Below are 57,671 nucleotides of genomic sequence, written 5' to 3' on the forward strand. Positions count from 1 at the left end.
TCCCATTTCTCCCGATTTTGTCTTGGAATTAATGTCACCAACAGACAGTCTCAAACAAACCCAAGACAAAATGCAAGAATACATGAATAATGGAGTAAAATTAGGCTGGTTAATTAACCGCAAAACCAGCAGCGTTGAAATCTACCGCCAAGGACAAGCAATAGAAGTGCTGGAATCTCCTGCACAACTTTCAGGAGAAGATATTTTGCCCGGTTTCGTGCTAAACTTACAGACAGTCTGGAAGCAATCACGATCTAAATTTTTATAAAAAAATCAAATAATACTATGATAGCAGCCACCATCAACTTTAATGCGATCGCCCAAATCACCGATGACCAATTTTATCAACTGTGTCGCGAAAACCCCGATGTCAAATTTGAACGCAACGCCAAAGGAGAAATAATCATTGTGTCACCGACAGGAGGAGAAACCGGAAGTTACAATTTTGAAATAGCAACGGATTTTGGAATATGGAACCGACAAACCAAACTGGGAATTTGTTTCGATTCTTCAACTTGCTTCAAATTGCCAAGCGGTGCAAATCGTTCTCCCGATGTTTCTTGGATTAAACAAGAAAGATGGGATGCACTCACTCCCGAACAAAAACAGAAATTTCCTCCCATTTCTCCCGATTTTGTCTTGGAATTAATGTCACCAACAGACAGTCTCAAACAAACCCAAGACAAAATGCAAGAATACATGAATAATGGAGTAAAATTAGGCTGGTTAATTAACCGCAAAACCCGCAGCGTTGAAATCTACCGCCAAGGACAAGAAATAGAAGTGCTGGAATCTCCTGCACAACTTTCAGGAGAAGATATTTTGCCCGGTTTCGTGCTAAACTTACAAACAATGTGGAAATAACTATCGCCTTTCTCAGTCTTAAAAAAAACTCTAATGGAAACCAAGACAGAAACTACTACAACCACTGGCTTAACAGCGGAACAATACAAGCAGAAAATGCGCCGCCGCCAAGAAGTCCAATCTGAGCGCATCGCTAATTCATCCAAAGAAAAAGGTTTAATTATAGTCAATACTGGTAACGGGAAAGGGAAAACTACCGCTGCTTTGGGTATGGTAGTGCGATCGCTCGGTCACGGATATCGCGTCGCCATAGTACAATTTATCAAGGGAGCCTGGGAACCAGCAGAAAAAGCCGTGTTTGAAATGTGGGAAAATCAGCTAGAATTTCATGCGATGGGAGAAGGCTTTACCTGGGATACGCAAGACAGGGACAGAGATATCGAAACAGCTCAAAAAGCCTGGAATAAAGCTCTAACTTTTATCTGCAATCCCGAATTCCGATTAGTCCTCCTAGATGAAGTTAATATAGCATTAAAGCTGGGTTATTTGCAAATAGAACAAGTATTAGCAGGATTAGAACAAAAACCCGAAAATACTCATGTTATTTTGACAGGTAGAGGTGCGCCTTCTGCCCTCATTGAATGTGCGGATTTAGTGACAGAAATGAGTTTAGTTAAGCATCCATTTCGAGAACAAGGAATTAAAGCTCAGGCAGGTATTGAGTATTAATCAATGTGGGATAAATTCTGCTATCTCCACTCGATTTATAACCCAGCGGATAACATTACAGTAAAAGTTGAACCCTTACCAAGCTCACTCTGCACCGTAATTTCTCCCCCCAGCATCTGAGCATATTTCTGGCCTATGGCTAAACCCAAACCAGTACCTCCGTACTTGCGGGTAGTCGAAGTATCAGCTTGAGTAAAAGGTTGAAATAACTTCTTTACCTGTTGGGCATTCATCCCAATCCCAGTATCGATACACTTAAAAATTAAACAGTCATAATCCCATGGATTTTCTGCGTTTTTAATTCTTTCCACCCTGAGTGTCACTGTCCCATTCTGCGTAAACTTAGCTGCATTACTAAGTAAATTTAATAAAATTTGAATAAGTTTAGTTCGGTCAGAGTTGATGGCACCTATATTGACTTCAAATTCTATGTTTAAGCGATTTTTGTTCTTCAATAATAAAGGCTCCACAGTTGTTTTTACTTGTTGAAGAGCAGCGGACAAGTCAAAAGTTTCTAAAACAAGTTCCATGCGCCCTGCTTCAATTTTTGATAAATCCAGAATATCATTGATTAATCCTAATAAATGATTCCCTGCACTGTGAATTTTTTCCAAATCTATTACAAAATCATCTTCCCCCAATTCCAAGGCATCTTCTTGTAGAATTTCACTGTAGCCAATAATTGCATTTAGAGGAGTTCGCAGTTCGTGGCTCATATTAGCCAAAAACTGACTCTTAGCCAAATTAGCTGCTTCTGCGGCTTCCTTCGCCTGATAAAGTTCTGTCTCAGCTTGCAAGCGCTCCGTAACGTCCTGAGCTAATACTAACTTAGCTTTCCTGTTGTCAAATACTAACTCATAAGAATTAATTTGTACATCAATAATATCACCATTTTTCTTTTGGTGTTGGCAGAGAGAGATAGAAGTTATTTCGTCATCTACTAAAGGTAGATTTTCGATAAATTTAAGTGGATTTTCAGGAGGGAGAATTTCCACAACAGTCATGGTGATAAACTCCTCGCGAGTGTAACCGTAGTGTTCTATAGCTGCCTGATTTACAGCTATAAATTGCAGAGTTTTTAAATCGTAAACCCACATCGGATGGGGATTTTTTTTAAATAAAAGTCGGTAGCGTTCTTCCGATGCTCGCAGTTCGGCTTCAGCCTGTTTGCGTTCGGTAATGTCGCGGACAACGGTGCAAATAATCTCCCGGCCACCGTAGGAAATCACACTCCCGCTTACTTCTACATCCACGCAGGAACCGTCTCGGCGACGGTAGAGAACTTCGCCAATTCGGAATTGTTTGTCCGCTAGTAGGAACTCAATATTGGTGTCAATCAGCTCTTTCGAGTAGGCCACTATATCGTAAATAGTCAGTTGCGAAATCACATCGGGGCTGTAATCTAGCAATTTTCTAAATGCTGTATTCGCTTCCAAAAGGCGTTGGGTTTTAGCATCCCACAGGAAAATACAGTCTGTAGCCTGCTCGACTACGGCTCGATACCGTGCTTTTTCCTCTATTTGCTCGTTTTCAGCGGTGGCGATCGCGCTGAGCATTCCATTGATATTATAAGCAAGGTCGGACAACTCATCTTCACCAACCACCGGTAGTCGCAGCGACAAATCTTGGCTAGCACTGACGCGATTCACTCCTTTCCCCAAATCGCTCAGCCGAGAAAGCACCAGATACTCCAACAGCAGGAGAGTGCAGCCGATAAAACCGATTCCCGCCAACCCTACAGACACCAGAAGATATAGCAGACTTTTTTGACCTTGGCGATAGGTTTCTCTGGGGATGTCCACCCGTAATATCAGCGCGGGTTGGTTGTAAATATCATGGACTACAGCGTAACCCGCGATCGAGTCTTCGTTCACAGCACGCACAAAAATCGATTTTTTTCCCGAAAATTTTGCCCGCACTTTTTGGAAGTCACCAGGCAAGTCCGGCTCATTAATGCTGTGTACAATCAATGGTAGGCGAGTGATTTTAGAAAGCTTCGCAATGCCCACAGCGTCCAAATTTCGCCCAAACACCAGAGTCCCTCGAATCGGTCCTGTGCTTTTAGTAGTGACAATTGGTCGGGAACTAATCAGCATTGGCCCGGAAGGCATCAACATGACACCACCTAGGCTGCTGTCGGCGTTGGGGTGCTGCAACAATGGGTCTTTTAGAGAAATGTGCTGTTTTAATGTCTCTGGAACAGGTCTTAGTTGCAGCTTTTTGGTGTCTAAACCAGTACCGTAGACAATCTTGCCAGAAGTATTGACAAATATGGCAATATTAACTCTCAAATTAGCCAACCCTTCTGGCACTAGATTTGAGGCAATGAATTCTTTGTTGCGATTTTGGATGAAAACATAGGTATCATCCCACGCTGACCAGTCTGCAAAGCGGGAGTTGAAGTCATCTGCGGTTTGACTGAAGACATTGAGCACTCCTTGGACAACCTGAGTGGCTTCTTGTTCTTCGGCTTTGACTAAGCTGCGCAACAGGATGGTTGAGGATGTGGCGTACAGAACACCAGTCAATCCAGCAATGGTAATCCCAACTATAGATAGTGTCTTCCGACGCAGTTTCATGTTGCCGAGTATAGTTTGTCGGTCTGAAAGTTTCAACTTAGGAGCAACTTTACCGCAGTTAGTTGAACTATGACTGCTGATTTGCCCAAGTTTGACTTGTTAAGCAGTATACAGTTTAAATATTCTGACTCAGATGGTAATGCCGGGGCTACTTTCCCCACACTTCGTCCTGGTGAGCTCTCTTGCAAATGCCCAAGATTCGCCGATCGTTGTCACTGACGGTGGAAATGTGGTGATACTGTTGCAGGTTTACCGAGTAGGGAGAGCGACTCCCATCGTAGGTATCTACTACTGTTAAATTTAACTGATTTACCTCTATACTGCCGTAAAAACAGTAAAAAGCAGAGCGAGGTAGGTAAAAAGCGCCGACTAACTTGCCCTGACGCACTTCAAATACAAAATACTCTTGTTTAATTTGTTCTGGCTCAGCAGACTGACCGTAGAGGTAAATACTCTGTGTGGCGTCTATCCTAGCTGCATCGGGCGTTGAATTTGGGACAGTTCGATCGCCCACAACGGGTTTTAACTCCCTCTCCTGTGCCCCATCTGGAGTTGACTGGCCTACCAGGAGTTGCGCCGCGGGGAATGGGTGGCTGAAGTTACTGGGGGAAAAGGCAAGGGCGATCGCCCATACTTGTAGACTGACACTATAGCAGAATGCCGAAGGCAAAAGTCGATTTGAAACTGCAATAAAATTAATGATTTTAGTAAGTAAAAATGTCTTAACTAACGACAAGGTGGCTATAAGTATCACATTTAAAATAAGTGCAAGATTTGGGTTGACAAATTTGGCGATATAAGTAGAAGGAAGAAGGAAGAAGGAAGAAGGAAGAAGGAAGAAGGAAGAAGGCCCTTCGACTCCGCTCAGGAACCGCTTCAGGAAGAAGGAAGAAGACTTATGCAGTCAGCTTTTCGGTCATCCGTATTTTACGTTTAATTAAGTGGATTTACTTACCATTGATATAACAAGATCCCAACCCCAGCACCCATCGGTAAAAAGAGTTTAGATTTTGGGGATAATCTAAACTCTTTTAGGTGCTAGCTAGCTAGGTATTCTCGGACTTGAGCTTGGCGGCGTCGGAGGTGGGCGAGGGCTTGATGTTCTAGTTGCCTCACCCGTTCCCGGCTGAGATTGAGCCGTTCTCCAACTTTTGCTAGAGACATTTCAATGCCGTCTTCTAAGCCGAAACGCAGAATTATGACATCCCGTTGCTGAGGCGTAAGTTCTGATATCAAAGTATCGAGGTCTTGCCGCAACAATTCCGAAGTAATGTAATTTTCTGGAGATGCGGTTTCGTCTTCGAGAAGTTCTTGCAGTTCGGTATCTTGGTTGTCTCCTACCCGCAAGTCCAAGGAAACTGGATGCCTAGACATTAGTAGGTATTCCCGAATTTGGGATGGGTGCAGTTCCAACAAGTCGGCAATTTCTGTTGGTGTGGGAGACCGGCCCAATTGTTGGGTAAGTTCCCGCTGCACTTTTTTGATTTTGTTGAGTTTTTCGGTGATGTGAATGGGTAAGCGAATGGTGCGGGCGTGTTGGGCGATCGCGCGGGTAATTGCTTGCCGAATCCACCAGTAGGCATAGGTAGAAAATTTGTATCCCCGCATCGGGTCAAATTTTTCGACTCCTCGTTCTAAACCGAGGGTGCCTTCTTGAATTAAATCCAAGAATTCCATGTTGCGTTTCTGGTATTTTTTGGCGATCGCGACTACTAGGCGCAGATTCGCTTCAATCATCTTTTGTTTGGCGCGTCGTCCTAAATGCAAGATCCGGCTTAGTTCAGCTTCGGTCAACTCCATTTCGGCCGCCCACTCTTCGGGAGTCAGATCGCGCTGCCATTCTTTAGCAAGTGCTTGTTTTGCTTCGACTAATTTCATCATTTGCTGCACTTGCTTCCCTAAAATAATTTCTTCTTCTCGGGTAAGTAGTGGCACGCGACCGATCTCGTGCAGATAGGTACGAACCGTATCCGTTGAGGAGTATGGCCGAGTGCTAGTGCGATCGGCTTTCACTGTTTTGGTTTTGGGGGTTGTAGTGGACATAGTGAGTATTGCACTCCTTGTAACAACAGATAAAAAGTTGGTGATACCCTGTCCCACTTTTGCAAGTGGGATACAGACTGCTACAGGGAGAGATGTTTCCCCTCCTGTTCATCGGTAACGATCGGTAGAAGCTTTTTGTTGGGGATTACTTTTAAGCTTGATTTTCCAGCAATCCTGGTTGATTTTCGGTAGCTCGCTAGCTTTAACGGCTAGTTCAAGGCGAAGTGAATTCAAGTTTACTTTGCTCAATATTATTCCAAATTTTGAGGTTAGTAAAGGGCTAAAACCTCTGTCTTAAGGCTAAGATTCTACATTTTTCCTTAAGGTTTTAAATTCCCTGCTACTTTTGACCGTAATTCCACTTCACAATACTCATGCAAACAGACTCATGCAAATCGAGAGGTTTTTTTGCTCTCTGTTCTATCATCGCTTGAAATTTTCGTACTGCCTAGATGGTGGGATGCGAGATAACCGAACCCGATCGCGTAGTAGTATGGTCGAAGATCGATGTGAAGAAGGAAAAAGGAAGCGGGAGAAGGGGTGAGGGGGAGAAAGAGGGTGAGGGGGAGACCAATACCCCAGTAGAGCTGGTTAAACTCATCTCAAAGCTAGTTTTTGGGTTGTTTAATTTTGATTATGGCGATCGGCTTAACAATACTTAACTTTATTCAAACATTTATGGATGAGGGGTGAGAGGGTGAGGGGTAAAAGCTCCTTACACCTCCCTTGGGAATCATTTTATTTTACTTTTTACACCAGATGAACTACTAGAACGCTATCAAGCTGGAGAGCGCAATTTTGCCGGATTGAGGATTGAGGCTAATACAGACCATCCTGATGTCTTATACGGTGCCGACCTAAGTAATATTATCTTAAGTGGAATTTACTGGCCAGGAGCTAGGCTTAGAGACGTTAACTTAAAAGAAGCTAAATTAATAGGAGCTTATATGCCCGATGCTGATTTGACATTGGCAGACCTAACATGGGCCAATCTAAACGGAGCTACATTGAGGCGGGCTTGTTTAGAATGTACTAATTTGACAGGGGCTAGGCTGGAATATGCTAACTTGATTCAAGCTAACTTGGAAGGGGCTGATACTCTTAATGCTAATTTTGAATATAGTTCTCTGTGCCAATTAAATTTGACGCGAATTAGACCTGCGGGTCATCCCATTGACACTCTTAATATCCATTGCACAGGTGCGTTACTCTGGAATACGCTCATGCCTGATGGAACGTTTATTACCGATCCTGTATACGACATGAGATACTAAACACAGGTCTCAGATTACTTCGGTCATTGTCATATATAGGACTTACGCAAAAACCTGTTTCTGACAAAAATTATCTCTTTTTCGATAAATATTGACACAGAAACTAGGTTTTTGGTTGCCCATGCGTAAGTCCTGATACATATTTATTCGTGATACCTTGGACTGCTAACAAACGTACCATCAGGCAGATAGGTTTGCCAGAGCAAAGCGTTAGTCAAAATCACCTGACGATGACATTCTTCATCCAGCTTGATTTTGGTAAGACCTACTTGACAAAGAATACTTTCACTTAAATCAGCACCTGTTAAGTCGGCTCCAATCAATTTAGCACCTGTTAAGTTAGCTCCAATCAATTTAGCACCTCTGAGGTTAGCTCCATTTAGCCAAGCCTCAGTAAGGTTGGCTCCTGTCAGGTCTGCACCTGACAAGTCAGCCTCTGCCAGTCCACCACGAACTGAAGAGATTCCCACCAACTGAGCTCCACGCAAGTTAGTTCTGCTGAATGAGTTGATCTGAGCTCCACTTAAAATGATGTTGCTTAAGTTAATTGTGGTTAATTCACTACAAATACCATATTGAGCTACCCCAGCAAAGTTACGTTCGCCAGCATTATAACGCTCGATTAATTCTGCTACATTCATATGGATAATTCTGTCTCCCTAAACTTATTATTTAAAATAATAGAGGTAAAGTAGTATTATCCTCAATTTTTTCTTGAACTTCGGTGGCAATGTTCGAGAAAAAGTTATAGCCAGTCAAGTCCTCAATATCATTGACTGAGAAAATGTGCTTGCGCCAGTCTAGTTTTGATGGCTGTTGGTTAGTATTTGGCAAAAGTACGCCAAAGGAGATGGCCTTAGTTGTAATATCTGCAGGACTTTGACCGGGTGCTTCTGGAATTAAAACAACTTTCCACAGCGCTTCAGGAACATCAATATTAAATTGAGTAGTTCGATCCTTAACTTGTGAGGGTAATAGTAATTGAATCCGATCGCTCGATCCATATCTGCTTTCCATCTTTAACTACCCCGGCTTTTAAGTTATTTGCCAAAGTTGATAGATAATTAGGTTCGCTATTTTACTATAATTCAAGATGTAAACTAATTTAGACAATAATTATGAATATTCAAGAAATTGCTAAGGGACTCATCGCTGGCTCTGATATGATTCAACGGTATAGAGCCGGAGAGCGAAACTTTATAGGGATTGATTTAAAATACGCTCGTCTTGACTGGCCTTGTTTCATTGATATTAATCTCAGCCGGGCAGATCTGAGATGGGCTAACTTTAAGTTGGGGCGGACTCGTCTAATTAACGCCAATCTGAGCGATGCCAATATGGAAAAAGTTTCTTTAGGATCGGCTTTCCTGCTCAATGCTAACTTGAGAGGAGCCAATCTCAGAAACGCTCACTTAACTAATTCTGACCTAACTAATGCTGACTTAACTAATGCTGATTTAAGTGGTGCTAATTTGAGCGGTGCCGATCTCATTGGAGCTAATCTAACAGGAGCTAATATTACTGACATTAAAACGACAAAAGATACTATTTTTTGTCAAACTATTATGCCTAATGGCCAGGTACAAACTGATTCTCACAGACTGACAGACGTTCAGGAATTTCTCAGACTTTATGATGAAGGTGAAAGAGAGTTTCGGGATCTAGTTTTGCATGAAGTCGATCTAAGTAATGTTAGTTTGTCTGGCGTTAAATTTTTAGGACAAACTTACTTCAGTCACATGAATTTGACCAGTGCTAGATTGACTAATTGTAATTTTAGTGGGATTAAACGGATTATTTTTAGTGACTTAAGAAATACCCATTTAAGTAACTGCGAATGGCGAAATCCCCAAATAATTTACTGCGATCTTAGAGGTGCATACTTAGAAGTATTTGATATGTATGCTCCTGATTTTACAGGAAGTAATCTTGAGGGGATTCAAAATCATTTTGGTGTTGAAGAAGATATGTATTTTTGTAACACCACTTGGGTAACTGGAAAGTTCATCCCTGGCCCGATCAACTCGAGTGAATGCTCGCGCAGAGAGATTAGGGAGGGTGAATTTTAAACTTGAATAAGTTGTCGTAGGGGTTACATCTCTCTATTTCATAAAAAAAGAGGACTTACGCAGCATTGAGATAATAGTAATGTTTGGAACATTTAGATATCTTTTCAACCTATTTCATAATAGTTCTGCGTAAATCCCAAGCAAGTTGGACTTAGGGAGGTGGAAACTGGAAATCGCTCTGTTGTTTAATTCGATTCCGAACATCTTCAGGAAGATTTGACAAAAAGTTAAAAACCTTGTCAGAACCCTGAGCATTCAGCAAATTTTCAAGCTGATTAATAGAAATTCGCCATGTATTTGGTCTTCGCCATTGTTCGGCACTTGTTATAGGTTCGCGGCTTTCACCTAACAGTTGATTAAGTGGATTCGGGACTGCTGGTTGCCCGATCCAGTTCGTGTAAGGTTCTGGTATGTTGGGCGTAATGTACGTGTAACTGCCAAGAATATCTTGTACCCCAAGATTTGATTTGTTGGAAACCAAGATTGTTTTCCATGTCCACCCAGGAATGCGAATTCCGTTAGCTTCTAAATTTGTAGGATTTGTATTTCCCTGATTTTGTGCTTCCGTCAGTGCTTCAGGTGCTCTAGTTTTTGGCTGGATAGACCAATTCTGTTGTTTAGTATCAAAAACACCAGCCGTAATATCAAGTTTTTTGTTGTAATCAAAGATTAGCTGCTCAACTAATTTTGATTCAATTCTAGACCATGCAGGCGAAATGTCTGGGTCTAAGCTACCTGTGTTATTGCGGAACAGTCGGTTATTGTCTATTGCTTGCGGGATTAAGTTTGTGCTCATGTAGGTAGCAAGAGCATCTTTCTGATTTCTGTTTCTATCTTTATCAGGGACAAGATGACCTTTATCAAGTCCACTACCTTGATACATCCTCCCATCAATGCGAGGCCAAGTTGGGAAGTTAGGGCTACCAGGTAAGTCGGGGTCAACGATAAATTGATCTCCAGTGCGACCGACGAATCGCTGACTCCAAGTATTGTCAACTTGCCAACTAACCCAGTTAGGTAATCCAGTGACAGCATTATGAGACGATGTGTACTGTGGTTTCTCAAGCAATAAATTGGTTTGATAAGGATTTTGAGCAGGTTCGTTCATATCCCATCTAGCTTCAGTGGGATTACCAAAATTAAGAGAATCGCTCTTAAAGAAAACATTATCTAGGTAAACGGGTTCACCCCCTTCTAATTCAAACCTCAAAATAGCTGGTTGTCCTCGATACTGTTTTGTGATATCGTTTCTAGTTTGCAAGTTCATCTGAAAAGTTTCAAAACCGTCTCGACCAAATCCTACTGCATTAACGTTATTTAAGTAGGCGCTCGTAACCTGAGAAACATCAGTCATACCGTTAGGTGTAGGTATTTGAAGTTCTTTGGCTAGGTATATTTCGTTTGTCTCTTTATATTTACCATCAAGTGTTTCCAGTGTAACACGCAGTTTACCACGAGCAACTGGGGCATGAATATCAAATCGTAAATTTCCCCAATCAGGTACAACAAAGCGATTGTGCGTAATACTCTCGCCCGCACCTAATTTTAGAGCATAATTGGGTTGATAATCTTGAGCTTGAGAGTTAATACCTAATAAGCTCAAGTAATTGGAAAAATTGGGAGATTGTTGAGCTATCTGACTCCACTCTACAAGGTTGTTTATAGGTGACACCAAAGTAGAATTAGCACCATTATGAAAAGACCACCCCGGAATTTCCTTAGAGATTAAATTCCGACCGAAATTTTCAGCAGAACTCTTATTAGGAATAAACTGGTCAAAATTGCCATTAAACAGAGTAGGAACCGCATAATCCCCCCGCATACCAGCAGAAAGAGTATTATCAAAACTCACCGGAACGCGCCCAGTAGAACTCAACGTCCGTTGGTCTTTACCTCCACCCAAAACAGAATAAAACCAACCCTCACCAACCCCTTCACCATTAACTTGAGGAAAATTCAGTCCAGCAGGTTTGGGATTCTTATTCAACTCCTCTTGTGGAAGTAGACTCAAAGCACGACCGTTAGGAGTAGCAGTCAAACCATTCGGATCGGCCACATTCTGATAATAGTTATCAGCCCATGTCACATTATTCCAAACCTGAATTTTGGGTTCGTAGAAATCGCTGAAATTTGTGCTAATAAAACCAGGTAATTGTAAATTCAAACTAGGTTGGTAGAAATCGTGCGGGTCGATTGTTGTCATTTGCAAGTCTCGGTTAGCCAGAGATGTCCCACCAGCTTGGGGGAAGAAAGTTCCTAAACGCTGTACGATTTCGCTATTGACAACAGTACCCCGACTGAAACCCATGAAGTGCATGGGCGAATTGAATAAATCTCCCTGCTGGCGAATCAGCTTCCCTTGGCTATCGTACAACCGCTTTAATTGATTGCCTTCATACTCTCCAACGCCACCCCCCAACGCCAAATCTAACTGCACCATAGAAGCAAATATTGCATCAGCCGCGCCCTCAGAAAAGCCAACGTCAGGAATGACTGATTCTCTGTCCAGCGACCATTCTGTCAGCAACACTAACGGTTTGTTTTTGTTGAGGTATTTAATCTCCTTTCCATCTATAACTACCCCAGCTTTTAAGTTATTTGCCAAAGTAGAGAGATAATTAGGTTCGCTGGTGTTAAGCCCCCCCGTCAAATCAGTTATCACCCGTCCCTGTAAATCTATAGGAATCCAGTTACCTGTAGGCTTGTCGTAGCGCATAATTAACCCGCTGTTTTCCGGTGTATTGCCGCTAACAGTGGCAATTTTATTTGCCATTTGGAAAAAGGAATCAGGAATCCCAGATTGGTTAGGCAAAAGTGTAAAACCATGAGTCAATACGCTCACGCTGCTGAAAGGACTGTTGCTATCAGGAGGTAGGGTTTTAAACTGCCCCAAATCTTTGGTCACAGCGCCGCTATTACTCACAGCTTCAACAGCAAAATTGTAGTTCTGCCCCGCAGTAAGACTCCTCGGTAGCGTGAAGTTAGTGCTAGTATTTGCGAGGTCATTTAAAGGTTGGTCAAGAGGCGTAATCCCGTCATGGCCGTACCACTTACCAGTATCTTTCTTCCAAGTCGCTGTCAGAATCCGGTTGGGATTGAAATCGTCATAACCGTTCCAAGGCTTGGAAAGAAGTTGACGCTTTTGTGTTTCCGAGAATCCGGGAAGGAGTGCCGAATCTGATAAATTGACAACCTTATCCCAGGGCAATAAACCCTTCCCTTGCTCGAACGTACTGACAAAAAGATTAACTTCTTTCACATCCTCCCAACCAGGAGCAAACTGCCATTGAAAAGTAGGAGTCAGGTCATTTGTAGTTGCACCAGGCCCCTTCAAATTCAACCAGTCAGTCGGTGCAGAACTCAAATCCCGTAAATTGCCCCCAGTACCTACGGGTGCGCGTGTTGTCTGTGGCAGCACCCCATAAGTAAACTGATTAGCAGGTCGATTCTCCTGAAGAATCCCATAGTCAGCAGCAATACTAACAGCCGGATTGATATCATCAATAGGAACCCTCGCAAAATCAGTCGCAGTCACAGACCTCGCCGTAGTAGCATTGAAGAAAGGAGACTTAACACCCCTGTCAAGACTATCAATTTTGAATTGACCGGGATTGTCCAGAGTTTTAATCATTTCCTCAACATCGAAAGCATAAACGCTCCCGCTACCAGTCAGAGAAGGATAAGAGCCATAAAGGTATTTGTTGTCATTAGAAAGCACTAAATCGTTAGTAAGAGCCTCTGGAATCGGTCTGGTAGCACCGATTAATTGAGGATTTGGCCCCAAGGGGTCTTTAATAATCCCAATATTTCCCCCAGAACGCACATCTGCATAAGGGCCAAGACTTCCAGAATTGCGACCAGCCACAAACCCATACCGCCCATCCCGCGTTACAGTGACAGATACCCCCTCATTCACATCAAAATAATCAGTAGGAAAACCCAAACTTAAAGGGGCATAACTCACAGAAGCAGTAAAGTTAAGAGGATCGTCCGAAGTAATTTCCAACACCCCAAAACCAGGCCCGTCATTCTGGTCAGTATTAATCAGATTCAATCCGTTCGTGAACACCATTTTCGTCGGCTCATTCGTAGCTGATATTCCCTCGGTCTCCGAAATAGTAGGAATAACTCCGATTTGTTGATGCCACTTACGAGGATTAGAATCTTCATCCTTCGGTCGATCCTTCGAGTCAATATTGATTGCATAAATCCGACGATTAGGCACTTGCTCATTATTATCAGAACCCGTGCCGAACAGCCGCCGCCCGTCACTACTAATTGCCAACTGACTCAATCCTAATGGTGAAGTGACGTTAATAGTCTCAACTACTTTGTGATAAGTTGCCGAGTTAGGGTTGATGTCAAGGACGTAAATTTTCGCTTGATTCAAGTCGCCAATGTAAGCATAATCGTCTCTAGGACTGATGACTATTGACTTGGGTCTAGCGCCCGCCGGGAGGACAATGGGATTGACGCCTGAAGTATTTGGCACAGTATCTACCTGTCGCAGTACCATTGGATCGACCAATGCCACTTGACCTGAATTCCTCAAGGTTGCGTAAACGCGATTTCCGTCGCTAGTCACGGCTGTTGATTCTGCCCAATCTGTGACACCGCTAGTCCCCACAGGAATTTGAGCCAACAGCAAGTCCTTGCTGTTTGTAGTATCAACCACTGATTCGGGGTTTTTACCGTTGAGAACCGCTACTCGGTCAGAACCGCCCAAGGCTGCAAAAACGTACTCTGCCCCCTCTGGCAGCCGAATTGGATTGCTGTTGTACTGGATTTCTTTGTATACTGGTGTAACGCCTTTTTGCTCGACGGTCTGGTTCTGCTTCCTCTCCAGCACGACGCCTGAAGCGCCCAGCACTACTGTATCAGGCACTTTAACTGCTACTTCATACTGATTGCCCCCAAGAGAGCGGCTGCGTGTCGGTACTACAGTGCCCTCATACATAGAGTTGCCTGCATAGAATTTAACTGTCAAATCTTCAAACTTACTGCCTTTGGAGTCGCTGGCGTTGTTGACTAAAATGTTGCCCCCGGTCAGAAATAAGAGGGGCTCATTGTTCTCAAATTGCTGGTTGTTCTCATCCTTGAATTTCAGTTCAGCTTTTTGGAGGACAGGAGGTGTTGTGGGGTCAGAGGTAGTTGGGGCTGGCATATTCAAAGCTGCCTTGAAAGTGGCGGTGCCGTCGTCGTTTCGCTGCACGCCCACCTCTGTGACTACGGGCAGTCCCACCTTGGGGATTGCTACTACCTGTACTGAAGATATGTCGCGAGTTACTGTAAAGGCTGGGGTGGTAACGAATTTGTCCGGGTCGATTAGCTGGCCGATGTTTCCCAGGGGGTCAATGATGCCAAAAAATGCTAGGGGGAAGTTGTAGTTGAGGGTAAGTTGACCTTTGACTAAGGTGGCGCTGCCTGTCGGACTGGCGTAAACTACTGCGTATTCGCCCGGTCTGACAACACCTGGATAGGGAGGAGACTGGGTGCGAATGTTGCCGTCATCCCCGACTATGCCTGATTCTTCTTGCAGCCAAATCGGATTCCAAGTGCCGGTTGCGTCAGGAATTGCTCCTTTTCGCAGGAAGTATGCCACAGTTCCAGGTGCTAATCCGGCGGGTGCTGGTACTGCCAACTGGGCGGGTATATTCAGGGAGTTATCGCCAAAGTTTAAGTTGAAGGCCCCTGCAAATTCAAATCCCGGTGGCAGCGGTAGGGACAAGTTTTGTTGGTTGACTGGGGCAATGCTGACGGTTGCATTCTGTTTAAGGGCGCCCGGAGGTATCATGACTGCTAGGGTTCCGTCGCTTGAGTTGATGATGCCACCGTCGGTTCCCAAGGCTGTTGTGCCGATTTTCGGTGCTTCGACTCGAACTGGAATGGTGGCGGAGGCGGTTCCGTGAATGGCCGTAACGGTGGCATCGCCAATGCCGACTGCTGTAATGGTGCCGTCGGGACTGACGTTTAGGATGTTGCTGTTGTTGCTAAAGTAGCGTGTACCTGTGCTGGCTGCGGTTAGGTTGGCTTCGGTGAAGTTGGAGTTTAAGCCGAGAGAGAGTTTCCGTGTTGAACCAACAGATAGGGAGACGGCATCTGGGTATGGGTCTAGTCCGTACATTTCGGCTAGTATCTGATGCAATTGAGCGTCTGTTGTGGGTGCTGGCATCGTCCCAATCCGAATGGGGGTGACTGCTTGCAGGTTATTTCGAGATGCGCTCAAAATTGAAGTGCCGTTGGTTAAACCTGTCACTTTCCCGGCTGCGTCTATTGGTGCTACTTCTGGATTGAATGAAGTGTAAGTTAAATAAGAATCTGGGAGCACTACACCTTTTTGGTCGGCAAAGTCTCCAAGTACAATCAATTCCGTATTTTCTCCTGCATTGAGGATCGGATTTCGCTTCACAAAATCTAGATTCAGCAGAGGAACATCGCTGACATTGACTGTCACCCGCGCGGGCGTTGAACTCCCAAAAGCGTCGCTGGCAAGGAAATCAAAGCTGGCAATTCCAGAGAAACCGGTTGCTGGTTTAAAGGATGCTTTGTTCGTTAAGGGATTGAAAATTACTGTGCCGTTTACTGGATTGAGGACGCTAATTGTCAGAGGGTCGCCTTCTACATCTGTGGCAAGATTGTCTAATGAAATAGTTGTCTCTAATTCGGGTTTGCTGAATAATCGATCGCAAACCAATCACAGGAGCGATCGATATATTCAAGCTTGGTTAATATAAGTTCTTCTGTATCGTTTTCATCCAGTTATAATTGGAGATTATCTTCAACCCAAAAACAGGTGTTCTTTTTCCAAATAAACATAAAAACACACAAAAAACCCGGCGCCACCAGGTAGTAAGGTTGATGACCAAAAAAGTAATTGCAATAACTGTAGCAGATGTATTATCAAGTTTAGCCATTACTCGATTCAGACCGAATCTTCGTTTTCCTTGCCCAAATTTGCATGCAGATTGCATTGATTAGTTTGCCGCGATTGGGTGACTCATTTTTGGCGTCCGAATCCTTTTTTTTTTCGGGTTTGATTGGCGTGATTTCTCGCATTTTTTCAATCATGCGTTCGTTCACTTTATTAATTAGGTTGGGACTAATTCGTTGCCGAAAGTGTACTAATAGTGATGGGTCAAAGGGTAGTTCATTACTGTAGGTTGATTGACCGATAAAGTATTGTAGATAGGGGTTTTCACGTATCTGTTCTACCGTTTCGCGATCGCTAATTCCCAGTTTTTCTTTGATAATTAATGCCCCCAATGCCATCCGAAACGATTTGGCGGGTGCCCCATGAGTCTGTGGGGAAGTTGGCCGCATATTCTGATTCAAATTCAGACCACGGGATTATTTGGGCCATTTTTACCCAGCGGTTGTCACCAGACAATTTAGAGCCGTTGGCTAGTTCAAAGTCTAAGGCTGGGAGGAGAGCAAGCTCAGCTTTCTTGTACATGATCGCAGGTGGTTATGCACGGGTTTTGCTCTATTTTACCTGTTTATCTTGCACTTTACTCTCGATCGCGCGATCGTGTAACCCAGGCCACGTCAAGTGCGATCGGCTTATTCAGCAAACCCTATGTATATTTACTGAGAGTTATTTAACTTATGCTAAATCTTTATGAAAATAACTGTTTTCACGTAGGAAAATACTTCAATCATGTTGGAAAATACTTAAATTAACTCATCCACCGCCACGTCGCTTCCCGATCGCCCGTTTCCTCTAGCTCTGGAATTCCTTCGATGTCGAAATGAGTTAGCTGTTACGCATTTAAACCACTAACGAAGTCAGCTCGATCGCTTATTATACAAGGGAAACGCTGGGGGCTGACGCACCCTACAATTTCAAAGGTGCGATCGCCCATCCCAACTAAAACCCCAGATCCATCTTAGCGGCTTCAGCCTCTGCAAATACCTCTGCATCAGGCATTTCTTGCCAATCAATATCACCGATTTCCCGATAAAATTGCTCATCATAAGGACGAGTTTGCACAACCACCGGCATCGGTACAGCGTGCCCCAAAACCAATGCTTGCTGCTTCGAGTCCAGTTTCGACAAAACCGATCGCAAACTTTGACCTCCCGAAACACCCGTAAAGATAGCATCAATGTCCTTATCGTCGTTTAACAACGCTGTGATACGGGTTCCGACTTGCGACATGACTTCGCCGTCGATACCGGACGGACGCTGGTCTACAATTAACAGAGTTACGAAGTATTTTCGCATTTCACGGGCGATCGTACCGAAAATGGTCGATCGCACGATCGCCGGATCGAGAAAACGGTGCGCTTCCTCAATAGTAATGACCAATGGCTGCGGGCGATCGCACGGATTCTTACTCTGCAAAAACTTCTCAGCCTTCCGCACATAAGATCCGTGAATGCGACGAGTAATCACATTTGCTGCTAACATATAAGACAGCAAATCCGAGTGCGAACCAAACTCAATTACCACATTTTTGCCACCATCCAAACACTGCAAAACCTCACTCACATAATTTTTTGGACAGCGTTTGCGAATGTATTTTAAATCGTTCAATCTCTCCAACTTCCGCTGCAAAGCCATAATCGAAGACTTATTTCCCCGCTTCTCTTCGCAAAACATGGAAATATCTTCATTGCTCATTTCCAGCAACTTATTAATCCAACCAGTACCCAACTCGTTTCTTAAAATAATCGCATTTTCAATACTAGCTTCCGATAGATTTAACTCCCGCTGCACCAAGGAGATATCTTCCACTTCAATTTCATCGAAACTCAAGTATAATTCTTGAGCATCGCGGACTCCCCGACGTTTTGTTGATTCGGGATCGAGGGTATAAATCTGAATTTGACTGGGAAATAACTGCCGTAAACCTTTGACCGTGCTAAATTGTTTACCTTCCGAAACTGCTTCCCAGCCGTATTCTGAGTGCATATCAAAAATGAGATTCACCGCAGCTTGTTTGCGAATAATCCCGGATAATAGCAAGCGGGTGAGGAAAGATTTGCCCGTTCCAGACTTGCCAAAAACTCCGTTGCTGCGTTCGACAAATCTATCTAAATCTAAGCATACAGGAACGTCCATGTCAATGGGTTTGCCGATCGCAAAATTGCGGCGATAGGGGTCATCTTCCCAGCCAAAAACTGCCCGAAAGTCAGTTTCTTTGGCATCAAATACCTGGGAAAAGTGGCTGGGAATGGTTTTAACTGGCAATAGTTCCATGTCAGCGCTGCTTTGTGGCTGCAAAGATCCTAAGTTTTGGGTGGCGGATTTTTTACCGTTAGTTGTGCTGGAGTTGGGAGCGAAAATTGCCTGCTGTTTTTCTCGTTCCGCAGTCAGCATCAACATGGGAGCTAGTTCAATTGTACCGTAGGTGCTGCTGCCGGCGAGCACTGCAATCAAAAAATCGTCGTTGGGGTTGGGAGGATTGGATAAAATGCGTCCGCTGGATGTTCCCAGAGACACATCGGTAAGCATACAGAAAAAGTGCGATCGGACCCCGCGCACTACTAAAAATTTCCCCACTCTCATATCTTCTACCGAAACGTCGGCGTGCAGTCGCACTTCTAATCCCTTGCTGAGGGAACCTTGAATAACAGATCCTAAAGGTTTGTCAGTAGTCATTAGTCATTAGTCATTAGTTATTGGTCATTAGTCAGTAGTCATTAGTCATTAGTCAGTAGTCAGTAGTTATTGGTCAGTAGTTATTGGTCAGTAGTCATTAGTTATTGGTCAGTAGTCATTAGTTATTGGTCATTAGTTATTAGTTATTAGTTATTAGTCATTAGTCATTGGTTATTAATATTTAGTTTTTAAGAAGTAGCATTAGTTATTGATCCTTAACTTCTTAGCTAATGACTAATGACTGCTGACTAATGACTAATTACTCTTCTGATTCCCATGGCAGTTCAAAGAAACTCGGACTCAGATGGATATCAGTCAAATCCGTTTCGCTCAAATGAGCATCAGTTAAAAATACTACCTTAAAATTTGCCCCTTTCAGGTTTGCCCCTTTTAGATTAGCACCTTTGAGATTAACTCGAAATAAATGAGCATCGCTCAAATCTACCTCAGTTAAATCGGCTCCTTCTAAATTTACCCTCACTAAATCTGCTTTTCTGAGGTCGGCTTCGTTCAACTTAGCGCCACTGAGATCGGCTTTTGTCAAGTCTACACCTCTCAAGTCGGCTCCGCTTAAATTAGCAAACAACAAAGTCGCCCCGGTTAAATCTGTCTCCCTCAAATCGGCATCGCTCAAATTAGCACCGCTGAGGTCAGCCCTAGTTAAGTCTACACCTCGGAGGTCTGCTGACCTCAAGTTTACTTCCTGCAAAATTGCGCCGCTTAAATCTGCTCCTCTCAAATCGGTTCCCTCCAAGTTGGCACCTTTGAGGTAAGCTTTTTTCAGGCTAGATCTGCTGAGGTCTACATTTTTGAGGTTGACTGAAGTTAAGTTAGTTCCACTCAAATTAGCTCCGCTTAAATCCAATCCGTTCAAGTCGGCTCCGGTCAAATTTAAACCTTGTAGCGATACATTGGGAGCAATTAAATAAGCGCCGGCAATCCTGGGGTCAATACCTTCTGAAAATAATGTTTTGTTGCTATAAACAGCTTTTTCCAAAATCGCGCCATTCAAATTAGCTTCTCTCAAGTCTGATCCGCTGAGGTTGGCTCCTGTTAAGTTGGCTCGCTCCAGTTTGGCTCCAAATAATATAGCTTGGCACAGGTTTGTCCGGCGCAAATCTGAGCCTTTTAAATCAACTCCAGTTAAATCTACCATAGACAGATTTAAGCCTGGGAGTGAAGCATTGGGAGCTAGTAAAAATGCTCCCATGGCACTGGGGTCAATATCGTAGGGAAAAACCGTCCGATTGTTGTAGACAGCTTTGTCTAAAATTGTGTCGATCAACTGGGCACCGCGCAAATCTGCCCCACTGAGGTTGGCTCTGGTGAAGTTGGCTTCTTGGAGATTCGCTCCAACTAAATTGGCTTTAATCAAACTTGCTTGTTGGAGGTTGGCTCCCAACAGTTCAGCTCCTACGAGAGTAGCTTCTCTAAGCACCGCACCAGTCAAGTCGGCTTTGGTGAGGTTGGCTAAATTAAGAAATGATTCTGCTAAATCGGCCCCCCTGAGATTGGCAAGGGTGAGGTCAGCTTCTATCAGGTCTGCATATCTGAGAATAGCTTCGCTGAGGTTGGTTTCTCTGAGGTCGGTTCCTCTGAGGTTTGCTCCTCGGAGTTCTGCGCCACTGAGGTTGATACCTTTAAGGGCCTGTCCTCTGAGGTCGAGCCGATTGAGAAAGTCACCAACATTCATGTCCATGTCAAATTCACCCTCTCTATTCCGATACTTTTTTCCTAAGCTTTGAAATCAAGTTAGATATTCTGAAAGTATCTTTGCTGAGTTCTGGTCAAAACCATTGTAATCATCAATAGCCACAACTGGCGCATCTGGCGGATAGTGTTCTGGAATATCGTCAATTGCTACCCAAGGTGAGTTTTCTGCTTGATTTTGTCGAAGATACTCAAGAACTTCCTGGTGTCGTAAATATTTGTGTTGATGAATATTTTTGGGGTTGAGAAAAGGGGTGAATCCGATAATACGGATAGCGATATCTGGTGAAAATAATGGCGGTATCACCTCGAAGGGGAATATTTCACGCCAGGATGATGAAATTACTACTCGCACATTAGGATAGGAACGAAGGACATTTTCAAAGTGATTAAGGCAAGCTGAATTAAATTTCATTATATCTGTTTGCAAATTCGATTTTTCATGTCTTCTGTCAGGAATAAGTACACCATCAATGTCTAAAAAAATTAACATTAACTAAAAGTCCTAGTGAATAATTTAATGAGTATTAATAAGGAAGATGCTGGTATCAACAAGTATTATTCTGAAATTCACAGTTTTTCTTGGCTTCTGCCTTCCCCCTAGGGGTTAGGGGGGGTTGGCTTCTACCTTCGGCCTTCAGGCAAGAGGAGCAAAACTGTAAATTTTTTGAGGTTTGAGCCGATCGCAAATTCCGACTAATTCTGACCAAGGGAATGTCTCGCGATCGAGCTGGACTTGCAGGATTTTGAGCGGATCGGAACCGGAGGAAACCATGAATTCTAATGTTTGCAAGTCTTCCCAGGTACTGATTTCGCTGAGAATTTGGGCGATCGCCTTGACATAAGGGTGACTTGGTTCTTTATACCAGTCGGTGGCCGCGAGTCCAGCTTGGTCGAAGCCGAGGTGAAAGATTAAGGAACCTTCTCCAAACAGGGCTATCCCCACGGGGCGCGCTTCTTCTTGCAACAATAAATCCCGATTTGCCGCCAGATGTCGCAGTTTTGCCAGGTGTTCGTACCTCCTGGCAATTCGAGATTGCAGTCCTGGAATTAAAGCTTCTTCTCCTTCCTGCTTCTTCCCTCGATGTACCGTTGGCGTAGTCGAAGGGCTTTCTTCCTTCTTCCCTCTACCTTCTTCCTTGGTTTCGTCCCACTGAATTGCCACTGTGACTAGATAAGTTTGCAATAGCATATGACCTAGTTTTTCAGCTTTTGTTGCCAGATAGATAGAGTTATAATCTGTGGCTTCAATTAATAGGGGAAGGCGATCGACTACTTCTATGCCATAACCTTTCAAACCTGCTATTTTTCGTGGGTTATTGGTAATTAACCGGATTTTTTGAACTCCCAAGTCATTGAGCATTTGTGCTCCCACGCCGTAGTTCCGCAAGTCGGCAGCAAAACCCAAGCGCTCGTTGGCTTCTACGGTATCAAACCCGATATCTTGTAGCGAGTAAGCTTTGAGTTTATTCACCAGTCCAATGCCCCTACCTTCTTGGCGCAAGTAAACTACGATGCCAGAACCCGCATTTTCAATCATTTTCAGTGCGGCTTGCAGTTGCATTCGGCAGTCACAGCGCAGGGAACCCAAGGCATCGCCGGTCAGGCATTCGGAATGCACCCGCACCATCACGGGTTTGTCTTTAAATTCTGCTGGATCGCCCTTGACAACGGCAACGTGTTCGGAGCTGTCTTGAGTGTCGCGGTAGGCGTAAATCATAAATTCGCCGAATTGAGTTGGCAATTTGGCGACGGTTTCGCGACGGACAAATCGATCGTGCTTCAGTCGGTAGCTAATTAAATCAGCAATGCTGATGATTTTCAGGTTATGGGTTTTGGAATACTCGATTAATTCTGGCAACCTGGCCATGGAACCGTCGGGGTTTTGAATTTCGCAGATGACCCCGCTGGGATAGAGGCCTGCGAGTCTGGCGAGGTCAACGGAGGCTTCGGTGTGGCCAGCGCGTTTGAGGACGCCACCATCGATCGCCCGCAGGGGGAAAATATGACCGGGACGACGCAAATCTTGAGGTTTGGTGTCGGGGTGGATTGCTACTTGGATGGTGCGGGCTCTGTCTTCGGCGGAGATGCCGGTACTAACGCCATGGACTGCATCAATGCTGACGGTAAATGCGGTTTGGTTGTTGTCGGTATTTTTGGTGACCATCAGGGGCAGTTCCAGGCGATCGAGTCGATCGCCCGTCAAGGCTAGACAAATCAAACCCCGTGCGTTCACTGCCATGAAATTGATATTATCTGGCGTGGCGAATTGGGCCGCGCAAATGACGTCGCCTTCGTTTTCGCGGTTTTCGTCATCGACTACTACCAGGGCGCGACCTGCTTTGAGGTCTGCGAGAGCGCTGTCGATGGAGTCAAATTGAAAGGATTGAGTTGAGGTGTGGTTATTGGGCACTGAGAAGTTCAAACTATAAACAGTAATATTATGGAATCAGAATTTGACACTCCGGGTGCGTGAACGCACAGGGATTCTTTAATCTACGAGCCAACTTGCTTTGACAAGATTTATCCAATCAGAGTAGAGGTCGGTTCTCCTAAAGCGTTGCTTGCATCAAGTGCAAAGGTTCCGGTATGCCCTACCGTACCCAATCCCCGACTTAAGATATTTCTAGCTGCTTTGAAGTCTCTATCAAGCGTACAGCCACATTTACAAATGTGGGTGCGAGTGGATAGCGTTTTTTTCACAATTTCACCGCAGCTAGAGCATTCTTGGCTGGTATACTGCGGATTTACCGCAACAGTTACTCTCTCAAATACCTTTCCAAAGTATTCCAGCCAGAGGCGGAACTGATACCAAGAAGCGTCGTTAATCGACTTAGCTAGACAGTGATTTTTAACCATATTTTTAATTCTCAAATCGACCTAGGCTATCAAGTCGTTAGACTGAACTACGCACCGTGCTAACTTCACAGCATGGTCTTTACGTTGCCTACTTATTTTGAGATGGCGCTTACCTAAAATCTGCCTAGCCTTGCCTCTATTTTTTGAACCTTTTACTTTTCTTAATAAGCGACGCTGAGAACGTTTAATAACCTTTTCACCTTGACGGAGCAACTTAGGATTTTCGAGCGTCACCCCATTTGAATCGGTGTAAAATTCCTTCAATCCCATGTCTAAACCGACAGTCTTTCCTGTTGGTTCAGTATTCTCTTTTCGCTCAGCGTCAATACAAAACTGAACGTATACTCCCTCTGCCCTTTTTACCAATCTCACCCGTTTTATTTGGCTAATTTGGTAGAAATGCAGGTCGCGAGTACCTTTCAATTTAAGTTTCCCAATCCCTTTTTTGTCGCTAAAGGTTATAGACTTTCTATCTTCAGCGAGTTTCCATCCGCTAGTTTTATACTCGACAGAACGACAATTTTTTTGAAACTGGGGATACCCTTTTTTGCTGGGAGTTTTCTTTTTACTGTTGTCGTAAAATCGAGATATGGCAGACCATGCCCTTTCGGCACTAGCTTGTCTGGCCATTGAGTTGAGTTCTGATGCAAACTGGAATTCATGAGCCAGTACGGCACAGTATTTCTGCAAGTCGTATTGCCCAATCTTTTGATTATCCATCCACAGCCGAATACAGCTATTTCGGACAAATTGCGCTGTACGAATTGCTTCATCTACCGCAGAGAACTGATCGGATTTCCCGTAGGCTTTAAACTCAAAAACTAGCATGATTTTACCTCCTACCTTATACTAATCTATTCGATATAATATTTGATCGAGGTTTGCAAAACTTTATGAAGCCGTCCTCCAAAGACGGGGCTTTATAGCCAATTTTCCGGTAAACTTGCGATGGAAGCGCCACGCTCAAATCAGGAATAAGCGAAAGATGAGACAATAAACCTGAAACTATTGACTCGCCAAGCCTAGAAATTGATGGGAGTAGAAGGACTTGAACCTTCGACCTTGAGATTAAGAGTCACCTGCTCTAACCAACTGAGCTATACTCCCGCATCTTTGTTAAGATAACATAGCTAGTTTATTTTGGCAATACTTTTTCAAATTTAGTGCGATCGCCCCGCAGAGAATTGCCCTATCTAGCTGTGCTTGAGAGTCTGATAGGGTGATGGGCATTAGGTTTGCGGAAGTGCGATCGGGCAAACACCTCCTTTGATAGCAAATCAGGAAATCCGTTTTGGCTCCAGAATATAAGGCAACAATTTAGCAATATTTCTCGCATCATCTATACCTCGGTGATGAGTTCCTTCTAGCGGTAAACCCACAATTTGCAAAGCTTTCGCCATGCCAAGTCGTTTTTGCAAACCTTGTTTTTCCGAAAACAATTGTTTGAGATTGACATGAGGATAAGCAATGGGAAAAGGTACTTTGTGAAAGTTGCTGTCTTGTTGGAATTGTTTGCGATCGTAATCGCCCCAGGAACCAAACACGCCATTTGAGTAACCAGACAGCCATTTTTTCAGAAGTGCGATCGCCTCCGGGTAAGTCGGAGCTCGATCGACTTGTGCTTGAGAAATAGATGTTAGCGACTTGCAGAATTCAGTGAGAATGGGATGGCGAATCGGTTTAATAAAGCTTTGAAACTCATCAATAATACTTAAAGATTCTGGATGCACCATCACCGCTCCAATTTCGATGATTTCCATTTCCTCTCTTCTGAGATTTCCGCGATCGCAGCAAGTCGCTTCGAGGTCAAGCACCAGATAGTAATTATAATGTTGTAAATTCATCTAAATTTAACCTTAAATAATCTCTAGTGAATTTCAATGAGTTGTGAAACTCTCTTCTCTTTCCAATCTTCGCGTTCTTTGCGTCTTCGCGGTTCGTTTAAAACTATTTTTAATGACTGATATAGTTTTTATGTTGAATAACTAGCAAATCTAAACTTATTATAAACCAACCAATCCACCAGGGAGGTACTGCCCCTCCTATCCCCGCGTTATCAGCACGGAATCTCGCTTTTCGACTTCTGGTGGTTGGAAGGAAGATGAAGGAATCGAACCCTTACAGTCACCTGTACCCTGGTTTTCAAGACCAGTTGCCGGCCATTCAGCGGCATCTTCCGAGGGGTGTCTGACGGGACTTGAACCCGCTAATAACTAGCTTCACGGGCTAGAGTCTGGACCGCTTCGACTTCAGACACCGCAGTGGAATCAAGGAGAATTGAACTCCTAACCTCTTGCGTGCAAAGCAAGCGCTCTACCAATTGAGCTATGACCCCTTTTTTGGTGGATACTGGTCAGAGTCGAACTGACATTTTCCTAGTTGCGAACTAGGTGCTTTTCCCATTAAGCTACAGACCCAAATTTGGTGGATTGCGATCGGATTTGAACCGATATCTTTCTAACAGCCAGTTAGATGCTTTACCAATTAAGCTACGAACCCATTCAGCAGGAGCGGTAGGACTCGAACCCACAACTTTCGAGGTAGAAGCTCGACACTCTGTCCAGTTGAGTTACACTCCCGTATTGTTTGTTAATAGAACTTGAGAATTGGCTCCAAGGGTAACATTATGCGATCGCACTTGGCGTACAAGTTATCAGAGCATTGCGTTTTCTCAGTTACTAGAGGGACTGGGCCGATGAGTTACTACACACTCTTTAAAGGATGGCTACTTTCAAGCCAACCTGCCGGGTTCAACGCACTCCTCGTTCGCAAACGCCCGCTGCACAAGACAGCGTTACCTTTCCTCTCGTACTAAAGTATGTAGGCTCCCAAGATTGGGATACGCAAAGGGCGATCGCTGTTACTATAAAAAACTAATCATGCAATGGAATCAACCTCCTTAAATCAAAGCAAAAACAACGAGAGAGGTAGGACTCGAACCCACAACATCCGCGTCCGTTAGCGAAGCGTGCGCGGTAGCGCATAGCGCGGCGCTCTAAGAGTGTCGTTTGTCCGGGTTTAGGAACTGGAATCGGCAGAGTTCCTTATCGCGAAGCCGCGCGACAAATGGCGCTAGCTTACGATTATTTTGTTTATCCCACGCCGTATGTTAACTGTTTTGTTGCAGCAGAAAGACAACTGCAAATTTGGGAAGGTGGCGATCGCACTTCTGCCTAAAGAGCGATCGTATTTACCCAAGCAGGTGACAGGAGTTGAACCTGCAAGAAAGCTTTACAAGAGCCTCATGTTGCCAGTTACATCACACCTGCATTTTTGGTGGCGGGGATAGGAGTTGAACCTACTAGAAAGAGGCTTATGAGACCTCCAAGCCTACCCAGGCTACTTCACCCGCGATGTCACCAAATACTCCTGACTGGCATCGAACCAGCACTAACTAGATCCTAAGTCTAGCGCCTCTACCAATTGGGCTACAGGAGCAAAATCCATCGCACTTTTGGGTTTTGATACCCAATACCCCTAGTTGGATTTGCACCAACAAAACTCTTGCACTCAACAAGAGATGTCTACTAATTGCATCACAGGGGTAAAGTCGGGATGGTTGGATTTGAACCAACGACTCCATGCTCCCAAAGCATGGCTTCTGGCCGCTGAATTACATCCCGTTGATGCTCCTGGCTGGATTTGAACCAGCATCATCCGATTTTTAAGACCGGCGCCTCTTTCCAGTTGGGCTACAAGAGCAATTTTTGGTACTCCTGGTGAGATTTGAACTCACACAACACAATTTTTGAAATTGTGGCCTCTGCCAATTGGGCTACAGGAGTATAATTGAGCTGCTAATGAGTTCTGCACTATGCTTTACCAACTTTTTAACCTTGTGTAAAATGGCTGCCTCAGTAGGACTCGAACCTACAACCTAGCGGTTAACAGCCGCTTGCTCTACCATTGAGCTATGAGGCAACGCAATCCCCCAAGTCAGTATCGAACTGACGACCTCTTGTTCTTCAAACAAGCACTCTACCAACTGAGTTATCGGGGGAAACGGAGAAGGTGGGATTTGAACCCACGACGGGTGTTAAACCGCTCTTTCTTAGCAGGAAAGCGCCATAAGCCGCTCGGCCACTTCTCCATAGCGAGAACGGAGGGATTTGAACCCTCAAATCTTCAGTCGCGCTAACTGAGTTGTTGTCCTGTCACAACACATTCTCAAGATTGCAACTATATATTAAATACACAAGAGTCACCCACGGGGGTCAAAAACCCGGTTTCTATCTCAATATCTCTCGTAGAGATGCAAGATTTTTCTCAGAAACCTGGTTTTTTGTGTAAGTCATAATACAGTTACAAATGGGTCGGGCTGGAATCGAACCAGCAACGCTTTAAGCTACTATTTTACAGACAGCTACCCACACCAATAGGAGGGCCGACCCAAGATAGAAAGTTTGGTAGGTCGCCGAGGAATTGAACCTCGATCCATCCGCTTAAAAGGCGGCTGCAAAACCATTCTGCCAACGACCCACGCAAAGTGCTGACGGGATTTGAACCCGCAATCACTTGGTTGAAAATCAAGCGGCTTATACCGTTTGCCTACAGCACTATAAATTGGCACAGGGACTGAGATTTGAACTCAGAAAATCAGTTTTGGAGACTGAGATGTTGCCAGTTACATCATCCCTGCATTTGGTGGCAGTGGCGGGATTTGAACCCGCATTAACCAAGGTATGAACTTGGGGCTTTACCGTTAAGCTACGCTGCAATTTTATCTGATTTGAAATTTCAGATTTGAGGTTGTTCCTATTAATAAATAGGAACAAAGGTTAGAGTGAGATTTGAACTCACGAAAATCGCTTTTGCAGAGCGATGCCTTAAACCACTCGGCCATCTAACCTGGGAGTCCCGACGAGGTTTGAACTCGCAATCTTCACGCCAGAGAGGGTGACGGCTTCAACCAATTTGCCTACGGGACTATCGACGGGGCTGACGGGTTTCGATCCCGCTACCTTCGCTGTGACAGAGCGACGCTCTCCCAATTGAGCTACAACCCCACAGATTTTTGTTGGGAATTTCTGTTTGGACGGGGTGGCGGTTGATTCCGCGTACTACAACTCAAGGGAGTTATTGTTGCCGGAGTCTACACCGCCAAGGTCCAAAAGTCTGTGACATGATTAATTATCTATTTGGTTGTCAAGGTTCATATTGCTCTTGAGATAAAGCTTTGAGGCTCTTTCCCCTTCGCCATACATTTATACTACATTATGTATTACAAAACTGTCAAGGGGGTAATACAATTTTTTTTTCGATCTGCTGCTTGGCGGGAAAGCCGAGGGGCTGTTTTGGGGCTGAACCTCTGATAAATCAAGAGATGTGGGAGCTAAAGTGGTAGTGTCACGGGAGGTAAATTCAATGCTGAAGCTGTACTACACTCCCATTTCTCTGAATTCTCGCCGCCTGTGGGTGGCCCCTTCTGGAAAAGCAGATGGCTTGTGAGCCGATCGAACTTAACCTAGATAGGATGTTTGGGATATTTTGCGATCGGTGTCGGAACTTGCAGGCTTGGTGCGATCGAGCCGGCAGTAGACACAGGATATTGCTGTTAGCACTGGGACTTGTTACCGGGCAAGTTGACTGATTGATCCAAGAATCCCCGTGCGTTCACGCCGGGGAGTGTCAAAGAAGTCAGGGTTCTGAGATCTATATAGATCGGCTTTAGATTTTTTCGCTACAATTCCCTTTATCATATTGGGCATTGTGGAGTGAAAGGAATCTGAAGTGAGCGGAAATCATTTATTTCAAATACTAAGAAAAAAATGGCGTTTTGTGGCGATCTTACTGACAGGAGCAGCCATTAGCTTGGTCCTGGGTGCCCTACTGCCGGAGTTCCAGCCGAATGACCATCCGGGCACTGCTGTGGCTCAGGTGCAAAATCTTAACCAATCTTTAACCTCCAATCCTTTATTTCATGAGGTAGGAGACAATCAAACAGGGTTTAATCTCGATCGCCAGATTCAACAACTTCTCACTGTATTAGAATCGAAAGAAAAACTGCTGACATTTGTACCGCCAGAAAAATTTCAAGGAACCACTATTTTTGAGGGACAAGTCAACAAGTCAGATAAAGTTATTGCCTTAACCGTTGATGACGGGCCATGGCCGGAAACGACGGCACAAATGCTAGATATTTTTCAGCAAAATGATGTGAAAGCCACATTTTTTTGGATAGGTAAATCTCTGGAAAGTTCGCCGGAAATTGCTCGGAGAGTTGTGGCCGAAGGTCATGCGATCGGCAATCATACATGGCATCATCCCTACGATCCAATGGATGCGGCGACGGCTGCTGACGAAATCGATCGCACCGCCAAACTGATTTACGAAACAACGGGAGTTAAGACAACTTACTTTCGCCCACCTGGGGGAGTTTTGAATAACGGCTTGGCCAAGTATGCCAAAGAGCACAATTATTCTGTGGTAATGTGGTCTGTAACTTCCGCAGATACCGATCCGCGGGCTCAACCAGAAGCTTTTGTGGAGAATGTGCTCAAGGGTGCGAAACCGGGTGCGATTGTGTTGATGCACGACGGCGGGGGCGATCGATCTCGTACTATTAAAGCCTTACCTGATATGATTGCTGGTTTGAAAAAGCAGGGATATCGGTTTGTGACGATTCCTGAGTTGCTGGAAATGCCAGAGCAACAAGCGTAGCTCAAACCATGAGAATTCTCCCATAATTGTGGAACAGGCAGGATGCCTGTTCTTCACCCGCAGAGGGCGCAGAGGACGCAGAGAGATTTCTGATACTATTTTCTGATCGATACGCGATCGTTTCTGGTTGGAGGGGGATTTTTTAACCGCAGAGGGCGCAGAGGACGCAGAGAGATTTCTGAGACTATTTTTTGGTCGATACGTGCTTGTTTCTGGTTGGATTGGGATTTTTTAACCGCAGAGGGCGCAGAGGACGCAGAGAGATTTCTGAGACTATTTTGCGATCGAGAGGAGGTGTTTATGAATGGAATTTGCACGCTAGCTAATGATACAGTTTACGACCAACTTGTTGCTTTGCTCAACAGTATTGAAGTTATTTTAGGTTCAAGTATTCCCGTTTGTATTTATCCTTTCGATGACCAAATAGAGCAAATTAAAGGGGAAATTGTCAACCGTCCTAATGTTTTTATTTATGAAGATAGCGCTTCTATTGAGCGATGGGACAAATTTATGGAAGCTGCTGCGCCAGAGCGTTTGAACCGCAAAAAGTTTCGGCTTTACGGTGCACATCGACGCTTTTGTGCTTTCGACGGTCCGTTTGCAAAGTTTGTCTATATGGATGCTGATACTTTGCTGATGAATTCCCTTGATGCAGTTTTTCGGCAGTTAGATAAATCGGATTTTGTAGTTTATGATTTTCAATTTAGCGACCCTACTAAAGTCTACAACATTAACTCACCCAAACTGGTTAAAGTATTTGAGCAAAAGCGGATAGAATCGGAAATATTTTGTTCTGGATTTTATGGCAGTAAGCAAGGATTTTTTGAGCAAAATACTAGAGCATGGCTGGTATCTCAACTGCAATCTGGGGAGGGGGAAATTCTCTATGAAGGTGCGGGAGAACAGCCTTTGCTCAATTATATGGTGATGAAAACTGGCATGAGTAGTTATAATTTTGCTTATAGTTTACCGGAGGAGCGGAAAACTGGGTGTTGTGTCAGTTCTCAACATTTTGAAGAGCAAGATAAAATTTTGTATGATAAGGGAAACCGACTGACTTACATTCATTATATTGGTGTGCCGCCGGATTTAATTCGGAGAGTTTGTGCGGGGGAAAATATTGATTTTCCCTATCGCGATTTGTTTCTGCATTATCGCTATCTCCGGGAACCGTCCCAGAGTCCAGTTTTTCGGGAAGCGCCGAAGTCTTATACTGAGGTTTCTAGGTCGAATTTGTTAACAAGGGTATGGAGAAGGTTGAGGATAAATCTATGAATCGTGGTATTTATATTGTGGCGAACGACCGGGTGATGGAAAGTGCGATCGCACTTATGAACAGCATAGGTTTGTACAATCGTCAAGTACCAGTTTTTTTGATTCCCTTCGATGAGAATTATCAGCAAGTCGCCGCCACACTCAGCCATCTCCACGGAGTCCAATTGTTCCCAAATCTGGAGTTTGTCGAACAGTTTACCAGAGAAATTGGGCAAATATTCGATCGCAACTTTTTAGCCCTCCCTAACAAAATGCGAAAACTGGTCGCCTGGTTTGGCCCTCTCGACGAATTTCTGTACATCGATACCGATATCATCGTCTTTGAAGACATCGCAGCCAACCTCAACAAACTATCGGAAGTAGACTTTTTTTGCTGCGACTACCACCACCTCAGCGAAAAACTGCGGAATGTATTTTCACCCATTGTCAAAGCACAAAATATTTTCACAGATTCCGAACTTCAAGATGTCTTCAACAGCGGCTTTTGGGCTTCGCGGAAAGGAACTATTTCAGAATCGCAAATGTACGAAATATTGCGCGAATGTTCGCAGCATCGAGAATATTTCGACTTCACTCAAAATGTCACTGACCAACCTATACTAAATTACCTGATTCTTAAACTAATTCCCAAACGCTGTAACCTGGTGAAATCGACCGAATCAGAACCGGGAAGCTGGGCTGGTTCCAAGCATTTTCAGGAAATAGATTATGTGCTTTATGACAAAGGTAAAAGGTTAAAATATATTCATTGGGCCGGAATACCGATTAAATCTGGTAGTCCTTACTGGAAACTGTGGAAACATTATCGTTATCTGAATGAGGAAAAACCAAATTTAGTGCAAAGAATATTTCGATATTTGCATGGATAATATTGTTTGTAGCATGGGAGGGGGCGGGTTTACGAGATAGTTAATTTTCCCCATAACTGGTTCCCAGGCTCTGCCTGGGAACCGATATCCAGAGGCTCTGCCTCGCTTATTGCGGAGTGAAATTGGAGGTAGATCCTCCGGATCAGCGTTACCAGCCAATCAACAGAACCTGATATAATGTATTTTCAAATTATGACCAATGGTATTTATATACTAGCAAATGATGTGGTTTTCGACCACTTAGTCGCCTTATTAAACAGTCTGGAAGTGAATGGGGCAAAAGATATTCCAGTTTGCATCATTCCCTATGATGAGAGACGGCAAAAAGTGCGCGTAGAAATTGCAACTCGTCCTCATGTCACCTTGTTTGAAAATACCGATTCAATCATGTTTTGGGAAGACTTTGCCACTCAAGTTTGGCAAACTCATGGAAAAGCTCAAAAAGTTTGGAAATCTAAAGGTTGGAAACCAGTTCAATGTTTGGAAATGCACCGAAAATTATGTTGTTTTGACGGCCCTTTTGACAAATTTATCTATTTTGACGCAGACACTCTGTTAATGGGAAATCTGGATTACATATATCAAAAACTTGATGACTTTGATTGGGTAGCTAACGATTTTCAATACAAATCAGACCTCAATTATATATTTGATTTATCGTCTCCCAAATTGCCACAAATTTTAAATATTGACCAACTGCAATCTCATACTTTTTGTGCGGGTTGGTTTGCTTCAAAATCAGGCATTTTAAATCCGAATAATTGCTCTCAATATTTAGAATATTTAACATCAGGAGAAGCAGAAATTATGTCTTTGCGGGGGGCTGACCAATCTTTACTTAACTATTTAGTCGCCCGCAGCCAAATCTCTTTTTACAACTTTGCCTATGCTCAACCAGAACAGGTGACGGGGAATCATTGGTCTTCCCAATTTGATGTGATAGATAATGTTCTATACGATAAAGGACGGCGGCTGACTTATTTGCACTACATGAGTATTTCGGCGGCCAGAATTAATAGATTGTGTGCTGGCGAAGATGTGGAGATTCCCTACCGAGATATATTTCTGCACTACCGTTATTTGAAGTCGCCGGAAACCCAGCCAAAACTCACCCCTCCAAATTTGCTAGTTCGCTTCCACAGAAACCTCAAAAGTTGGGGAATTCAAAAAGTTAATAATGTTCAATTTAAGTTGCGGAATTTCTGGGATAAATAGTATAATATCAAATCCTATCTTCATCGTAATTATTAATCTCTCTCTTCTCTTCCTTCGCGTCATGAGCGCCTTCGCGGTTAAATCATATCAAATCCAGTTGTATCGGAATGATATAGAGGACACAGCAATGCCGTGTCCCTACTTGATAAACCGGTCAAAAACCCGGTTTCTGCATCAATATCTCTCGGATATAGCGACGATTTTTCCAAGAAACCGGGTTTTTTGGGTAAGTGTTATAGGATTTAACCGTACAAAGACTGAATCCACTCCCATTCGCGCCTTAAACCTGCTTCTAAACTAACTTGTGGCTGATAACCCAATATTTTCTTAGCTTTAGATACATCAGCGCTAGTGTGTCGCGCGTCACCCCGCGCCGTTTCGGTAAATTCGATCCGAAGGGGTCGATCGACAATCTGCTCTATTGTATCAATAACTTCTTTCAAAACTACGCGACTTCCCCCACCAATATTAAAAACTTCCCCCGCAGCTTCTGCAACCTCAGCCGCCGCTAAATTAGCAGCAACGCAATCGCTGATAAAAGTAAAATCCCGCGTTTGTAATCCATCGCCAAAAATAGAAATCGGCTGGTTGAACAAAATCGACTTAAAAAACTTGTGAAAAGCCATATCAGGGCGCTGTCGAGGCCCATAAACAGTAAAATAACGCAGCGAAGTTGTGGGAACACCAAAATTCTGATAGTAAAGCCCGCACAAACGTTCACCAGCTAACTTCGTAATTCCGTAGGGAGAAACGGGCTGGGGACAAGCATTTTCACTCGTGGGGAAAGATTCAGCATTTCCGTAAATTGAGGAAGAAGAAGCGTAGACAAACTTTTGCAGTCTTGGTGCATTTTTAGCAGCTTCTAACAATACTTGGGTGCTGTTAATATTGCGATCGGTATAGCTGCGAAAACCCTCGCCCCAGCTAGCACGAACTCCCGCCTGGGCGGCTTGATGAAAAATCACCTTAGCATCGGACAAAAGCGATGACCAATTTAGAGACAAAATATCTCCTTCCACTAATTCAAAACCAGGATAGTTTTCAAATCGTGCAATATTCTTACGTTTTAGCGAAGGATCGTAATAATCGTTGAACTCATCAACACCTATTACTGTCTCTCCTCTATTTAAAAGAGTTTCTACTAAGTTAGAACCAATAAATCCCGCGGCACCAGTAACAATAAAAATACTCATTCTATTTTAGATTTTAAAGCTTTTACAAAAATTATTGAATAAATTGCGAGTCTCTTCTGCCTCTAACTCTGCGTTCTCTGCGTCCTCTGCGGTTCAAAAATCATCTAAATTAATTAGGCTCAAAGATTAGAGAACAATTAACCCCCTTTTTTATCTAAAAAAAGGGGGGTAATTGTTAACTATCATCCTTCATAGGAATCTAAGTCAAGGGCTTGGGAGCCTCCCCGTTCTAACTCCAACAATAGCTTACCTAGCTGTCTCCAAATTAGCCAGCCGGTGAGTACGGTTAGTGGGAAAGATAAAGCGTAAGCGAACAATTTGGGAAGTCCAAAAATCTCTACACCAGAAGCTAAAAATACGCAAATTCCTCCGGCCATTCCCAGGAAAGGTATGAATAATTGCAATCCTTGCAGGTTTGCTAAAGTGCGAGTAGCACGATTTTTTGACCACAGCTTTACGGCTTCTTTGAGGGTTCCTTCAAAGGCTAAGCCAGAGGCTATTCCTGCTAGGAGTCCAGCAGTCATAAAAAAATAGGGAGGTTCGGGGAAATAATACACGAATAATTCTTTTGGGGTAATGGGAATTGGGAATTGGGAATTGGGAATTGTTGACTGTTGACTGTTAACTGTTGACTGTTAATTGTTAACTGTTGACGGCGTTGAGTGACAACTGCTTTCCTGTCAACTGACAACTGACAACTGTCAACTGACAACTGACAACTGACAACTGACTAAAATCGAGTGAGGGCGGCGGCTCCTTCTGTGGAAAGTTCTGCTAATGCGCCCAGAGCAACGTTGAATAGGCGGCTTGGTTGCAGGTCTTCCTTGACTAGGTTCCACAGGCTGCCAACTTCTGCTGTGTGGATGCGATCGTCCTCAATCAAAGCTAGCATTAGCTGGCGTCGCAAAAACGAGCCTTCCTCGGATAGCAAGAATTGTAAACCTAGTTGTGCAGTCGGCAGTAGATCGAAACTCCGATCGGACCTAGCGATCGCGATCATCTCCTCTAATCTATTCCACTGGAATTTGCCATCCTTGAATAATACCTCAATCAAGCGCCGCCGCAGTGCCGGAGATTCCCCGTTCAACAAACGTCGCGCCACGTAAGGATAGGCAACCTCAACTATCTTGAAATCTGGATTTAGCGTCAAGGCCAAACCTTCTTCCGTTACCAGAGAGCGAATAATTAAGGCAAACTTGGCCGGCACTCGGAAAGGATAATCGTACATCAATTCCGAAAACTGGTCTGTAATCGTTTTGAAGTTAAAATCTCCTACCTTTTCGCCGATGATATCACCCAGTACAGATTCTAGGGCCGGGACGATCGGCATAATATTTGTATCTGGAGTCAAAAAGCCGAGTTTTACAAAATCTTTGGCTAACTCTAAATAATCTTTGTTGATTAAATGAACGACGGAATCAACCAAAGTTTCTTTAGTTGTTTCTTCCATCTGATCCATCATCCCAAAATCGATATATGCCATGCGGCCGTCCGCTAGAGCAAATAGATTTCCTGGATGGGGGTCTGCGTGAAAAAATCCGTGTTCTAGCAACTGTCGTAAACCGCTGCGGACTCCGACTTCAATTAAGCTATTGGTATCCAAACCTGCGGCTTTAACGCTTGCCATATCGGTCAGCTTGATGCCGTCAATCCACTCAAGAGTGAGAACGGATTTTGAAGTATAGCGCCAGTAGATGCTCGGTACTTTTACTGTCGGGTCATCGGCAAAATTTGTCGCAAATTTCTCGGCGTTGCGGCCTTCATTGATGTAGTCGATTTCCTCGAACAATTTAATGCCGAATTCATCGACAATTAAACTGAGGTCGTGACCGAGATTTAGTGGCAATAATGGGCCTAATAATCCGGCGGCCTGGCGCATTAAGTAGAGGTCAAGACTCAAGATGGGGAGCAAGTTTGGTCGCTGAACTTTGACGGCGACTGCTTCTCCGGTGATGAGACGAGCCCGATAGACTTGGCCGAGACTGGCTGCTGCGACTGGTTCTGGGGAGATTTGGCTGTAAGTGTCGCTAATTTTGCGATCGAGTTCTGCTTCAATAATCTCAAAAGCCAGGGCAGAGTCAAAGGGCGGTAACTGATCCTGGAGTTTGATCAGTTCTTGGAGAAAGTCTTTGCGGATCAAGTCTGGTCTGGTCGAGAGCGCTTGACCGACTTTAATGAAAGTGGGACCCAAGCGAGTCAGTATTTGTCGCAGGTGTGCCGCTCGTTCCGGCTGGTGTGCGGCGACTTCGTGCTGCCAACTGTCCCACAGCATCCCCATGACGAAGCCTGCAAAGGACCAAATAACGGTGATGGCTCGCCAAATTGCTTTCCAAGGACGGTTGCGGTAATACTGAGCGATCGCTTGTGGATCGTAGCGTCTAGCTTGAGTAGATTGATACTGACGCACTCGTTTATTTTCCTCTTAGTTTCCGAAATTGACAATTAATAGGGTATTGGGCATTGGGTATCGGGCATTGGGCATGGGTAGTTAAAACTTTCTTCCCTCTTCCTTCTTCCTTCTTCCTTCTTCTAAATTTGTTTCTTTTCATTAACTATAGTACATAAAAGTACAAGTGCTTAGTCAAAAAACCTCGCTGATTGAGCTAAGCAATCTTTGAGTCCATAAATCGCGCGCTCTTGTTGATCCCTCGACAGTTCTGGGAACATGGGCAAAGACAAGACTTCGCCACAAACTTGCTCCGCCACGGGCAACTGACCAGGCTGATAACCTAAAGATTTGTACACAGGTTGCAGGTGCAAAGGTAACGGATAGTAAACCATGGAACCGATGCCGTTTTCCTGTAACTGAGTCCGCATCCAGTCGCGAAAATTTCTAGAGGGAGAAATAGGGGAGTGCGGGTTTTCTGGACTGGTGAGCCGGATAGTGTATTGATTCCAAACTCCTTTTGCTTTGGGCAATTCTTGTGGTACGGCTACTCCGGGGATGTGGCAGAGAATTTCGCTGTAGAATTCGGCTTTCTCGCGCCGCTGAGCATTCCAGGTGTCGAGATATCGCAATTTAATGCTGAGAATCACTGCTTGTATGGCATCTAAACGGCTGTTGTAGCCGATTTCTTCGTAAAAGTATCTGGAGGACTGGCCGTGTTCTTTGAGCATCCGCATGGATGCTGCCAGGGCTGGATCGTTTGTGGTGACTGCTCCGCCGTCGCCGCAAGCTCCTAAGTTTTTGGTCGGATAAAAACTGAAGCAGCCTACATGGCCGATGCTGCCGACTTTTTGAGATTGCCATTGGGCACCGACTGATTGGGCGCAATCTTCAATGACTGCTAGATTGTGTCTGTTGGCAATTTCCATGAGCCGTGTCATGTCTGTGGGTTGCCCGAAGATATGCACGGGCATAATTGCCTTGGTTTTTTGGGTAATGGCTGCTTCTAGGCGATCGACATCCATATTAAATGTCCCAGAGTCAATATCGACAAACACTGGAGTTGCACCGACGGCGCTAATTGTCTCAGCCGAGGCAAAAAAGGTAAAAGGAGTGGTGATGACTTCATCGCCAGGGCCAATTTTGAGGGCGCGCAAAGCCAAAATTAGGGCATCGGTGCCGGAGTTACAGCCCACGCAGTCGGAAACTCCGGTGTAGTTGGCGAACTCTTGTTCAAAAGTCTTCACAGCCGGGCCGCCGATGTAGCCACCAGAGGCAAGCACTTTTTGTACCGCAGCAGCTATTTCGTCGCCAATCAGGGCGTATTGGCTGGTTAAGTCGAGGGGGGGGACATTATTCACTCTTCACACCATAAATTTCAACCATTATCAAACCAAATTCTTGCAGCAAAACTGTTTCCCAGACACCTTTATTGCAATATCTTATATTTTGACGCGCCAACAATCACTTTATCGAAACGGAGTTCCTGTGTTAATTTTGCTAGATTTTACGGATTTGGGTTGGGCTTTGGGCATGGTGGCGATCGCGATCGGGCTTTCGGCTTGGCAGGAATTGGGAATGTCCGGGTCGATCGCGATCGCCGCGGGGCGCACCCTGATCCAGTTAATTTTAGTCGGCTACGTGCTGGCAGTCGTATTTGACCCCAATGCTAAAAATCCTTGGCTGGTTTTAGCAGTCTTAGCAATCATGGTGACAACAGCTAGCGTAGTCGCCACCAACCGCATCAGCAAAAAAATCAAAAATTTACTACCTTTAGTTTCGGGTTCAATTTTGATCGGCACAGCCTTGACTTTGGCCTATACAAATTTGCTAATTCTACAACCTGAGCCTTGGTACGAACCACAATACCTGATTCCTTTAGCGGGGATGATATTAGGAAATGCCATGAATTCGGGGGCGATCGCCGGTGAAAGACTCGTGAGTACAATTAATGGTAGTCAGTTAGAAATAGAAACCCATCTGAGTTTAGGAGCCACCCCCCAGCAAGCAGTCAAGCAGTATCGCAAAGATGCTATTAAAGCTGGATTAATCCCCACTTTAAATACAATGACGGTTGTGGGAATTGTGACTTTGCCCGGTATGATGACAGGTCAAATGCTCAGTGGTGTTGCCCCTCTGGATGCAGCATCTTACCAGATTTTGATTATGTTTGTGTTAGCGCTGGCAACTTTAATCGCAACCTTGCTATTGACTGAGGGATTGTATCGCAGGTTTTTTAATCAAGATGCACAATTGATTAAATGGTAATTGGGAATTGGGCATGGGAATTGGGCATGGGGAATTGGGAATTGGGCATTGGGCATTGGGCATGGGGAATTGGGAATGAGGAGACTGCACGTGCCGTTTCCCTACTATGATTAATTGTAGGGACACGGCATTGCCCATTGGTGTCAACTTAAGCTCAAACCCAGTCAAAGATGGCTGTTTGACCATTAAACTTAGATCCCCCCTAACCCCCCTTAAGAAGGGGGGGACAAGAAGTTACTCAAAGTCCCCCTTCTTAAGGGGGATTTAGGGGGATCTAGACTTGGCATAAAAACGAGATTTCTCAAGGGTTTCAGCCTTAAGTTGACACCAATGGGCATTGCCGTCTCCTGGCTGTGAGTAATATCAATTCCGATGCTACCAGATTTGATATGAGTTATATTGTGGGGTGTGTTTCTAGCCCGCCCTAATCACCACTAAGGAGAATAACCATGATTCAAATAGCAACTAAAACACTAAGTTTTGAAGAATTTGCGGAATGGAAGCCAGAAAACGGACGCTATGAACTGCACAATGGAGAGATTGTTGAAATGTCACAGCCATTAGGAGACCATGAAGAAGTTATCGGTTTTTTAGCCTCAGAGTTAACCGCTGAGTTTAGAAAAGTAAAACTTCCCTACTTCATCCCCAAACAAGCATTAGTTAAGCCCCCAGAAAACGAATCAGCTTATTCGCCCGATATTCCGATCTTAAATCGTCCGAATTTAGCATCAGAACCTCTGTGGAAAAAATTCTCCACTGTGACTCAAGGGGCATCAATTCCGCTGGTTGTTGAAGTCGTGAGCACGAATTGGCAAGATGACTACATCAAAAAAGTAGGTGAATACGAACTAATCGGGATTCTTGAATACTGGATTGTGGATTATCTCGGTTTGGGCGGCCGCAGGTTTATCGGGAATCCTAAGCAACCGACTATTTCGATTTATCGGTTGGTTGATGGCGAGTATGAAATTAGTCAATTTCGGGGAGACGATCGGATTGAGTCGCCAACTTTTCCAGGGTTGAATTTGACGGCGCAACAGGTTTTTCAGGCTGGATTGATTGCGGATGAGATTCCTGGGGATACTGATTAGTTTTGAATGAACAGGGCTTATTCAAAAAGTGGTTTTATGCGCTACTTATAGCTGTAAGGTGTTTAGGTTCCACTTTTATTCAGCAGATTCAATGATTGGAATTAATCGTTCTTCGATTTCATCAAGATAGGCTGTTAACCCTGTCTGAACACCTTTTTTTCGCAGAATTTCCAGCTCCGTGTCTTCCCAGCACTGTTGTTCCCGTTCCATCTTGCCACCTGTAAGCTTTTCGACAACTATTTTAGGGTTTCTAATGCGATCGGGTTCTGTCAATGAGTTAGAGCGTAGTCTGTGAGATTCTTCGCAAGGATTAAACGTCAATTCTGTCGTTATCTCTTTAAGGATTTGTGCTTCCTCTTGATTAGATGGCACAAACCCATTCAAAACCCACGCTTCCCGCATTCTGTCGGGTGTACCAATAATAATTGCTAATTTAGGTTGTCGATCAATGTTCTCTAAACGTACTTGCTCGATATGTTCTCTTCGCTGAGGTTGATTGTCTAAATCACGCATCAAAATAACGGCTTTAATATCTCTCTTTTGTTTGTATTGTAGAAAGCTGATTAACTTGATAATTTTATTAGCTGATTGACCATCACTTTTAAATTTTCCATTCGATCTGATGGTGGGGAACTTAAATTTATCTGAAAGACGTTTAGTTATATCATCAATATTTTTCCAACAAGAATTCTCTGTACCAGCTTCTAAACCACTCCATAGAAAATGATATTGCAGCAGATCGGGCTCTAACCAATCAATTTTATCTACTAAAACGCGATCGGCTAATTTAGTAGCGGTTCGTGCGTCTGCACTACTTTCGACAATCACCACAAACTCAATCATTGATTTCTCCTGAAACCACCCAATCTTCTCCCTCCGCATCCCAGAATTCTCCGGTGGTTAAAGTTTGTTTTGCCCATTCTACATCAGGATGTTCATCTAATCTTTTGCAACGAGTCACACCGGAGTTATTGTTACTTAATACATGAACTTGAGACGGAGTAAGTTCATCGACAATGTAAGGAGAATGGGTGGAAAAAATAATTTGCAGGTTGTTGTTTTGTTGAATAATTTCTTTGAAAACAGCGATTAATTCTCGTTGTGCTTTGGGGTGGAGTCCCTGTTCAACATCATCTAGTAAGACTAAATTAGGTTGACGGGGATTCATCAAAACAGTCAGTAATCCGAGAGCAAGCATTGTTCCTTCGCTAATGGAATGGGCTGGTATACGCTTACCAGTATTCATGTCTAGGACAACTTCTTGCCCTGCAATTTCCTGACTTTCTTCGTAGGAGATAGATTTGCCATCGACTTCGATTAAGCGTTGGCGATTTACCATAACCTTGGCTCGTCTTATGCCTACTTCGCGTACACCTGGTACAATCCGTTTCAACATTTCTTGTAAAGATTGAAACTTATCTGGAGCTTCGTCACGAAGATAGTCTAAGGTAGGTGCTAAGCCTGAACCATCGAACTCAACTCGCGGCGTAATTGCATCGCTGTAAGCTGCTTTAGCAAGATTAGTAGCTACTAGCTTCAGATGAACTGAATATCTCAAAGATTCAGGAATTGGATATTTAGCATCGCTCAGCGAACTTGACCATCCTTGCACATTTCCTGGCTCTCCATCGACTTTCCATGATGCTCTCGGAAACCAAGGAGGGTTAACGCTTTGTGTCCAGTTATAGGAAGCTTCCCAATCAGTCCGAGATTTGTATCCCAAAAAACCACTTACCGTAACAGACATATTATTTTGCCCAATTGTTGTAAGAAATTGAGGCGCTCTTTCATTCTGAAAAATATTTGCAAATGATGAATTAGTAAGCTGACTGAGATAATGCAATGCTTGCAATACTGATGTTTTACCAGAACTATTTTGTCCTACGAGTGCGTGGAGGCGTGAATCATCAAAATTTAGTTCTGTATCTTTATGACTTTTGAAGTTATGAAGTTTGACCTTTTGGAGCATTTGATTGCTAACATCCTTTTACAAGGTTATTGACAGGATTTGCGATCGCATATTTTGACTTTGCGTGGCGGTTGGTGGATTAGTCGCGGTTAAATATTTACTTCATCGCCTCCGCCAACCCACGCTAAAATCTGTTCCAATCCCAACTACTTGCCGTGAGTGCCAATGCGCTTGCCTTCGGCATTGTACACTTGCATGGGAATATTGGCGTTATCACCGATCGCCTCCAAAGCCAGTTGCAGAGTTTGAACGTGCTTTTCTACAGCTTGACGAGTCTTGGTAGCATTGTTATAGTCGGCTTGAATGAAAATTTGTTGCAGTTTCTGCACGTAATCGGGAGTCATCTGCACCGCAATCAAATCTTTGCTAACAGTATAGTCGCAAATCTTGGGATTCCCCTTGCAAGTTTTATCTAAATCAGTGCGGGCTTTTTGTAAAGTCCTTTCTTCCTGCAACTTAACTTCTGCTTCGTGCAAATAAGTTCTATAGGAAGGCATCAGTGGTTGGGTTTTCAAGTAATAAGAAGTTGTGGGAGGAACTTTGGCGGCGTAACTCAAGGCTCGTCGCCAGTGTTCTGATGCTTGAAACCAAGCATTTCGCTCCTCAAAAATTCTCGCTTGAGCAGCTATTGTTACTGCTTGAGTATAGGCATCTTCTGCCATTGCTTCGACTTGTTTTCGCTCGCTAGCTTCTGATAGTTTGGTTTCGTATTGAGGAATCAGGGATTTCGCTTGTTCGTAAGATTCCGTATTGGTGGAAATGTCTGATAGCTTGTCGAGGGATTTTTGCCAATTTGCTTGCACTTTCTCCCAACTTTCTGCTTGCTGAGCTACTATGGCGCGGGCTTCTGCTATTTGGGCTGTCTTTTTGGCATCTAGCAGTTGGTTTTCGGCTTTTTTTTCTGTGGTTAACTGTCTATTTCCCTTTGCTAGTTTTTGGCGATATTCCTTTAATTTTTGTTGAGCAAAGGGATAAGCTGTGCTGTTTTGGGGAATTTCTTTGAGTTTGGCGATCGCACTTTGCCACAGAGACTGGGATTCTTGCCAATTCTGTGCGCTATGGGGCGGATTTTCGGTTATTTCTGCGGCGGATACTGCCAGTCTCGCGGCATCTACTGCCAAGTTTAAATTCTGACTTTGCCTGCGGTATCTGTCAAGTTCCTCTTCAGCTTTGCCGTGATGAATTGACCAAAATGGAATAGGTTCTAAAAGGGCGATCGCCTGTTTTAACTGTTCTTGCGCTGCTTCGGGAGTATTGTCAACTTTTGAAGTTTTGAGCGTCCTCGCTGAATTATCGCTTAACTGTTGAGCATCAGCCAATGGGGTACACTCGCCGATAACGCAAGGGCGACTCAGCAGGTAATAAACACCTCCCAAAACTACGATCGCCACACTAGAAATAGCTACTACAGCTAAGCTCACAAACGGTGAATGCTTGGGTTTTTTGGTAACGGTGACAGGTTCTAAATCCAGCGGATCGAAGGGATTTAGCTCGCCATCTGTCGGTATTGCTGAGACTTTAAAGGCGATCGGTTCCTCATGGCTGGGAGTCTCCCACACATCGGGAAAAGTTTCCTCTAACCATGGGTTTCCATCCTCTGTTTCCGAGGGCGACTCAGCAGCTACATCCGGTACCTGAGTTGTCTCCGTTGTCTGCTGCGTCTCCGGTACTTTAAGTACGATCGCACTTTCCGTTGAATCTGCGGGTATTGCTGCGGCTTTTTGCGGTATTTCCACTGTTTTTGTCCTTGACAAAACAGGGTGATTCATGGTAAAAGAATGAAACGCATAGGGCTGTTTTTGCCCGGTAATTTTCAGGCAAAGTCCAATCTGTTGAATAGATTGGGGTTGCAATTCCAGAATTGCTGCTTCTAGCACCGCAAAAGTTTGTTTAGCTTTGAGAACCAAACTGCGCGGATGTTCTCCAACTACTGTTAAAGATGCTTCTTGAAAATCGCAGCTTAGATAAAGTGGTAAATTTTTAAATCCGGCTGCTTGTAAATGTTTATGTAAATCTACTTCTAGAATTTCCGCTCTGCTTTGTCGCGCTGCTACTTTCATATTAATTGTTCCTTACGTTCTCACCACACTAACAATTTTCGATTTGATATTTGAAATTTTCGATAAGTAGGTTGTCTGTGTTAAATAGAACTTACGCAGTATAACCTGTTCTGCCATAATTTGAGATGTTTGGCAACCTTTGTGAATGACAGCATTATGTTGAAATTTGTAAGTCCTATTAATTGGGCTGCAACGCACTTTTATGGAAAGTGTAAAATCTCAAATCTCAAACTTTAAATCGTAAAGATTCTCCATAACTTTCGCTGTAATAAACTCGATCCAAATTAAAACGTCCGCCGTATTTTTTGAAAGGTTCTTGTGCATAGCCAAGGGGAAGCAAACAACAAACATCTACTGCTTCGGGAATGTTAAAGGCTTCTTTCACCTTGGAGGCTACAAAACCTTCCATGGGACAACTGTCCACCCCAAAACTTTTGGCTGCAATCATTAAATGAGCTACAGCTAACATTGTTTGGCGATTTGTCCAAGCTTCTAAGGAGTCAAAACTAGGATGAGACTCGAACAATTGCGGGATTGCGCCGCGTATATAATCGGCTAAAGTATCATTTACCCCACCCACGGCTTTACCCAATTCAATGACGGCTTCAATGTTTTCGGGTTGAGAAGCGCGCCGATCGCCACAGCAAATTAATACAATGGGGGCTTCTACAACTTGGCGCTGATCGAAAGCACAGGCTTTCAATTTTTCCTTACTTGTTTGGTCTTGGAGTATGATGAACCGCCAAGGCTGTAAGTTGTAACCCGAAGGCGATCGCACTCCCAAGCGTAAAATCTCTTTGAGAATTTCTGGTGGAATTAGATCGGGTCTGAAACTGCGGGCAGCCCGGCGGCTTTCGATGGCTGTTTTGACATTAATTGAAGGCTGCATTTCAATATTCATGGGTGATGGGTTATGGGTTATTCGTTATTAGAACAACAAATAACAACTTTAACTGCTTTTCGTGTCAACTGACTTATCCTAACCCCAACTCGCGCTTGAGCAAATTAATCGACTTAGAACCGATGTAATTTTCGCAGCATACCAGTTGGGGCGGACGAATAATATCTTCTCTGGCGGCGTTAATCGCAGCTTTTACTGTAGCAAAACTTGGTTGGTCGCAAAAGATTGTTCTGGCCGATCGCACGATGGAGTTAATTTTGTAGGTGTCTGACAGCAGCGCCGTCATCACCAGCAAATCCTCTCCCCGGAAACTGTGAATGATTACTTCAGTCGATCGCAGCATACCAGGGCTGAGACTGACCAAACCCAAATAACTGTCTTTCGGCAAACCCCCCACTAACTTGATCTCCTGAACATAATCGTAAATGTCTACGGGAATAACTCGCACAGAACGAGGTGCGGCGATCGACTCAGCTTCTCCGATAAAATAGCGGCTAGTGATGACAGTTCCCGAAGAGATTTGATCCAAAAAAGTACCCAAATCTTCCATCGCCACCAACTGTATGGGGATACGCAGAGCTTGTTCGAGTTCTTTCGCCATCAACTCTCCTACGCCGATGTCTTCTGCGGGGGCTGTGACGACCACCCGCGCGCTGCACCGGAGCCGCCAGTCAATTTCGGCCAAAAATAATTCCCTGGCTTGGTTGAGGGTACAGCCCTGTCCCAGCAGTTGATCCAGACTTTCTTGCACTATCTTGTTTGCCAGAGGATATTCATCCAGGATGGGAGATTTGAGTTTACTGCCACCTTCGTGGCCTTGAGCCCGCACGTAAATCCCCGATCCGGCTTGAGCTTCCACCAGTCCAGTTTGCTCTAGCTGTCGGTAAACTTTGCTGATGGTGTTGCGGTGCAAACCCGTCTGCATGGCTAGTTGTCTGGTACTGGGTAAGCGGTGTCCAGGCGGAAATTGTCGCGAGGCGATCGCAAACCTGATTTGATTGAACAGTTGCGTGGAGGCTGGAATGTCACTATCTGTTTGAATATGAAATTGAACCATCTTAAAGGCTCCAAGGACTTCAACTTAATATTTATATAGGTGAGTACCGGGCCCATTAGGGATCGGATATCTCTCTCTATAGCATAATCTTATTTGGATCATCACTTGAGGTTTTCCTTCCCTTCAGGAGATAAGTCTGCATTTCCCCCTTGCCTTTAATCTCGATCGAGCCCCGTTCTTCAAATTCATATTTTTCCTGGAGTAATTCGTAACTATAGATGCTAACTTGAATCCGACCTGGTAGGCCGTGAGATTCCATACGGCTGGCTGTATTTACAGCATTTCCCCACAAATCGTAAATAAATTTTTTAGTACCAATGACTCCCGCTACCACCGGGCCGCTATTAATCCCAATGCGGAGGTCAAATTTCGCTTCTAGCTTCACATTTAATTCTTTAATTGCTACTAGCATATCCATGGCCATTTCGGCGATCGCCTCTGCGTGATCTGTCCGTTGAATGGGAATACCAGCCGCTACCATATAAGCATCCCCGATCGTCTTAATTTTTTCTAAACCGTGCTTTTCTGTTAATTTGTCGAAAGTTGAGAAAATTTCATTGAGCAAGTACACCAATTTAGTCGCCGACATCGTGGTAGAAATTTGAGTAAAATTCACCAAATCAGCAAACAGGACAGTGGTGTGTTCAAACTTGTCAGCAATCACCCCCGGTTGGGACTTCAATCTGTCAGCGATCGCCTCTGGTAAAATATTTAGCAATAAACCATTAGTTTTTTTCTGTTCTTTCCTGAGAGCCGATTCAATCCGCTTACGTTTGGTGATGTCATGAAAAAATACAGAAATGCCGTCATGGGAAGGAAAAACCCTAACTTCCAACCAAACTTTTAAATGACGATAATATTTTTCAAAACTCATTCCCACTTGTTTAGATACAGCTTCTTGAAACTCTTTGTAAAATACTGAACTAAACAAATCTGGAAACTCTTCCCAGATATTTTTACCAAAAATTTCTTCCGGTTGGCGCTCCAAAAAATTGGCAGCTTTGTAATTGACATACGTAAATCGCCAATGGGGGTCTAAAGCAAAAAAAGCATCGCTCATTCCTTCTAAGAAATTCACGATTTGCTCATCAGAAGCGCGCAGTTTTGCTTCTACTTGTTTTTGCCTTTTGATGGAGCGATTTAACTTAACTAAATTAATCCGCAACTCCATTTGACTGATTACTTGTCTTCCTAAAACCCTGAGCGCTTCTAATTGTTCCGGGTTCAGATGCCGAGGGACTGTATCGATCGCACACAAAGTCCCAATCGGAAAACCATCAGCAGTTACTAAAGGAGTACCAGCATAAAATCGAATATTTGGATTAGAAGTGACTAAAGGATTCCCAGCAAAACGTTCATCTTCTGTAGCATCGGGTACAACTAGCAATTCATTTGGCTTTAAAATAGCATGAGCGCAAAACGCCAACTCTCTAGGAGTTTCTGTTGCTTCTAAACCAACTCTTGATTTAAACCATTGCCTATTAGCATCAACTAAACTAACTAAAGCAATGGGAGTACCACAAATGTGGGATGCCAAAGCTGTTAAATCATCAAAAGCTCCTTCTGCATCTGTATCGAGAATATTATAACTGTGAAGTGCTTGTAGCCTTTCTTCTTCATTGCTAGGGAAGATTGCAGCTTGCATGGGTGGCGGTGCGGATACAGATTTCCGAAAAATGCTCGCAACTGTCGCTGCTGCGATTTTTTGCACTTGTGCTACCAGCCTTTCCACCAGCATTAAAAAATCTACCTTCCAAGCTTTGTTCATATTTATCTTGTTTCACACCCAATTTAACTGCACAAGTAAACCTCTATTTTGAGATATACTTACGCATTTACCGTAACTAAATTTTCAATTTCTGAAGCCTGAGTAGGCAATTTTGCAGTCAAAACTTCTCTCCCCCTGTCTGTTACGAGTATATCATTTTCAATCCTAATTCCACGAACATCTGAAAATTTTTCTAACTCGTCCCACTTTACAGAATCTTTATATTTTGTCCGAGTTTCGGGGTTGTGCAAAATAGCCGGAACCTGATAAAATCCAGGTTCGATGGATACCAGCATTCCCTCCTGTAAAACTCGATTTAACCGCAGGAATCCCAAACCAAAACGACTGCTTCTAACTCTCCCTGTTTCATAGCCAGCCAAATCGCCTAAATCTTCCATATCATGAACATCTAACCCAATTAAATGTCCGATGCCATGCACAAAAAATAGCGCGTGAGCATCCCTAGCTACCAAATCTTCAACATCACCTTGCAAAATACCCAAATCAACCAATCCAGCCGCCATCGTCTGAGCAGCTAACAGATGAATATCTTGGTATTCAACACCAGGACTAATCTTCTCAATACAAGCATCGTGGGCTGCCAAAACCACATCATAAATGGCGCGCTGAGTAGGAGAAAATTTTCCCGAAACAGGCCAAGTGCGAGTCACATCTGCTGCCCATCCCATTGCTGTTTCGGCACCCACATCTGCTAATAGTAAATCTCCTGTTTGTAGCGAATTGTGATAATGTTCGCTGTGCAGCACTTCTCCGTGTAGGGTGACAATACTTGGATAAGCAGTGGTCATATTTTGCGATGCGATCGCACTTTCCATTGCAGCACGAACACCAGCTTCGATGTGAGCTGTGGGAGTGGCGGCCATTCCGGCTTTGTGGGCTGCCACGGTGACAGCAGCCGCTGCTCGTAATTCTGCCAAACTTGCGGCATCTTGGGTGAGACGAAGTGATATAATTGCCTTGGTTAGTTCTAGGTCAATGCCTGCGGGTGATTGAGATGGTGTCAAAGGGCGATCGAGAATTTGTGACTGTTGCCACAAAATCAAACTATCCTGAACTGGTATAGTTGCTGCATCAGCCGTTAGCGGAGCCCTCGAAGAGGATCGCGATTTCAACTGGGCCATGGGAAAATCAGCATCAGCCCCCATTAGTGCCGCAATTTCCGCTCTTTTCGGCATTTCTCCATGCCACAGGGTGCTGCTAGGAAGTGCGTCATCCATGAACAGTTCTAACTTGCCAGATTCTAAACGAATCGCCGCATTTTCTAAAGGTAAACCCGCAAAATAGAGAAAGTGACTGCTGGCACGAAAAGGGAACTTCAGAGCCGGATAATTACGAGAAATACTGCGACCAGACCAGAGAATTGTGGGAAAATCAATTAAACTCGCCAGTTTTTCTCTTCGCTGACGCAAAGCAATTGTTAACAATTCGTAATCAGGGAAAATATTCATGGCGATCGGCTCTATTGACTGTTTTATATTTATACTTTAAAATATAACTAAAATCCTTAAAAAAACCATGAAAAATTATCATAAAACCAATTATAGTTCTAGGGAAGCGCCGGATTGGCCGATCGCAAATTTGCCCGGATTAAGCAATGAAGACCAGTCTCAACTAGCAGGATGCGGAATTAGCACCACCGCCCAACTAATTCGCCAGACTAAAACACCAACGGCGAAGGTATCGCTAGCGCATCAGTTGCACATTGATATTCGATACATTAACAAATGGGTAGCGATGGCAAATTTGGCTCGAATTCCCAGTGTAGGGTGTGAGTATTGCGGGCTGTTACTCCACGCAGGCGTTGCTTCTCCAGCTCAACTAGCTCAAATGCCCGTGGGGAGATTGCACCAACAAATATTGAGGCTGCACGTAGCCACAATGCAGCGGAACGATTTGACTCCTTCAGTCGATCGCGTGCAAAAATGGATTCAAGATGCTAAATTAGTCAGTAGTTATTAGTCATTAGTTATTAGTCATTAGTTATTAGTCATTAGTTATTAGTTATTAGTTATTGGTTATTTGCGGTGCCCTGAGCGTAGTCGAAGGGTTATTAGTTATTAGTTATTTGTGTTAATTCCAATGCCCAATGCCCAATGCCCAATTCCCAATTCCCAAATATGATGTCAATTCAAGTTTACGGAATCCCCAACTGTGGAACCTGCAAAAAAGCCTTCAAATGGCTGGAAGATAATGCAGTTACCTATGAATTTATTAACACCAAAGAAAATCCACCCACTCGCGCAATGATTGAAAAATGGGTAAATTCCTTGGGGTTTCAACCCATGCGAAACACTTCCGGTCAATCTTACCGTGCTTTGGGCGAAGTTCGGAACAATTGGACAAACAAAGAGTGGATTGAGGCGTTTGCTAAGGATGCGATGCTGCTAAAACGTCCTCTTTTTGTTAAAGACGGAACAGCGGTTTTAGTAGGTTTCAAAGAAGACGCAATTCGAGAAAAATTGGGGCTTTCAACAACCTGAGTTTAGCCAGTTGTTCGCCGCAAAAACTTAACTCCGCCCACATCATCACTGAAACCCCACCGTTCATAAAAGGGTATCATCTTCGGCAAACAGTAAAGTCCTAATCTTTCAACAGCTTGCAATTTAGGATGATTTACCACTGCATCCATCAACTTCACACCCAGTCCCATCTTTCGGTGCGTCGGGTGGACTATGACATCAAAAACCGTTCCTATGTACACAAAATCGGTGATGACGCGGGTAAAAGCAATTAGCCGATCGCCCTCATCGACAAAACCTATGATAACATCAGTAGCGGCGAGCATTTTCACCACATCCTCGCGGGTGCGTTTGTCACACCAGAATTCGTTTTTGTATAATTCCATCAAATCGGAAACCTGGCTTTCTGTCAGAGTTTCCACCATCCGATAATTATCCATTTTGTCGGTCATACTCTATTTTACCGTAATCTAGTTTATGCTTGTACTTCTGTTTCCTGGGTTTCAAATACCACTTTTGCATAAATCTCGCTCATCGACATTTGCACTTCCACCGAAGCAAAAGAAACTGTTGCTGATTCTCCCTCATATTCCCGAAACAACCAATCATTCGATTCAGTTTTAATATATTGTGTCACTAAAAACTCAGATTGATTGACTAATACATATTCACGGAATTCAGGAATCGATCGATAAAACCGAAACTTGTCCTCTTTATCGAAATCCTTGGTAGACTTAGAAAGCACTTCCACAATCAGCATAGGATTGAGTATTTCATCCTTGCGTCCATCATTAAAAATAGGATCTCCTGCAATTACCATAACATCCGGGTAAGTTCCGCGTCGATACCGAGGAATCCACAACCGCAAATCATTGTGAAAAAGCTCATAGGAATTCTCCTCAAGCAAATTTCCCAAAATTCTACTCAAATTTCGGATAATTCGGCTGTGATTAATAGTACCACCTGTCATTTGTACAATTTCTCCATCGCGGTATTCATTTCTAAACTCAGCAGTTTCCTCTAACTCCCGGTACTCATCTAAAGTATAAAACTTTTGCTTACTTTGTACTAACATTTTTACCTCTGTACAAACTCTTATCTGCGTTAATCTGCCTACATCTGCGGTTAAAAAAGATAATTTAATCACTCTCCTGCGTTTCAAATACAACCAACTCATAAATATCGCTCATCGACATTTGCACTTCCACCGAAGCAAAGGAAACTATTGCCGATTCTCCCTCATATTCCCGAAACAACCAATCATTAGATTCAGTTTTAATATATTGTGTCACTAAAAACTCAGATTGATTGACTAATACATACTCGCGAAATTCAGGAATCGATCGATAAAACCGAAACTTGTCCTCTTTATCGAAATCCTTGGTAGACTTAGAAAGCACTTCCACAATCAGCATAGGATTGAGTATTTCATCCTTGCGTCCATCATTAAAAATAGGATCTCCTGCAATTACCATAACATCCGGGTAAGTTCCGCGTCGATACCGAGGAATCCACAACCGCAAATCACTAAATGGTCTGGCACTTTTACCTCGCAAAGCATATTTCAAGAAGGCATGGATATTACCTATAATTTGACTACGATCGATCGTACCACCAGCCATTTGTACAATTTCTCCATCGCGATATTCATTTCTAAACTCAGCAGTTTCCTCTAACTCCCGGTACTCATCTAAAGTATAAATTTTTTGCTTACTTTGTACTAACATTTTCACCTCTACACTAAGTTGCATCTGTGTTAATCTGCGTACCATTAGCGCAAACTTCACGCACACTTGCTTCCCGATCTGCTCGACAAGCAGGTAACAGAGCAATCGCTCTATTGCCTGCTATTGAGTTCTGAGAGGGATTCTTAAAAGCTTTACGCTAACTACTGGTTACTGTTGCTACTGTATCTCATAAACCTGCAATCTGCTGTAAAAGCGATCGAGCTCCAGTAACCGATTGCTGGGGAGGGCGCGTGTCAGGGTTTACACTGGAAATTGGAACAGGTGTTGGAGATTTTTCACTTCGGCTAAAAGAGGAGTTGCAAGGAGACTATGTTATTGACACACTATCTGTAGTGTGTCTGCGTAACTGCTGTCATATTAAGTTAATAACTGTGCCACCAGATTGGAAACAATGGATGAAACAGTAATAAAAGTCAAATTAGTGAAAGCAATTCAATTCTTAACAATACGGAAAACAATTGCTAATCTTATTAAATTTGAAACTATTCTCACGATTCCACCTGTATTAAAACAGTATGTTAAAATGGTTGCAGAATAGTCCGAAATATCTAGCTAAATGAGAGCCAACCATGACCGCAACTCGTACCGAACCTAAGCAGATGCTCAGTTTTGAACAATTTATCAAGCAACTTCCCGATGAAGGCCGTTATGAACTGGTAAATGGAGAGATTGTGAAAATATTACCAATAAGACTACATGAGGATGTTGCCGATTTTCTCATTAAACAATTTGATAGAGAAGTCGATCGCGTCCCTCTAAATTACAGGGTATCTGGCAGATTTATGCTGAGAACGTTAACCCCGAATGGTAAAGAACAAGGCCGCCACCCCGATGTTACTGTAGTAGATAAAACCATCTGGAAATCTCAGCCATTCGCTTATTCAGCTCTAACTGAACCTCCACAATTAGTGGTAGAAGTTGTCTCGACAAATTGGGAAGATGATTATATCGACAAACTGGATGAATATCAGCGTCTGGGAATTACTGAATATTGGATTGTGGATTATTTAGCGTTGGGTAGCAGAAACTATTTGGGCAACCCGAAAGAGCCGACTGTTTTTGTTTACCTGCTCGATGAAAATGGGGTTTATCAAATGAGTGCTTACCGAGGGAGCGATCGCATTATATCCCGAACTTTCCCAGAATTAGCATTGACAGCAGAGCAAGTATTAGACCTATGATATCAAATCCAGCTTAAATATTGCTTTATCTCTTAGTCTGCGAAGGCAGACTTGGTTTGACTTTCGGCCGGTTGAAACCGCCGATCGCACCCACAAAAAAAACGCCCAACTTCAAAAAGTCAGGCGCTTTCCCATCTCTCAAAACCAGGTAAACTTAATTCCGGCGAGACAACAAGTTAGATTCGATTTTTGCAGCAGCTACCACAGGCTGTACCTGACTCAATGCCGACTGCAACATGGGAGTGTTAGCAACAGCATCATTAGCCATATTAAACAAAGGATTCGACAGGATACCCGCCAAAGTTGTCGCCACCAAAGTCAGTACAACGGTGACTTGCAAAGGCCGCATTCCTTGAAGATTCCAGCGAATTTCCGGATAATTTTTGACAACATCTGACATCTCTTGAGGCTCTTTCACCACCATCATCTTGACGACGCGGATGTAGTAGTAAATCGAAATTACGCTGGTAACTAATGCCAAGATAACTAAGCCATAAAGTCCAGCTTGCCAGCCAGCCCAGAATAGATAGATTTTGCCGAAAAATCCAGCTAGTGGCGGAATTCCACCGAGGGAAAGCAAACAAATACTCAAGGCCAAAGTTAACAGCGGGTCTTTTTGATACAAACCGGAGTAGTCGCTAATTTGGTCGGTTCCAGTCCGCAATGAGAACAGAATGATGCAGGCGAAAGCGCCTAAATTCATAAACAGGTAAACCAACAGATAAAATATCATGCTGGAATAACCCGCTTCGGTTCCTGCAACTAAACCAATCATGACAAAACCGGCTTGGGCGATCGACGAATAAGCCAAAAGCCGCTTCATGCTAGTCTGAGCAAGAGCAACCACATTTCCCAACACCATGCTGAGAATTGCTAGGGCTGTGAATACGAAGTGCCACTGTTCGATAAGTACGGGGAAAACCGTAGTTAACAAGCGGATGGCTAGAGCGAAACCGGCTGCTTTGGAACCGACTGAAAGGAATGCCACAACGGGTGTTGGCGAACCTTCATAAACGTCTGGTGTCCATTGGTGGAAGGGAACCGCAGAGATTTTGAAGGCAATTCCGGCGATCGCAAATACCAACGCAATTACCAAACCCAGAGATTGACCCTCATTAACAGTAGAAAGATGAGAGGCGATCGCACTTAAGGTAGTTTCGCCACCAGACAATCCGTACAGCAGCGAAAGCCCGTAGAGAAACACCGCCGAAGAAGACGCACCAATTAACAAATATTTCAAAGCCGCTTCATTGGAACGCGGGTCGCGTTTTGTGTAACCTGTCAGCAAATAAGACGAGATACTCAGAGTTTCCAACGAAATAAAAATCATCACCAATTCATCAGCACCGGAAAGGAACATTCCCCCCAAAGTAGCGCTGAGCAAAATGCCGATAAATTCCGCTAAAGCAGTACCAGTTTGCAATACATAGCGAACGGATATCAAAATAGTGACAGCCGCAGCCAAAGCAATAATTCCGCGAAATACTAAACTCAAGGCATCGCTATTAAAACCGCCGAGAAACGAGATAGTATTAGTGTTGTCCGCTTGCAAACACAAGGCACCGACGGCCGCCAGCAAACCGGCAACCGCCACGTAGGGAGTCCAACCAGAGGAACTGCGGCCTACGATTAAATCGCCCACGAGCACAACCAAGAGGGTGACAATGATGATTCCCTCTGGCAATATAGTTCCAGCATTTAGCTGGGCGGCAAGAGTAGCAAAATCCATATTTTCAGACAAGTTGGGTAATACAGGCTAGGGAAGCCTGTAATTGGGCAGTGAACTGTTAAAAATTCTTGACTAAACTGGATTGTAGCCGATTACAGCCTCGCGCTCCCAGTTTGGGGCGTGTTTGTGGCGATATCTTGCGGAGGGGCTTTACCTGTTCAACTGGTTCCCTGGCTCTGGCTGGGAACCAATGTCTAGAGGCTCTGCCTCGTCGATCGCACGCGCAAACAGGAGGCAGAGCCTGGGGACGAGCAAAAAAAGCCAATTGGTTCGGGTTCAAGAGCAGTAGATTTTCCTGATTTATCGATCGGGCATAATTGATTAACGCGCCGTTTCAGCTTTAATTTCTCGGATAATGGTTGATATTTCTGCTTCCGAATCAAGGTGTCTGGCCAGAACTTGAGCAGTTGTATCCAGCAGGCGTTCTGAAAAGGCTTTAGTTAAGTCTGCCCGCAGGCCTTGCCCTATATAAAACTTCAGCAGTGCTTCTACAGAGATATCTCGATTTGCCGCTATTTTTTTAAGTGATTCTAAAGTATCTGTTGGGATTTGAATCGAGACTGTTTCCGTGATGCGCGATCGCAATTGCAATTCAATTTCTGATTCTTGATTATTCATATAATTGTCTTTCTATGCGGGTAGCAGGACGGGAAGATTTGAACTTAAATTCAAAATACCGATCGCCCTCAACTCTCCCCACCTTGACTCTAAGCGGGCTAATGAGTAAGATTGAAGAAAATACCAAAGGACAGGCTATGCTCGATCGCACTAAATTAGTTTTGGCTGGTATGTCGATCGCACTTTCGCTTCAGTTAAGTCAGCCGGTTGCAGCAGCCGTGCCGATTGGTAAAGTTGTAGAAACGGCACAAACTAATAGTAGCGAGGCTGGTGAAAAAGCATTAAAGGAAGGACTACAACTCTATAAGCAAGGAACGGCGGAAGGTTTAAGAGGTGCGATCGTCCTGTTTGAAGAAGCATTAAAACTGTATCGGGAAGCGCGTGATAGTCACGGGGAAGCGATCGCCCTGATGGGCATCGGCAAAGCCTACTCAGATTTGGGAGAAAAACTCAAAGCAAGAGAGTATTACAGCCAGTCCCTTCACCTATTTCGGGCTGCGAGCGATCGCTCTGGGGAAGCTGTTAACCTCAACAACATCGGCCAAGTCTACTCAGAATTGGGAGAAAAACAGAAAGCGCTAGAGTATTACAGCCAGTCGCTTCCCCTGAGTCGGGCAGTAGTCGATCGCCGTATTGAAGCTACCACCCTCACCAGCATCGGCGTTGTCTACTCAGAATTGGGAGAAAAACAGAAAGCGCTAGAGTATTACAGCCAGTCGCTTCCCCTGTTTCGGGCAACAGGCGATCGCCGTGGGGAAGCTGGCACCCTCAACAGCATCGGCGTTGTCTACTCAGAATTGGGAGAAAAACAGAAAGCGCTAGAGTATTACAGCCAGTCGCTTCCCCTGTTTCGGGCAACAGGCGATCGCCGTGGGGAAGCTGTCACCCTCAGCAACATCGGCAATGTCTACTCTCAATTGGGAGAAAAACAGAAAGCGCTAGAGTATTACAGCCAGTCCCTTCCCCTATCTCGGGCAGTAGGCAATCACTCTGGGGAAGCTGTCACCCTCAACAACATCGGCAGTGTCTACTCTCAATTGGGAGAAAAACAGAAAGCGCTAGAGTATTACAGCCAGTCGCTTCCCATGTTTCGCGCAACAGGCAATCGCCGTGGGGAAGCTGCCACCCTCGGCAACATCGGCAGTGTCTACTCAGATTTGGGAGAACAACAGAAAGCGCTAGAGTATTACAGCCAGTCGCTTCCCCTGTTTCGGGCAACAGGCGATCGCCGTGGGGAAGCTGTCACCCTCAACAACATCGGCAGTGTCTACTCAGATTTGGGAGAAAAACAGAAAGCGCTAGAGTATTACAGCCAGTCGCTTCCCCTGTTTCGGGCAACAGGCGATCGCCGTGAGGAAGCTGCCACCCTCGACAACATCGGCAGTGTCTACGCAGAATTGGGAGAAAAACAGAAAGCGCTAGAATATTACAGTCAGTCGCTTCTCCTGCGTCGGGCAGTAGGCGATCGCAGCGGAGAAGCTCTCACCCTTTACAACGTAGCTTTTGTCAAACGCGATCGCGGAAATCTTACC

44 protein-coding genes, 21 tRNA genes and 2 pseudogenes (1 of these 67 cut by a window edge) are annotated in these 57,671 nt (G+C 44.1%); 16 read left to right on the forward strand and 51 right to left on the reverse strand.

Features of this window, described 5'->3' with window-relative positions; translation table 11 throughout:
• The 3 genes from ACBR23_RS04930 to cobO all read left to right on the forward strand — a co-directional run.
• A partial coding sequence (locus ACBR23_RS04930; protein WP_371125632.1) for a Uma2 family endonuclease occupies positions 1-268 on the forward strand: 268 nt, incomplete at its 5' end.
• Between the two features lie 17 nt (positions 269-285).
• Positions 286-864 (forward strand): Uma2 family endonuclease, encoded by a 579-nt coding sequence (locus tag ACBR23_RS04935; RefSeq protein ID WP_371113605.1) that lies wholly within the window; start codon positions 286-288, stop codon positions 862-864.
• A gap of 33 nt (positions 865-897) precedes the next feature.
• Positions 898-1,533 carry a cob(I)yrinic acid a,c-diamide adenosyltransferase gene (gene cobO / locus ACBR23_RS04940; RefSeq protein ID WP_371113604.1) on the forward strand — a complete coding sequence of 212 codons (636 nt, stop codon included), beginning with the start codon at positions 898-900 and terminating at the stop codon, positions 1,531-1,533.
• A gap of 35 nt (positions 1,534-1,568) precedes the next feature.
• Here the strand turns inward: cobO and ACBR23_RS04945 are convergent, their stop codons facing one another.
• The 3 genes from ACBR23_RS04945 to ACBR23_RS04955 form a co-directional block, all read right to left on the reverse strand.
• Positions 1,569-4,148: a CHASE4 domain-containing protein gene (locus tag ACBR23_RS04945; RefSeq protein WP_371113603.1), complete on the reverse strand. Its 2,580-nt coding sequence runs from the start codon at positions 4,146-4,148 to the stop codon at positions 1,569-1,571.
• Between the two features lie 112 nt (positions 4,149-4,260).
• A complete protein-coding gene (locus tag ACBR23_RS04950; RefSeq protein ID WP_371119147.1) occupies positions 4,261-4,782 on the reverse strand; it encodes a hypothetical protein in 522 nt (173 codons plus the stop codon).
• 368 nt (positions 4,783-5,150) lie between these two features.
• Positions 5,151-6,155, reverse strand: a complete 1,005-nt coding sequence (locus tag ACBR23_RS04955) for an RNA polymerase sigma factor, RpoD/SigA family (protein ID WP_371113601.1) — start codon at positions 6,153-6,155, stop codon at positions 5,151-5,153.
• A gap of 806 nt (positions 6,156-6,961) precedes the next feature.
• Between ACBR23_RS04955 and ACBR23_RS04960 the strand changes: the two genes are divergently transcribed.
• On the forward strand, positions 6,962-7,429 hold the full coding sequence (locus tag ACBR23_RS04960; protein WP_371119146.1) for a pentapeptide repeat-containing protein: 468 nt from the start codon (positions 6,962-6,964) through the stop codon (positions 7,427-7,429).
• 143 nt (positions 7,430-7,572) lie between these two features.
• Here ACBR23_RS04960 and ACBR23_RS04965 read toward each other — a convergent pair whose 3' ends face one another.
• Positions 7,573-8,070, reverse strand: coding sequence for a pentapeptide repeat-containing protein (locus tag ACBR23_RS04965; protein WP_371119145.1), 498 nt, complete (start codon positions 8,068-8,070; stop codon positions 7,573-7,575).
• A gap of 31 nt (positions 8,071-8,101) precedes the next feature.
• On the reverse strand, positions 8,102-8,446 hold the full coding sequence (locus tag ACBR23_RS04970) for a DNA/RNA non-specific endonuclease (RefSeq protein ID WP_371119144.1): 345 nt from the start codon (positions 8,444-8,446) through the stop codon (positions 8,102-8,104).
• Between the two features lie 101 nt (positions 8,447-8,547).
• Between ACBR23_RS04970 and ACBR23_RS04975 the strand changes: the two genes are divergently transcribed.
• Positions 8,548-9,498 carry a pentapeptide repeat-containing protein gene (locus ACBR23_RS04975; protein ID WP_371119143.1) on the forward strand — a complete coding sequence of 317 codons (951 nt, stop codon included), beginning with the start codon at positions 8,548-8,550 and terminating at the stop codon, positions 9,496-9,498.
• Between the two features lie 151 nt (positions 9,499-9,649).
• Here the strand turns inward: ACBR23_RS04975 and ACBR23_RS04980 are convergent, their stop codons facing one another.
• The 30 genes and pseudogenes from ACBR23_RS04980 to ACBR23_RS05125 all read right to left on the reverse strand — a co-directional run bounded on the left by ACBR23_RS04980 (position 9,650) and on the right by ACBR23_RS05125 (position 28,677).
• Positions 9,650-16,192, reverse strand: a complete 6,543-nt coding sequence (locus tag ACBR23_RS04980; protein WP_371119142.1) for a DNA/RNA non-specific endonuclease — start codon at positions 16,190-16,192, stop codon at positions 9,650-9,652.
• Between the two features lie 31 nt (positions 16,193-16,223).
• Positions 16,224-16,469, reverse strand: coding sequence for a transposase (locus ACBR23_RS04985; RefSeq protein WP_371121189.1), 246 nt, complete (start codon positions 16,467-16,469; stop codon positions 16,224-16,226).
• 126 nt (positions 16,470-16,595) lie between these two features.
• Positions 16,596-16,951 (reverse strand): annotated as a pseudogene (locus ACBR23_RS04990) (transposase); the annotation flags it as partial.
• 414 nt (positions 16,952-17,365) lie between these two features.
• Positions 17,366-19,102, reverse strand: a complete 1,737-nt coding sequence (locus ACBR23_RS04995) for a helicase HerA domain-containing protein (protein ID WP_371119140.1) — start codon at positions 19,100-19,102, stop codon at positions 17,366-17,368.
• 259 nt (positions 19,103-19,361) lie between these two features.
• Positions 19,362-20,801 (reverse strand): pentapeptide repeat-containing protein, encoded by a 1,440-nt coding sequence (locus tag ACBR23_RS05000; RefSeq protein ID WP_371119139.1) that lies wholly within the window; start codon positions 20,799-20,801, stop codon positions 19,362-19,364.
• Between the two features lie 48 nt (positions 20,802-20,849).
• On the reverse strand, positions 20,850-21,305 hold the full coding sequence (locus ACBR23_RS05005) for an HAD domain-containing protein (protein ID WP_371119138.1): 456 nt from the start codon (positions 21,303-21,305) through the stop codon (positions 20,850-20,852).
• A 144-nt stretch (positions 21,306-21,449) separates the two neighbouring features.
• Entirely contained in the window at positions 21,450-23,225 is a 1,776-nt protein-coding gene (gene ribBA, locus ACBR23_RS05010; RefSeq protein ID WP_371119137.1) for a bifunctional 3,4-dihydroxy-2-butanone-4-phosphate synthase/GTP cyclohydrolase II, read from the reverse strand.
• Positions 23,226-23,335: 110 nt separating this feature from the next.
• Positions 23,336-24,499 (reverse strand): annotated as a pseudogene (locus tag ACBR23_RS05015) (RNA-guided endonuclease InsQ/TnpB family protein).
• 205 nt (positions 24,500-24,704) lie between these two features.
• Positions 24,705-24,778 (reverse strand) — tRNA-Lys (locus tag ACBR23_RS05020).
• Between the two features lie 170 nt (positions 24,779-24,948).
• Positions 24,949-25,515 (reverse strand): exonuclease domain-containing protein, encoded by a 567-nt coding sequence (locus tag ACBR23_RS05025; RefSeq protein WP_371119136.1) that lies wholly within the window; start codon positions 25,513-25,515, stop codon positions 24,949-24,951.
• Between the two features lie 418 nt (positions 25,516-25,933).
• A tRNA-Ala gene (locus tag ACBR23_RS05030) sits at positions 25,934-26,006 on the reverse strand.
• Between the two features lie 5 nt (positions 26,007-26,011).
• Positions 26,012-26,088 (reverse strand) — tRNA-Ala (locus ACBR23_RS05035).
• Between the two features lie 5 nt (positions 26,089-26,093).
• Positions 26,094-26,170: transfer RNA gene (locus ACBR23_RS05040), tRNA-Ala, on the reverse strand.
• A gap of 6 nt (positions 26,171-26,176) precedes the next feature.
• A tRNA-Arg gene (locus ACBR23_RS05045) sits at positions 26,177-26,250 on the reverse strand.
• 618 nt (positions 26,251-26,868) lie between these two features.
• Positions 26,869-26,940: transfer RNA gene (locus ACBR23_RS05050), tRNA-Thr, on the reverse strand.
• Between the two features lie 95 nt (positions 26,941-27,035).
• Positions 27,036-27,109 (reverse strand) — tRNA-Leu (locus ACBR23_RS05055).
• Positions 27,110-27,221: 112 nt separating this feature from the next.
• Positions 27,222-27,294, reverse strand: a tRNA-Pro gene (locus ACBR23_RS05060).
• Positions 27,295-27,298: 4 nt separating this feature from the next.
• Positions 27,299-27,373 (reverse strand) — tRNA-Leu (locus ACBR23_RS05065).
• A gap of 6 nt (positions 27,374-27,379) precedes the next feature.
• Positions 27,380-27,456, reverse strand: a tRNA-Leu gene (locus ACBR23_RS05070).
• 61 nt (positions 27,457-27,517) lie between these two features.
• Positions 27,518-27,592 (reverse strand) — tRNA-Asn (locus tag ACBR23_RS05075).
• Between the two features lie 6 nt (positions 27,593-27,598).
• Positions 27,599-27,671, reverse strand: a tRNA-Phe gene (locus ACBR23_RS05080).
• 3 nt (positions 27,672-27,674) lie between these two features.
• Positions 27,675-27,761: transfer RNA gene (locus tag ACBR23_RS05085), tRNA-Ser, on the reverse strand.
• A gap of 219 nt (positions 27,762-27,980) precedes the next feature.
• Positions 27,981-28,062: transfer RNA gene (locus tag ACBR23_RS05090), tRNA-Tyr, on the reverse strand.
• 13 nt (positions 28,063-28,075) lie between these two features.
• A tRNA-Lys gene (locus tag ACBR23_RS05095) sits at positions 28,076-28,150 on the reverse strand.
• Positions 28,151-28,155: 5 nt separating this feature from the next.
• Positions 28,156-28,229: transfer RNA gene (locus ACBR23_RS05100), tRNA-Glu, on the reverse strand.
• A gap of 6 nt (positions 28,230-28,235) precedes the next feature.
• Positions 28,236-28,310 (reverse strand) — tRNA-Trp (locus ACBR23_RS05105).
• A gap of 3 nt (positions 28,311-28,313) precedes the next feature.
• Positions 28,314-28,388: transfer RNA gene (locus ACBR23_RS05110), tRNA-Met, on the reverse strand.
• Positions 28,389-28,446: 58 nt separating this feature from the next.
• Positions 28,447-28,520, reverse strand: a tRNA-Cys gene (locus ACBR23_RS05115).
• Positions 28,521-28,599, reverse strand: a tRNA-OTHER gene (locus ACBR23_RS05120).
• A 5-nt stretch (positions 28,600-28,604) separates the two neighbouring features.
• Positions 28,605-28,677: transfer RNA gene (locus ACBR23_RS05125), tRNA-Asp, on the reverse strand.
• A gap of 431 nt (positions 28,678-29,108) precedes the next feature.
• Here ACBR23_RS05125 and ACBR23_RS05130 point away from each other — a divergent pair.
• From ACBR23_RS05130 to ACBR23_RS05150, 5 genes are all read left to right on the forward strand, one after another.
• A complete protein-coding gene (locus tag ACBR23_RS05130; RefSeq protein ID WP_371119135.1) occupies positions 29,109-29,261 on the forward strand; it encodes a hypothetical protein in 153 nt (50 codons plus the stop codon).
• 140 nt (positions 29,262-29,401) lie between these two features.
• Positions 29,402-30,331, forward strand: coding sequence for a polysaccharide deacetylase family protein (locus tag ACBR23_RS05135; RefSeq protein WP_371114982.1), 930 nt, complete (start codon positions 29,402-29,404; stop codon positions 30,329-30,331).
• Between the two features lie 300 nt (positions 30,332-30,631).
• A complete protein-coding gene (locus ACBR23_RS05140; protein WP_371119134.1) occupies positions 30,632-31,606 on the forward strand; it encodes an Npun_R2821/Npun_R2822 family protein in 975 nt (324 codons plus the stop codon).
• On the forward strand, positions 31,603-32,475 hold the full coding sequence (locus tag ACBR23_RS05145) for an Npun_R2821/Npun_R2822 family protein (protein ID WP_371114981.1): 873 nt from the start codon (positions 31,603-31,605) through the stop codon (positions 32,473-32,475). The genes ACBR23_RS05140 and ACBR23_RS05145 overlap by 4 nt, the downstream gene beginning before the upstream one ends.
• A 192-nt stretch (positions 32,476-32,667) precedes the next feature.
• The gene (locus tag ACBR23_RS05150; protein ID WP_371119164.1) at positions 32,668-33,690 is read left to right on the forward strand and encodes an Npun_R2821/Npun_R2822 family protein; all 1,023 of its coding nucleotides are present in this window, start codon (positions 32,668-32,670) and stop codon (positions 33,688-33,690) included.
• 242 nt (positions 33,691-33,932) lie between these two features.
• On the opposite strand, the gene ACBR23_RS05155 is transcribed toward ACBR23_RS05150, so the two are convergent.
• From ACBR23_RS05155 to ACBR23_RS05170, 4 genes are all read right to left on the reverse strand, one after another.
• A complete protein-coding gene (locus ACBR23_RS05155; RefSeq protein ID WP_371119133.1) occupies positions 33,933-34,883 on the reverse strand; it encodes an NAD-dependent epimerase/dehydratase family protein in 951 nt (316 codons plus the stop codon).
• Between the two features lie 182 nt (positions 34,884-35,065).
• Positions 35,066-35,407, reverse strand: coding sequence for a hypothetical protein (locus tag ACBR23_RS05160; protein WP_340517878.1), 342 nt, complete (start codon positions 35,405-35,407; stop codon positions 35,066-35,068).
• Positions 35,408-35,613: 206 nt separating this feature from the next.
• The gene (locus ACBR23_RS05165; protein ID WP_341735958.1) at positions 35,614-37,290 is read right to left on the reverse strand and encodes an AarF/ABC1/UbiB kinase family protein; all 1,677 of its coding nucleotides are present in this window, start codon (positions 37,288-37,290) and stop codon (positions 35,614-35,616) included.
• A gap of 170 nt (positions 37,291-37,460) precedes the next feature.
• Positions 37,461-38,630: a DegT/DnrJ/EryC1/StrS family aminotransferase gene (locus ACBR23_RS05170; RefSeq protein ID WP_371119132.1), complete on the reverse strand. Its 1,170-nt coding sequence runs from the start codon at positions 38,628-38,630 to the stop codon at positions 37,461-37,463.
• Positions 38,631-38,757: 127 nt separating this feature from the next.
• On the opposite strand from ACBR23_RS05170, the gene fetB reads away from it, so the two are divergent.
• A complete protein-coding gene (gene fetB / locus ACBR23_RS05175) occupies positions 38,758-39,537 on the forward strand; it encodes an iron export ABC transporter permease subunit FetB (protein ID WP_371114988.1) in 780 nt (259 codons plus the stop codon).
• A gap of 449 nt (positions 39,538-39,986) precedes the next feature.
• Positions 39,987-40,628, forward strand: a complete 642-nt coding sequence (locus ACBR23_RS05180) for a Uma2 family endonuclease (protein WP_371119131.1) — start codon at positions 39,987-39,989, stop codon at positions 40,626-40,628.
• A gap of 75 nt (positions 40,629-40,703) precedes the next feature.
• Here ACBR23_RS05180 and ACBR23_RS05185 read toward each other — a convergent pair whose 3' ends face one another.
• From ACBR23_RS05185 to ACBR23_RS05215, 7 genes are all read right to left on the reverse strand, one after another.
• A complete protein-coding gene (locus ACBR23_RS05185) occupies positions 40,704-41,471 on the reverse strand; it encodes a hypothetical protein (protein ID WP_371119130.1) in 768 nt (255 codons plus the stop codon).
• On the reverse strand, positions 41,464-42,597 hold the full coding sequence (locus ACBR23_RS05190; RefSeq protein WP_371119129.1) for an AAA family ATPase: 1,134 nt from the start codon (positions 42,595-42,597) through the stop codon (positions 41,464-41,466). Before ACBR23_RS05190 ends, ACBR23_RS05185 begins: the two co-directional genes overlap by 8 nt.
• A gap of 146 nt (positions 42,598-42,743) precedes the next feature.
• The gene (locus ACBR23_RS05195) at positions 42,744-44,657 is read right to left on the reverse strand and encodes a hypothetical protein (RefSeq protein ID WP_341735953.1); all 1,914 of its coding nucleotides are present in this window, start codon (positions 44,655-44,657) and stop codon (positions 42,744-42,746) included.
• A gap of 226 nt (positions 44,658-44,883) precedes the next feature.
• Positions 44,884-45,546: a nitroreductase family protein gene (locus ACBR23_RS05200; protein ID WP_341735952.1), complete on the reverse strand. Its 663-nt coding sequence runs from the start codon at positions 45,544-45,546 to the stop codon at positions 44,884-44,886.
• Positions 45,547-45,631: 85 nt separating this feature from the next.
• On the reverse strand, positions 45,632-46,615 hold the full coding sequence (locus tag ACBR23_RS05205) for a GntR family transcriptional regulator (RefSeq protein ID WP_371114974.1): 984 nt from the start codon (positions 46,613-46,615) through the stop codon (positions 45,632-45,634).
• 76 nt (positions 46,616-46,691) lie between these two features.
• Positions 46,692-48,383: an adenylate/guanylate cyclase domain-containing protein gene (locus ACBR23_RS05210; RefSeq protein WP_371119127.1), complete on the reverse strand. Its 1,692-nt coding sequence runs from the start codon at positions 48,381-48,383 to the stop codon at positions 46,692-46,694.
• 59 nt (positions 48,384-48,442) lie between these two features.
• Positions 48,443-49,852: an aminopeptidase P family protein gene (locus ACBR23_RS05215; protein WP_371114972.1), complete on the reverse strand. Its 1,410-nt coding sequence runs from the start codon at positions 49,850-49,852 to the stop codon at positions 48,443-48,445.
• A 67-nt stretch (positions 49,853-49,919) separates the two neighbouring features.
• On the opposite strand from ACBR23_RS05215, the gene ACBR23_RS05220 reads away from it, so the two are divergent.
• Entirely contained in the window at positions 49,920-50,363 is a 444-nt protein-coding gene (locus tag ACBR23_RS05220) for a DUF4332 domain-containing protein (RefSeq protein WP_371119126.1), read from the forward strand.
• A 158-nt stretch (positions 50,364-50,521) separates the two neighbouring features.
• The gene (locus tag ACBR23_RS05225) at positions 50,522-50,884 is read left to right on the forward strand and encodes a Spx/MgsR family RNA polymerase-binding regulatory protein (protein ID WP_371119125.1); all 363 of its coding nucleotides are present in this window, start codon (positions 50,522-50,524) and stop codon (positions 50,882-50,884) included.
• A 2-nt stretch (positions 50,885-50,886) separates the two neighbouring features.
• Here ACBR23_RS05225 and ACBR23_RS05230 read toward each other — a convergent pair whose 3' ends face one another.
• The 3 genes from ACBR23_RS05230 to ACBR23_RS05240 all read right to left on the reverse strand — a co-directional run bounded on the left by ACBR23_RS05230 (position 50,887) and on the right by ACBR23_RS05240 (position 52,635).
• Positions 50,887-51,315, reverse strand: a complete 429-nt coding sequence (locus ACBR23_RS05230) for a GNAT family N-acetyltransferase (protein ID WP_371119124.1) — start codon at positions 51,313-51,315, stop codon at positions 50,887-50,889.
• 23 nt (positions 51,316-51,338) lie between these two features.
• On the reverse strand, positions 51,339-51,938 hold the full coding sequence (locus ACBR23_RS05235) for a Uma2 family endonuclease (RefSeq protein WP_371119123.1): 600 nt from the start codon (positions 51,936-51,938) through the stop codon (positions 51,339-51,341).
• Positions 51,939-52,002: 64 nt separating this feature from the next.
• Positions 52,003-52,635: a Uma2 family endonuclease gene (locus ACBR23_RS05240; RefSeq protein ID WP_371125633.1), complete on the reverse strand. Its 633-nt coding sequence runs from the start codon at positions 52,633-52,635 to the stop codon at positions 52,003-52,005.
• Positions 52,636-53,180: 545 nt separating this feature from the next.
• Between ACBR23_RS05240 and ACBR23_RS05245 the strand changes: the two genes are divergently transcribed.
• Positions 53,181-53,792, forward strand: a complete 612-nt coding sequence (locus ACBR23_RS05245) for a Uma2 family endonuclease (RefSeq protein WP_371114966.1) — start codon at positions 53,181-53,183, stop codon at positions 53,790-53,792.
• Positions 53,793-53,946: 154 nt separating this feature from the next.
• On the opposite strand, the gene ACBR23_RS05250 is transcribed toward ACBR23_RS05245, so the two are convergent.
• Both ACBR23_RS05250 and ACBR23_RS05255 read right to left on the reverse strand, forming a co-directional pair.
• Complete coding sequence (locus ACBR23_RS05250; RefSeq protein ID WP_371114965.1) at positions 53,947-55,521, reverse strand: NAD(P)H-quinone oxidoreductase subunit N; 1,575 nt, start codon at positions 55,519-55,521, stop codon at positions 53,947-53,949.
• Between the two features lie 321 nt (positions 55,522-55,842).
• The gene (locus tag ACBR23_RS05255) at positions 55,843-56,139 is read right to left on the reverse strand and encodes a hypothetical protein (protein WP_371114964.1); all 297 of its coding nucleotides are present in this window, start codon (positions 56,137-56,139) and stop codon (positions 55,843-55,845) included.
• Positions 56,140-56,240: 101 nt separating this feature from the next.
• On the opposite strand from ACBR23_RS05255, the gene ACBR23_RS05260 reads away from it, so the two are divergent.
• Positions 56,241-57,671: the 5' end (the start) of a tetratricopeptide repeat protein gene (locus ACBR23_RS05260; RefSeq protein WP_371119121.1), read on the forward strand. It continues 1,665 nt past the right edge of the window; the window shows 1,431 of its 3,096 coding nt (coding positions 1-1,431); the start codon lies at positions 56,241-56,243; the stop codon falls past the right edge of the window.

This window comes from Microcoleus sp. (assembly GCF_041354475.1).
In the GTDB taxonomy this organism is placed as follows: domain Bacteria; phylum Cyanobacteriota; class Cyanobacteriia; order Cyanobacteriales; family Microcoleaceae; genus Microcoleus.

What these genes read in the sequence shown, in the direction of transcription:
- ACBR23_RS04935 (WP_371113605.1), top strand. Translation starts at nt 286, where the DNA reads ATGATAGCAGCCACCATCAACTTTAATGCGATCGCCCAAATCACCGAT.
- cobO (WP_371113604.1), top strand. Translation starts at nt 898, where the DNA reads ATGGAAACCAAGACAGAAACTACTACAACCACTGGCTTAACAGCGGAA.
- ACBR23_RS04955 (WP_371113601.1), bottom strand. Translation starts at nt 6,155, where the DNA reads ATGTCCACTACAACCCCCAAAACCAAAACAGTGAAAGCCGATCGCACT.
- ACBR23_RS04965 (WP_371119145.1), bottom strand. Translation starts at nt 8,070, where the DNA reads ATGAATGTAGCAGAATTAATCGAGCGTTATAATGCTGGCGAACGTAAC.
- ACBR23_RS04970 (WP_371119144.1), bottom strand. Translation starts at nt 8,446, where the DNA reads ATGGAAAGCAGATATGGATCGAGCGATCGGATTCAATTACTATTACCC.
- ACBR23_RS04975 (WP_371119143.1), top strand. Translation starts at nt 8,548, where the DNA reads ATGAATATTCAAGAAATTGCTAAGGGACTCATCGCTGGCTCTGATATG.
- ACBR23_RS04985 (WP_371121189.1), bottom strand. Translation starts at nt 16,469, where the DNA reads ATGCAATCTGCATGCAAATTTGGGCAAGGAAAACGAAGATTCGGTCTG.
- ACBR23_RS04995 (WP_371119140.1), bottom strand. Translation starts at nt 19,102, where the DNA reads ATGACTACTGACAAACCTTTAGGATCTGTTATTCAAGGTTCCCTCAGC.
- ACBR23_RS05000 (WP_371119139.1), bottom strand. Translation starts at nt 20,801, where the DNA reads ATGGACATGAATGTTGGTGACTTTCTCAATCGGCTCGACCTCAGAGGA.
- ACBR23_RS05005 (WP_371119138.1), bottom strand. Translation starts at nt 21,305, where the DNA reads ATGTTAATTTTTTTAGACATTGATGGTGTACTTATTCCTGACAGAAGA.
- ACBR23_RS05025 (WP_371119136.1), bottom strand. Translation starts at nt 25,515, where the DNA reads ATGAATTTACAACATTATAATTACTATCTGGTGCTTGACCTCGAAGCG.
- ACBR23_RS05130 (WP_371119135.1), top strand. Translation starts at nt 29,109, where the DNA reads ATGGCTTGTGAGCCGATCGAACTTAACCTAGATAGGATGTTTGGGATA.
- ACBR23_RS05140 (WP_371119134.1), top strand. Translation starts at nt 30,632, where the DNA reads ATGAATGGAATTTGCACGCTAGCTAATGATACAGTTTACGACCAACTT.
- ACBR23_RS05145 (WP_371114981.1), top strand. Translation starts at nt 31,603, where the DNA reads ATGAATCGTGGTATTTATATTGTGGCGAACGACCGGGTGATGGAAAGT.
- ACBR23_RS05150 (WP_371119164.1), top strand. Translation starts at nt 32,668, where the DNA reads ATGACCAATGGTATTTATATACTAGCAAATGATGTGGTTTTCGACCAC.
- ACBR23_RS05155 (WP_371119133.1), bottom strand. Translation starts at nt 34,883, where the DNA reads ATGAGTATTTTTATTGTTACTGGTGCCGCGGGATTTATTGGTTCTAAC.
- ACBR23_RS05160 (WP_340517878.1), bottom strand. Translation starts at nt 35,407, where the DNA reads ATGACTGCTGGACTCCTAGCAGGAATAGCCTCTGGCTTAGCCTTTGAA.
- ACBR23_RS05180 (WP_371119131.1), top strand. Translation starts at nt 39,987, where the DNA reads ATGATTCAAATAGCAACTAAAACACTAAGTTTTGAAGAATTTGCGGAA.
- ACBR23_RS05185 (WP_371119130.1), bottom strand. Translation starts at nt 41,471, where the DNA reads ATGATTGAGTTTGTGGTGATTGTCGAAAGTAGTGCAGACGCACGAACC.
- ACBR23_RS05190 (WP_371119129.1), bottom strand. Translation starts at nt 42,597, where the DNA reads ATGCTCCAAAAGGTCAAACTTCATAACTTCAAAAGTCATAAAGATACA.
- ACBR23_RS05195 (WP_341735953.1), bottom strand. Translation starts at nt 44,657, where the DNA reads ATGAAAGTAGCAGCGCGACAAAGCAGAGCGGAAATTCTAGAAGTAGAT.
- ACBR23_RS05200 (WP_341735952.1), bottom strand. Translation starts at nt 45,546, where the DNA reads ATGCAGCCTTCAATTAATGTCAAAACAGCCATCGAAAGCCGCCGGGCT.
- ACBR23_RS05205 (WP_371114974.1), bottom strand. Translation starts at nt 46,615, where the DNA reads ATGGTTCAATTTCATATTCAAACAGATAGTGACATTCCAGCCTCCACG.
- ACBR23_RS05210 (WP_371119127.1), bottom strand. Translation starts at nt 48,383, where the DNA reads ATGAACAAAGCTTGGAAGGTAGATTTTTTAATGCTGGTGGAAAGGCTG.
- ACBR23_RS05215 (WP_371114972.1), bottom strand. Translation starts at nt 49,852, where the DNA reads ATGAATATTTTCCCTGATTACGAATTGTTAACAATTGCTTTGCGTCAG.
- ACBR23_RS05220 (WP_371119126.1), top strand. Translation starts at nt 49,920, where the DNA reads ATGAAAAATTATCATAAAACCAATTATAGTTCTAGGGAAGCGCCGGAT.
- ACBR23_RS05225 (WP_371119125.1), top strand. Translation starts at nt 50,522, where the DNA reads ATGATGTCAATTCAAGTTTACGGAATCCCCAACTGTGGAACCTGCAAA.
- ACBR23_RS05230 (WP_371119124.1), bottom strand. Translation starts at nt 51,315, where the DNA reads ATGACCGACAAAATGGATAATTATCGGATGGTGGAAACTCTGACAGAA.
- ACBR23_RS05235 (WP_371119123.1), bottom strand. Translation starts at nt 51,938, where the DNA reads ATGTTAGTACAAAGTAAGCAAAAGTTTTATACTTTAGATGAGTACCGG.
- ACBR23_RS05240 (WP_371125633.1), bottom strand. Translation starts at nt 52,635, where the DNA reads ATGGTACGCAGATTAACACAGATGCAACTTAGTGTAGAGGTGAAAATG.
- ACBR23_RS05245 (WP_371114966.1), top strand. Translation starts at nt 53,181, where the DNA reads ATGACCGCAACTCGTACCGAACCTAAGCAGATGCTCAGTTTTGAACAA.
- ACBR23_RS05250 (WP_371114965.1), bottom strand. Translation starts at nt 55,521, where the DNA reads ATGGATTTTGCTACTCTTGCCGCCCAGCTAAATGCTGGAACTATATTG.
- ACBR23_RS05255 (WP_371114964.1), bottom strand. Translation starts at nt 56,139, where the DNA reads ATGAATAATCAAGAATCAGAAATTGAATTGCAATTGCGATCGCGCATC.